The sequence below is a fragment of the Prevotella sp. AM42-24 genome (assembly GCF_003461825.1).
GTDB lineage: Bacteria > Bacteroidota > Bacteroidia > Bacteroidales > Bacteroidaceae > Prevotella > Prevotella hominis.
In genome coordinates this window covers 1-57,671 of the sequence record NZ_QTXV01000016.1, presented here as the reverse complement: position 1 = coordinate 57,671, position 57,671 = coordinate 1, and the positions used below count along the sequence as shown (strand labels likewise).

42 protein-coding genes and 2 pseudogenes (1 of these 44 running past the window's edge) are annotated in these 57,671 nt (G+C 41.5%); 32 read left to right on the top strand and 12 right to left on the bottom strand.

The window, feature by feature from the left end:
• The 15 genes from thrS to DW917_RS07055 all read left to right on the top strand — a co-directional run.
• Window positions 1–1,298: the 3' portion of a threonine--tRNA ligase gene (gene thrS / locus DW917_RS07130; protein WP_118117322.1), read on the top strand. It extends 655 nt beyond the left edge of the window; the window shows 1,298 of its 1,953 coding nt (coding positions 656–1,953); its start codon lies off the left edge, out of view; it ends in the stop codon at window positions 1,296–1,298.
• Window positions 1,299–1,470: 172 nt separating this feature from the next.
• Window positions 1,471–1,848 carry a GxxExxY protein gene (locus tag DW917_RS07125; protein WP_118117321.1) on the top strand — a complete coding sequence of 126 codons (378 nt, stop codon included), beginning with the start codon at window positions 1,471–1,473 and terminating at the stop codon, window positions 1,846–1,848.
• Between the two features lie 369 nt (window positions 1,849–2,217).
• Window positions 2,218–2,898 carry a translation initiation factor IF-3 gene (gene infC / locus DW917_RS07120; RefSeq protein WP_118117320.1) on the top strand — a complete coding sequence of 227 codons (681 nt, stop codon included), beginning with the start codon at window positions 2,218–2,220 and terminating at the stop codon, window positions 2,896–2,898.
• 88 nt (window positions 2,899–2,986) lie between these two features.
• Complete coding sequence (gene rpmI / locus DW917_RS07115) at window positions 2,987–3,184, top strand: 50S ribosomal protein L35 (RefSeq protein WP_022111351.1); 198 nt, start codon at window positions 2,987–2,989, stop codon at window positions 3,182–3,184.
• A gap of 39 nt (window positions 3,185–3,223) precedes the next feature.
• Window positions 3,224–3,568, top strand: a complete 345-nt coding sequence (gene rplT, locus DW917_RS07110) for a 50S ribosomal protein L20 (RefSeq protein ID WP_022111350.1) — start codon at window positions 3,224–3,226, stop codon at window positions 3,566–3,568.
• A 273-nt stretch (window positions 3,569–3,841) separates the two neighbouring features.
• Complete coding sequence (locus tag DW917_RS07100; protein WP_022111349.1) at window positions 3,842–4,960, top strand: phosphatidylinositol-4-phosphate 5-kinase; 1,119 nt, start codon at window positions 3,842–3,844, stop codon at window positions 4,958–4,960.
• Between the two features lie 74 nt (window positions 4,961–5,034).
• A complete protein-coding gene (locus DW917_RS07095) occupies window positions 5,035–5,478 on the top strand; it encodes a YhcH/YjgK/YiaL family protein (protein WP_118117318.1) in 444 nt (147 codons plus the stop codon).
• 81 nt (window positions 5,479–5,559) lie between these two features.
• Window positions 5,560–7,635: an alpha amylase C-terminal domain-containing protein gene (locus DW917_RS07090; RefSeq protein ID WP_118117317.1), complete on the top strand. Its 2,076-nt coding sequence runs from the start codon at window positions 5,560–5,562 to the stop codon at window positions 7,633–7,635.
• A gap of 10 nt (window positions 7,636–7,645) precedes the next feature.
• Window positions 7,646–8,743, top strand: coding sequence for a DUF6057 family protein (locus DW917_RS07085; RefSeq protein WP_118117316.1), 1,098 nt, complete (start codon window positions 7,646–7,648; stop codon window positions 8,741–8,743).
• 78 nt (window positions 8,744–8,821) lie between these two features.
• The gene (locus tag DW917_RS07080) at window positions 8,822–10,039 is read left to right on the top strand and encodes a lipopolysaccharide assembly protein LapB (RefSeq protein WP_118117315.1); all 1,218 of its coding nucleotides are present in this window, start codon (window positions 8,822–8,824) and stop codon (window positions 10,037–10,039) included.
• Between the two features lie 2 nt (window positions 10,040–10,041).
• Window positions 10,042–11,355 (top strand): DEAD/DEAH box helicase, encoded by a 1,314-nt coding sequence (locus tag DW917_RS07075; RefSeq protein ID WP_118117314.1) that lies wholly within the window; start codon window positions 10,042–10,044, stop codon window positions 11,353–11,355.
• Window positions 11,356–11,621: 266 nt separating this feature from the next.
• Window positions 11,622–12,692 carry a 3-phosphoserine/phosphohydroxythreonine transaminase gene (serC, locus tag DW917_RS07070; protein ID WP_118117313.1) on the top strand — a complete coding sequence of 357 codons (1,071 nt, stop codon included), beginning with the start codon at window positions 11,622–11,624 and terminating at the stop codon, window positions 12,690–12,692.
• Window positions 12,693–12,720: 28 nt separating this feature from the next.
• A complete protein-coding gene (locus tag DW917_RS07065; protein ID WP_118117312.1) occupies window positions 12,721–13,638 on the top strand; it encodes an NAD(P)-dependent oxidoreductase in 918 nt (305 codons plus the stop codon).
• A 117-nt stretch (window positions 13,639–13,755) separates the two neighbouring features.
• Window positions 13,756–15,090 carry a DUF1015 domain-containing protein gene (locus tag DW917_RS07060; protein ID WP_118117311.1) on the top strand — a complete coding sequence of 445 codons (1,335 nt, stop codon included), beginning with the start codon at window positions 13,756–13,758 and terminating at the stop codon, window positions 15,088–15,090.
• Window positions 15,091–15,170: 80 nt separating this feature from the next.
• A complete protein-coding gene (locus DW917_RS07055; protein WP_118117310.1) occupies window positions 15,171–15,758 on the top strand; it encodes a YigZ family protein in 588 nt (195 codons plus the stop codon).
• Between the two features lie 156 nt (window positions 15,759–15,914).
• Here DW917_RS07055 and truA read toward each other — a convergent pair whose 3' ends face one another.
• A complete protein-coding gene (truA, locus tag DW917_RS07050; RefSeq protein ID WP_118117309.1) occupies window positions 15,915–16,718 on the bottom strand; it encodes a tRNA pseudouridine(38-40) synthase TruA in 804 nt (267 codons plus the stop codon).
• 147 nt (window positions 16,719–16,865) lie between these two features.
• Between truA and dapA the strand changes: the two genes are divergently transcribed.
• The 4 genes from dapA to DW917_RS07030 all read left to right on the top strand — a co-directional run bounded on the left by dapA (window position 16,866) and on the right by DW917_RS07030 (window position 21,861).
• Entirely contained in the window at window positions 16,866–17,753 is an 888-nt protein-coding gene (gene dapA / locus DW917_RS07045) for a 4-hydroxy-tetrahydrodipicolinate synthase (protein ID WP_118117308.1), read from the top strand.
• A gap of 76 nt (window positions 17,754–17,829) precedes the next feature.
• Complete coding sequence (locus DW917_RS07040; protein WP_118117307.1) at window positions 17,830–18,717, top strand: AraC family transcriptional regulator; 888 nt, start codon at window positions 17,830–17,832, stop codon at window positions 18,715–18,717.
• A gap of 318 nt (window positions 18,718–19,035) precedes the next feature.
• On the top strand, window positions 19,036–20,439 hold the full coding sequence (gene uxaC / locus DW917_RS07035) for a glucuronate isomerase (RefSeq protein WP_118117306.1): 1,404 nt from the start codon (window positions 19,036–19,038) through the stop codon (window positions 20,437–20,439).
• Window positions 20,440–20,541: 102 nt separating this feature from the next.
• Window positions 20,542–21,861, top strand: coding sequence for a YihY/virulence factor BrkB family protein (locus DW917_RS07030; protein WP_158570078.1), 1,320 nt, complete (start codon window positions 20,542–20,544; stop codon window positions 21,859–21,861).
• 98 nt (window positions 21,862–21,959) lie between these two features.
• Here DW917_RS07030 and rho read toward each other — a convergent pair whose 3' ends face one another.
• A complete protein-coding gene (gene rho, locus DW917_RS07025; protein WP_118117304.1) occupies window positions 21,960–24,200 on the bottom strand; it encodes a transcription termination factor Rho in 2,241 nt (746 codons plus the stop codon).
• A 155-nt stretch (window positions 24,201–24,355) separates the two neighbouring features.
• On the opposite strand from rho, the gene DW917_RS07020 reads away from it, so the two are divergent.
• From DW917_RS07020 to DW917_RS07000, 5 genes are all read left to right on the top strand, one after another.
• A complete protein-coding gene (locus tag DW917_RS07020; protein ID WP_118117303.1) occupies window positions 24,356–26,188 on the top strand; it encodes an ABC-F family ATP-binding cassette domain-containing protein in 1,833 nt (610 codons plus the stop codon).
• An 87-nt stretch (window positions 26,189–26,275) separates the two neighbouring features.
• The gene (gene yihA, locus DW917_RS07015) at window positions 26,276–26,878 is read left to right on the top strand and encodes a ribosome biogenesis GTP-binding protein YihA/YsxC (protein ID WP_118117302.1); all 603 of its coding nucleotides are present in this window, start codon (window positions 26,276–26,278) and stop codon (window positions 26,876–26,878) included.
• 35 nt (window positions 26,879–26,913) lie between these two features.
• A complete protein-coding gene (locus DW917_RS07010) occupies window positions 26,914–27,897 on the top strand; it encodes a Gfo/Idh/MocA family protein (protein WP_022111330.1) in 984 nt (327 codons plus the stop codon).
• Between the two features lie 70 nt (window positions 27,898–27,967).
• Window positions 27,968–29,197, top strand: a complete 1,230-nt coding sequence (locus tag DW917_RS07005; protein WP_370453523.1) for a DUF4421 domain-containing protein — start codon at window positions 27,968–27,970, stop codon at window positions 29,195–29,197.
• A gap of 29 nt (window positions 29,198–29,226) precedes the next feature.
• Window positions 29,227–30,276: an N-acetylmuramoyl-L-alanine amidase-like domain-containing protein gene (locus tag DW917_RS07000; RefSeq protein ID WP_233524662.1), complete on the top strand. Its 1,050-nt coding sequence runs from the start codon at window positions 29,227–29,229 to the stop codon at window positions 30,274–30,276.
• Between the two features lie 731 nt (window positions 30,277–31,007).
• On the opposite strand, the pseudogene DW917_RS06995 reads toward DW917_RS07000, so the two are convergent.
• From DW917_RS06995 to DW917_RS06975, 5 genes and pseudogenes are all read right to left on the bottom strand, one after another.
• Window positions 31,008–33,008 (bottom strand): annotated as a pseudogene (locus tag DW917_RS06995) (YgiQ family radical SAM protein); the annotation flags it as partial.
• 29 nt (window positions 33,009–33,037) lie between these two features.
• On the bottom strand, window positions 33,038–33,379 hold the full coding sequence (locus DW917_RS06990) for a hypothetical protein (RefSeq protein ID WP_118117301.1): 342 nt from the start codon (window positions 33,377–33,379) through the stop codon (window positions 33,038–33,040).
• Window positions 33,380–33,473: 94 nt separating this feature from the next.
• The gene (locus DW917_RS06985) at window positions 33,474–36,089 is read right to left on the bottom strand and encodes a xanthan lyase (RefSeq protein WP_370453522.1); all 2,616 of its coding nucleotides are present in this window, start codon (window positions 36,087–36,089) and stop codon (window positions 33,474–33,476) included.
• A 95-nt stretch (window positions 36,090–36,184) separates the two neighbouring features.
• A complete protein-coding gene (locus DW917_RS06980) occupies window positions 36,185–36,742 on the bottom strand; it encodes a 1-acyl-sn-glycerol-3-phosphate acyltransferase (protein WP_022111324.1) in 558 nt (185 codons plus the stop codon).
• A gap of 18 nt (window positions 36,743–36,760) precedes the next feature.
• Window positions 36,761–37,033: a hypothetical protein gene (locus DW917_RS06975; protein WP_022111323.1), complete on the bottom strand. Its 273-nt coding sequence runs from the start codon at window positions 37,031–37,033 to the stop codon at window positions 36,761–36,763.
• Window positions 37,034–37,236: 203 nt separating this feature from the next.
• On the opposite strand from DW917_RS06975, the gene DW917_RS06970 reads away from it, so the two are divergent.
• Both DW917_RS06970 and DW917_RS06965 read left to right on the top strand, forming a co-directional pair.
• Window positions 37,237–38,886 carry a diphosphate--fructose-6-phosphate 1-phosphotransferase gene (locus DW917_RS06970; RefSeq protein WP_118117299.1) on the top strand — a complete coding sequence of 550 codons (1,650 nt, stop codon included), beginning with the start codon at window positions 37,237–37,239 and terminating at the stop codon, window positions 38,884–38,886.
• 66 nt (window positions 38,887–38,952) lie between these two features.
• Window positions 38,953–39,855 carry a glycoside hydrolase family 25 protein gene (locus DW917_RS06965; protein WP_118117298.1) on the top strand — a complete coding sequence of 301 codons (903 nt, stop codon included), beginning with the start codon at window positions 38,953–38,955 and terminating at the stop codon, window positions 39,853–39,855.
• Window positions 39,856–39,992: 137 nt separating this feature from the next.
• On the opposite strand, the gene prmA is transcribed toward DW917_RS06965, so the two are convergent.
• Entirely contained in the window at window positions 39,993–40,859 is an 867-nt protein-coding gene (prmA, locus tag DW917_RS06960) for a 50S ribosomal protein L11 methyltransferase (protein ID WP_118117297.1), read from the bottom strand.
• A 182-nt stretch (window positions 40,860–41,041) separates the two neighbouring features.
• Between prmA and DW917_RS06955 the strand changes: the two genes are divergently transcribed.
• From DW917_RS06955 to DW917_RS06945, 3 genes are all read left to right on the top strand, one after another.
• Window positions 41,042–42,028 (top strand): hypothetical protein, encoded by a 987-nt coding sequence (locus tag DW917_RS06955; RefSeq protein WP_147344132.1) that lies wholly within the window; start codon window positions 41,042–41,044, stop codon window positions 42,026–42,028.
• Window positions 42,029–42,070: 42 nt separating this feature from the next.
• Window positions 42,071–43,642, top strand: a complete 1,572-nt coding sequence (locus tag DW917_RS06950; protein ID WP_118117328.1) for an OmpP1/FadL family transporter — start codon at window positions 42,071–42,073, stop codon at window positions 43,640–43,642.
• Window positions 43,643–44,029: 387 nt separating this feature from the next.
• A complete protein-coding gene (locus tag DW917_RS06945; protein WP_118117295.1) occupies window positions 44,030–45,049 on the top strand; it encodes an iron ABC transporter permease in 1,020 nt (339 codons plus the stop codon).
• A 66-nt stretch (window positions 45,050–45,115) separates the two neighbouring features.
• Here DW917_RS06945 and hrpB read toward each other — a convergent pair whose 3' ends face one another.
• Window positions 45,116–47,659, bottom strand: coding sequence for an ATP-dependent helicase HrpB (gene hrpB, locus DW917_RS06940; RefSeq protein WP_118117294.1), 2,544 nt, complete (start codon window positions 47,657–47,659; stop codon window positions 45,116–45,118).
• Window positions 47,660–47,726: 67 nt separating this feature from the next.
• The gene (locus DW917_RS06935) at window positions 47,727–49,364 is read right to left on the bottom strand and encodes an ABC-F family ATP-binding cassette domain-containing protein (RefSeq protein WP_118117293.1); all 1,638 of its coding nucleotides are present in this window, start codon (window positions 49,362–49,364) and stop codon (window positions 47,727–47,729) included.
• Window positions 49,365–49,690: 326 nt separating this feature from the next.
• Between DW917_RS06935 and DW917_RS06930 the strand changes: the two genes are divergently transcribed.
• The 3 genes and pseudogenes from DW917_RS06930 to DW917_RS06920 all read left to right on the top strand — a co-directional run.
• Window positions 49,691–51,031 (top strand): hypothetical protein, encoded by a 1,341-nt coding sequence (locus tag DW917_RS06930; RefSeq protein WP_118117292.1) that lies wholly within the window; start codon window positions 49,691–49,693, stop codon window positions 51,029–51,031.
• Between the two features lie 38 nt (window positions 51,032–51,069).
• Window positions 51,070–54,018: a C10 family peptidase gene (locus tag DW917_RS06925; protein WP_118117291.1), complete on the top strand. Its 2,949-nt coding sequence runs from the start codon at window positions 51,070–51,072 to the stop codon at window positions 54,016–54,018.
• An 82-nt stretch (window positions 54,019–54,100) separates the two neighbouring features.
• A pseudogene (locus tag DW917_RS06920) lies at window positions 54,101–54,400 on the top strand (ammonia channel protein); the annotation flags it as partial.
• A gap of 203 nt (window positions 54,401–54,603) precedes the next feature.
• On the opposite strand, the gene DW917_RS06915 reads toward DW917_RS06920, so the two are convergent.
• Together DW917_RS06915 and DW917_RS06910 are read right to left on the bottom strand one after the other, a co-directional pair.
• Window positions 54,604–56,592, bottom strand: a complete 1,989-nt coding sequence (locus tag DW917_RS06915; protein ID WP_118117290.1) for a KUP/HAK/KT family potassium transporter — start codon at window positions 56,590–56,592, stop codon at window positions 54,604–54,606.
• 385 nt (window positions 56,593–56,977) lie between these two features.
• Window positions 56,978–57,367, bottom strand: coding sequence for a PepSY-like domain-containing protein (locus DW917_RS06910; RefSeq protein WP_233524660.1), 390 nt, complete (start codon window positions 57,365–57,367; stop codon window positions 56,978–56,980).
• Window positions 57,368–57,671 lie beyond the last annotated feature (304 nt).

Below are 57,671 nucleotides of genomic sequence, written 5' to 3'. Positions count from 1 at the left end.
TCTACGGTATCAGCTTCCCTAAGAAGAAGATGCTCGACGAGTACCTGGTTGTTCTCGAAGAGGCTAAGAAGCGCGACCACCGTAAGATTGGTAAGGAGATGGAACTCTTCATGTTCTCAGAGCGTGTAGGTAAGGGTCTTCCTATCTGGTTGCCAAAGGGTACACAGCTCCGCCTCCGCTTGCAGGAGTTGCTCCGTTCTCTCCTGAAGCCTTATAACTATCAGGAGGTTATCTGTCCAGGTATCGGCGGCAAGAGCCTCTATGTTACATCTGGTCACTATGCTCACTATGGTAAGGATGCATTCCAGCCTATTCAGACTCCTGAGGAGGATGAGGAGTATATGCTCAAGCCAATGAACTGTCCTCACCACTGCGAAATCTACGCTCGTAAGCCACGTTCTTACAAGGATCTTCCTTTGCGTATCGCCGAGTTTGGTACAGTGTTCCGCTATGAGAAGAGCGGTGAGCTCCACGGTTTGACTCGTGTTCGTACATTTACTCAGGATGATGCTCACATCTTCGTCCGTTCAGATCAGGTGAAGTCTGAGTTCGAGAATGTAATCGATGTAATCTTGAAGGTATTCAAGATCTTCGGTTTCGAGAACTACGAGGCACAGATTTCTCTCCACGATCCTAAGGATACCGAGAAGTACATCGGTTCTGAAGAGATTTGGGCAGAGAGCGAGAACGCTATTCGCGAGGCTTGCAAGGAGAAGGGTCTTGAGACACGCGAGGAGGTTGGCGAGGCTGCCTTCTATGGTCCTAAGCTCGACTTCATGGTGAAGGATGCCATCGGCCGTCGCTGGCAGTTGGGTACCATCCAGGTGGATTACAACTTGCCAGAGCGCTTCAAGCTGGAATATACCGCTGAGGATAACTCAAAGAAGACTCCTGTGATGATTCACCGTGCACCATTCGGTTCATTGGAACGTTTCACAGCCGTTCTCATCGAGCATACAGCAGGTCACTTCCCATTGTGGTTGACTCCAGACCAGGTTGCTATTCTCCCTATCTCAGAGAAGTTCAATGATTATGCTCAGAAGGTACGTCAGTATCTTGACAAGCAGGGTGTTCGTGCTTTGGTTGATGATCGTAACGAGAAGATTGGTCGCAAGATTCGCGATAACGAGTTGAAGCGAGTTCCTTACATGGTTATTGTAGGTGAAAAGGAAAGTGCCGAGGGCCTCGTTTCTATGCGTAAGCAGGGTGGTGGCGAGCAGGCTACCATGAGCATGGAAGAGTTTGCTCAGCGCATCAATGCTGAGGTAGCAGAGCAGCTGAAGGCAGCTGAGGAGTAATTTTTCACGCTGATATATTTTATGTCACGCTGATATATTATTTAAGTCACGCAGATTTCGCAGATGACGCAGATTTTTCTTTGGGTATTCTTAGTTGGAGTACTTGGAAAACGGCGTAGTTTGGGGAATCTGCGTGAGTCTTTTAAAAGGGGGATACTTAATACTTGTTGTTATGACAGAAAACGAAATATCTTATCAGGTTATAGGAGCAATATATAAGGTATATAATAAGCTTGGTCCTGGCTTGTTAGAGTCTGTTTATGAAGCAGCCCTTTGCTATCAACTCAGAAAAGATGGTTTGAAGGTTGAGAATCAGGTGAAACTTTCTGTAATATATGATGGGCACGTCTTGCCTGTAGATTTGCGATTGGATGTTTTGGTAGAGGATAAAGTGATTGTAGAATTGAAATCTGTTACAGAAATGAAGGCGGTTTATGGTAAACAGCTTCTTACTTATCTGAAAATATCCCATCTTAAACTTGGATTGCTGGTTAATTTTGATACGTCTGATATTCGTTCATCCATTCATCGGGTCGTCAATCACCTTTAGCTTACGCTGGTATGTTTTTTTATCTCACGCTTGATTATGTTTTTTAGTCACGCAGATTTCGCAGATAACGCAGATTTTAATTGCCATGACATGCTTGGGAGAATCTCAAGAAAGATCTGCGAAATCCGACCGGACAGGTCTCATCTGCGGATAAATAATGTGGAAGAAAGAAAAATCTGCGTTATCTGCGAAATCTGCGTGACTAAAAACAATTAATGAGCCTTTAATAAACGAATTTTGTGCAAGGTTTTTACTCGTATAACAAAATATAAGCCTAAAAATGAAAATAACCAGCTGAAAATTTGGTAGTTTGCGAGAAAAATCGTAACTTTGCAGCCGTTTAATCAAAAAAACAACGTAGAATAGTTAATGAAAAATGACAAAATAAAAAATCAGTACCGCGTAAACGAACAAATACGCGTACGTGAAGTGAGAGTGGTAAGTGATGGCGGAGCAGAAGTGATGCCAACACGAAAGGCTTTGGACTTGGCTCGCCAGGAAGGTGTTGATCTCGTGGAGATTTCTCCTAATGCACAACCTCCTGTTTGTCGAATAGTTGACTATTCTAAATTCCTTTATCAGCAGAAGAAGCATGCTAAGGAAATGAAGCAGAAGCAGGTAAAGGTAGAGACCAAGGAAATCAGATTCGGACCTCAGACAGATGAGCACGATTATCAGTTTAAACTCAAGCACGCTAAGGAGTTCCTGAATGAAGGTAACAAGGTACGTGCATACGTATTCTTCCGCGGTCGCAGTATCCTCTTCAAGGAGCAGGGTGAAGTTCTTCTTCTCCGTTTTGCTAACGACCTCGAGGAGTATGGTAAGGTGGAGCAGATGCCTAAATTGGAAGGCAAGAAGATGTTCCTCTATATGAGCCCTAAGAAAGCTGGTGTGGCTAAGAAGAGTCAGCAGAAGCTCGATCGTGAAAAGCGTGAGGCTGAAGCGAAGGCTGCAGAACAGGCTGAAAGAGCTGCCAATGCAGAAAAAAACAGTTTGCTGGCTAACGCTAAGGGCGGAGATGCCTTGAAGCAACTTGCAGCAGACAAATAGGATTAATCAAGAAAAAAAGAGATGCGTAACGCCGTGGTATATGCGTTGCCATCCGTTAAATAAATAACAATTAAAATTAAAAGTAAAAATGCCAAAAGTAAAGACTAATTCCGGCGCAAAGAAGAGATTCCGTTTCACCGGTACAGGTAAGATCAAGCGTCATCACGCTTATCACAGTCACATCTTGACTAAGAAGACAAAGAAGCAGAAGAGAAATCTCCTTGGTGAGACTCTCGTAGATCGTTCTAACCTCAAGCAGGTTCGCGACTTGCTCTGCCTCCGTTAATTATTAACTTTTTAGTCGAACTTTTAAAGAAAAAAAATTATGCCAAGATCAGTAAATCACGTTGCATCAAAAGCAAAAAGAACAAAAATCTTGAAGCTCACTAAGGGTTACTATGGAGCTCGCAAGAATGTATGGACAGTAGCTAAGAACACTTGGGAGAAGGGTCTTACTTACGCTTATCGTGACCGTCGTAACAAGAAGCGCAATTTCCGCGCATTGTGGATCCAGCGTATCAATGCTGCTGCTCGTTTGGAGAACATGAGCTATAGCCAGTTGATGGGTGCGCTTCACAAGGCAGGTATCGAGATCAACCGCAAGGTGCTCGCTGACCTCGCTGTTAACAACCCTGAGGCTTTCAAGGCTATTGTTGACAAGGTTAAGTAATTCAAGACTTAGTCTGTGATTTCAAAAAATAAAGACTGTATTCCAGATGATGGGGTACAGTCTTTTGCTTTTTAAGATTCCTAATTCCGCATCCTTTATCTCTTGTTTGATATCTCCTATTATATAAGCAACTATTATGTTTTGTCCGGAATTTCCCGTTTTTATCTTTGTTTATTTTGTTCTTATTTTGTTGTTTATCCTTAAATTTACTTAATCTATTTTGTCGTTTGATAGATTTTATATAATTTTGGAGAATAAACAACACGCAAGCGTATGAAATACAAGATAAACTTAATCTCATTTTTACTGATATCATTGCCTTTGTGCTCCTTTGCCCAGAAAATTTCACTGGGTTCTTGCGTTACTCGTGACGGGGGACAATATAAAGGCGAAATGGTAGGAAATAAGCCAAATGGGAAAGGTACTACCGTCTTTAAAAATGGTGATACTTATGAAGGATCCTACGTGAAAGGTAAGAGAAACGGTTATGGTGTCTATACTTTTGCTGACGGTGAAAAATATGAAGGTCAGTGGATGGAAGATCAGCAGCATGGACGTGGAACTTACTATTTCCAGAACAATAATAAATATGTAGGTTTATGGTTCCGTGATTACCAGCATGGACATGGCATCATGTATTATTACAATAAGGATAAATACGATGGTGACTGGTATATGGACAAGCGACAGGGACGTGGTACCTATACTTACTCCAATGGAGCATACTACAAAGGTCAGTGGAAGAACGACATGAAAAATGGGCTGGGATTCTTTGACTGGGGTGATGGTACGACTTACGATGGCAACTGGGTGGATAACCAGCGCTCGGGAAAGGGTACCAACAAGTATGCCGACGGCGATGTATATATCGGAGACTGGAAAGATGATATTCAGGACGGTAAAGGTATATACAAGTTTAAGAACGGTGATGTATATGAAGGCGACTATGTGCAGGGTGAACGTACCGGTGAAGGTATCTTCAAGTCTGTGAATGGGGCGAAATATACCGGACAGTTCCGTGATGGTCTGCGAAACGGACAGGGTACTTTTATCTGGAAAAACGGGGATATCTACGTAGGTAGTTGGAAAGATGACCTGCAGGATGGTAGAGGTAAACTGACCAAGAAATCGGGTGATATCTTTGAAGGTGAATTCCGAAAAGGTCAGGTGAATGGTGAGGTGATTATTCACTATGCCAATGGCAATCGTTTCAAGGGCGTTTATAGAAATGGTAAGCGTGAGGGTGCCTGCATCGAGGAAACCAAAGAAGGTAAACGATTTGAAGGCACTTACCGTAACGACCGCCGAGAAGGCAAGTTCGTAGAGAAAGACAGAAACGGACAGGTGACAGCTCGGGGAACTTACGAGAACGGTAAGCGCTTTGAAGATTGATATGAAAATCCTTGAAAATTTTCTTAAGAGTTATCAATTATATTATATAGAATTTTTATTTTAAACTTTTAATCATGATAGTTGACACATTAGAAAATTTGGAGAAATATGTCTCTCTGAATCCTCTCTTTGCAGAGGTCGTTAAGTTCTTGAAAGAGAACGATTTGAACGAATTGGAAGACGGCAAGCATTCCATCGTGGGTAATGACTTGTTTGTAAATATAACAACAGCTCATGGAAAAACTGTGGATGAAGCTGTATTTGAAACTCACAAGAATATGCTTGATATCCAGATACCTCTTGACAACGAAGAGACTTATGGTTATCTTCCTTTGGCTAAATTGCCTGAGGCAGAATACAATGCAGAAAAAGACGTAACCAAATATCCTGGTGCTGTGGCTTCTGCTTATGTAACCTGTCTGCCTGGTGAATTTGCTATTTTCGCTCCTCAGGATGGCCATCAGCCATGCATCGGTACAGGCGATATCCACAAGGCTATCTTCAAAATCAAGGCATAAACTGAAAATCAATCAAAGTTTAAGACGGAATCTGTTACTCGCAGATTTCTTACTCTATAGCTAATCTAAAATCATGAGTATATGGCAACAAAAAAAGCAGAAAGCGGCAAGAAAACCGCTGCTAAAAAGGCAGTAAAGACTACTGCAGCTCCTAAACATATCGGTTTGGTGAAGAATGACTCCTATCTCGAACCTTATGAGGATGCAATTAAGGGCAGACATGATCATGCTCTGTGGAAATTGAGTCAGTTGACCAAGAACGGTAAGCAGACCTTGAGTGATTTCGCCAATGGCTACGAGTATTTCGGTCTGCATAAGACTGACCGTGGATGGGTGTTCCGTGAATGGGCTCCTAATGCTACTGATATCTATCTGATTGGTGATTTCAATGACTGGAAAGAGTCGCCAAAGTATCGTGCTAAACGTATTCAGGGTACAGGAAACTGGGAACTCAAGCTCTCTGAGAAAGCGTTGAAGCATGGTGATCTTTTCAAGATGAAAGTTCACTGGGAAGGTGGAGATGGTGAGCGCATTCCTGCTTGGGCAAGAAGAGTGGTACAGGATGAAAAGACCAAGATTTTCTCTGCACAGGTTTGGAATCCGGAACCATACGTATGGAAGAAGAAAACTTTCAAGCCAAAGACGACTCCGCTGTTGATTTACGAATGCCACATCGGTATGGGCCAGGATGCAGAAAAAGTTGGTACCTATACAGAGTTTAAGGAGAATGTTCTGCCACGTATCATCAAGGATGGTTACAACTGTATCCAGATTATGGCTATTCAGGAGCATCCATACTATGGTTCGTTCGGTTATCATGTAAGTAGTTTCTTTGCTGCCAGCAGCCGATTCGGTACTCCTGAAGAACTGAAGGATCTCATTGATACGGCTCATCAGAAGGGTATCGCTGTCATTATGGACATCGTTCACTCCCACGCTGTCAAGAATGAGGTGGAAGGTCTGGGTAACTTAGCTGGTGATCCAAACCAGTATTTCTATCCTGGTGACCGCCATGAGCATCCGGCTTGGGACAGCCTTTGCTTCGACTATGGCAAGGATGAAGTCATCCACTTCCTCCTGAGCAACTGCAAGTATTGGCTCAATGAGTTCCATTTCGATGGCTTCCGTTTCGACGGCGTTACATCCATGCTCTATTACAGTCATGGTCTGGGCGAGGCTTTCACCTGCTATGCTGATTACTTCAACGGACATGAGGATGACAATGCCATCTGCTATCTGACTCTTGCCAACTGCCTGATTCATGAGGTAAACAAGAATGCAATCACCATCGCAGAGGAAGTGAGTGGTATGCCAGGATTGGCAGCCAAGTTTACTGACGGCGGATATGGTTTTGACTATCGCATGGCGATGAATATTCCTGATTTCTGGATTAAGACCATCAAGGAATTGCCAGATGAGGCATGGAAGCCAAGCAGCATATTCTGGGAGGTAAAGAACCGCCGTAAGGATGAGAAAACCATCTCTTACTGTGAGAGTCATGACCAGGCACTCGTGGGTGACAAGACGATCATATTCCGACTGATAGATGCCGATATGTACTGGCATTTCAAGAAGGGAGATGAGAATGATATGGCACATCGAGGAATTGCTCTGCATAAGATGATCAGACTGGTGACTGCTTCTACTATCAATGGTGGATATCTGAACTTCATGGGTAATGAGTTCGGTCATCCAGAGTGGATTGACTTCCCAAGAGAAGGAAACGGATGGAGTTACAAGTATGCCCGTCGCCAGTGGAACCTTGTAGATAATAAGGATTTGTGTTATCATTATCTGGGTGACTTCGATCGTGAAATGATCAACGTTATCAAGAGTGAGAAGAATTTCAATAAGACTCCAGTTCAGGAAATCTGGCACAATGATGGTGACCAGGTGCTTGCTTTCATGAGAGGCGACCTGCTGTTTGTATTCAACTTCTCACCTACCAAATCATTTACCGATTATGGTTTCCTGGTACCTACTGGTTCTTACAGTATCGTACTGGACAGTGATAATGTGGCATTTGGAGGAAATGGTCTGAATGATGATACAATGACACATTTAACAAATTATGATGCGCTCTATGTAGAAGAGCATAAAGAGTGGTTAAAACTCTATCTGCCAGCTCGTTCGGCGCTCGTATTAAAGAAAAACTGAAAGTAATTATATGGAAAAGAAAAGAAATAGTACCACCAAGATGCGTCTGACGTGTGCTATCATCTTTATAGTATTTACATATCTCTATTTGAGCTGCTACCAACAGGATCTGTTGGCAGTAGCTCAACATGCTTTATCGGGTGGAATGACCCAGTACAACTATGTACTGTTTCCCATCCTGACTACCCTTGTCCTGTTTCTTCTTCAAGTGGGCGTTTTTGCCATCACGCGGGTGAAGAAACGATTTCATGCATTGACGTATTTTCCATCTTTGCTGATACTCGCTATCATTACGGATATTCCTACGGATATTGATACCTACCATTCATTGGGTAGCTGGTGCTGGCTTTTTCCGTTGCTCCTGATTCTTTATTCGGGAATCATGTGGGTAATCCGTCAACTGGAAGCATATGAACCGGATATTCAGAAAGGTCTCTGGTTGTCCAGATGTACTTGGATCAATGTGCTCTCCCTGGATGTGATGATTCTTCTGGTGATTCTTATCGGCAATGGTAATGATGTGTTCCACTATCGCATGCGGATGGAAAGTTTGATGTGTGAAGGAAAATATCAGGAAGCGCTGGAGGTGGGTGCACAGTCTGCTCATACGGATTCTTCACTCACTATGCTCAGAATAGCCTGCCTCCATAAAACGGGAGCGATGGGGGATAAACTTTTTACCTATCCGCTTGCAGGTGGCAGCAAGGCAATGATACCAGACAGCGTGACTACCAAATCGATGATGTGGACCACTCCGAAGTGGATGCGCAAGAAGGTAAGAGGAAAATTCTACTATGTGAAACCGCTGGACTATCAGTTGAATGCATTCCTGCTGGATAAGAAGATAGATCAGTTTGTGCTCCTTGTGCAAAGCAAATATAATATTGAGAATGATTCGCTGCCAAAACATTATAAGGAGGCACTGATGCTATATACCCACAGAAGATTACATCCGAAAGTAGTATATAAAAACGCAGTAATGGAAGCTGACTTCCAGGATTTCCAGACTTTGGAGCGGAAATATTCAAATGCGATGGAACGTAATGCCGCCTTGCGTGATACCTATGGTAATACGTACTGGTATTATTATCTTTATGGTAAGGAATAAACTGGCTAATATGCATTTTATCGTAATGATCATTCAGGCTAATAAGTCTTATTAAATATCTCAACATAAAAAACAAGTATGAATAAACTTAAGTTGTTTTTGCTCATGTCGATTTCTTTCTTCTGTATGGCAGGCTATGCTCAGAAGAAAGAGATTTCTGTTGCACGAGACAATGTTAAGGCTGGAAATAATTTAACTCAGGCTCAGGCATCTATGGAGAAGTTGCTTAAGGATTCTATGAATCGAGGAAACCTGAAAATATGGAATATTCTCTATGATGCCGTGAGAAAACAATATGAGCAGGGAAATGAAAAGTTGTATCTGAAACAGGCGTATGATACAGCCCAACTGTTTAATCTGACAAGACAACTCTTTGAGGTGGCACAGAATATGGATTCTGTAGAAATGGTTCCAGACAGGAAGGGAAAGGTGCGCATCGAATATCGCAAGCAACATGCTGACTATCTGGGAAAAATCAGACAAAACCTCTACAGCGGTGGACTCTGGTTTATTCGAAAAACCAAATATCCTGAGGCATACAGCTTACTGGACCAGTATCTGCATTGCGCCAACATTCCTCTCTTCGCCTCTTACAATTACAGAGAGAATGATAAGTTGATTCCGACTGTGGCATTTTGGGCCGTATATTGCGGATACAAGATGAAGAATCCACAGGCTACTCTTCATCATTCGTATATCGCTCTGAAGGATACTACTCATTATAATTATATGTTGCAATATCTGGCAGAGACATATAAACTCGAAAAGGATACGGTAAGATATGTGGATTGCCTGAAAGAAGGATTCAGGAATTCACCTTCTTTTCCTTTCTTCTTTCCACGCCTTGTAGAATATTATATGGAAAAAAATGAACTGGATTCGGCAATGAATGTGGTGAACCAAGCTTTACGGGTGGATTCTTTGAATACCACTTATCTCCTGACCAAGAGTTCCATCTTGCTGAATCAGGGAAAGAATGAGGAATGTTTTGATATCTGTAAGTCTCTGATAGCGAAAAATGATTCCTTATCCGAAGCTCATCTCAATGCCGGTCTCTCATGTTTCAACCGCGCCATTATGCTGGATAAAAATTCGCAGAAATTGAGAAAGAAACATGATGAAATAAATGCGCTCTACAAACAGGCACTTCCATATCTGGAAAAATATAGAAAGCTTGAACCGAATGAAGTAGGGAAGTGGTCCCTCCCATTATATACGATTTATCTCAATCTGAATATGGGTAAAGAGTTTGATGAGATAGACAAAGTAATGAATAATAACAGAAATAAAAAGTAAATATGTTACAAGATATATTGACTCGTTTGGGTATAGAACTGAATGGCATGCAGGAAGCTACGATGCATGCAATGCTTCATAGCAATAAGGACGTCGTGGTTCTTTCGCCTACTGGTAGCGGTAAAACGCTGGCTTATCTTCTGCCGCTGGTTCAGCTCATTGATCCGTCGGTAGATGTACCACAGGCGCTTGTGATTACTCCTGGTCGTGAACTTGCATTGCAGTCGGCCAATGTACTGGCAACTATGCATATTCCTGTAAAGGCAATGGCTTGTTATGGTGGACGACCTACGATGGATGAACATCGTTTGCTCAGAAAGGTGATGCCTCAGGTTATCTTCGGTACTCCAGGACGTCTGAATGATCATATCGATAAGGGTAATTTCGAAATAGAGAATATCAAGTACCTCATCATCGATGAGTTTGATAAGTGTCTGGAAATGGGCTTTCAGAACGAAATGAGCAAACTGATAGAGAGTCTGCCAAATCTGGAACGCCATATCCTGCTTTCTGCTACCGAGGCAGAGCTGATTCCTAATTTCGTTCACATGAATCGTGCTGAAACGATTGACTATCGCATTGAGGAGGAACAGGTTTCAGACCGTGTCTGCATCTATCAGGTGGATAGTCCACAGAAAGACAAGTTGGAGACACTCGCCCAGCTTCTGTTGAGTTTTGGTGATGAGAGTACCATTGTATTTCTCAACTACCGTGACAGTGTGGAGCGTACCAGCGATTTCTTGCGCGAAAAAGGTTTCTCACTTTCCTCATTCCATGGAGGATTGGACCAGAAAGCGCGTGAAGATGCACTCTATAAGTTCAGCAATGGTAGTGTGAATATCTTAGTAAGTACTGATTTAGCATCAAGAGGTATTGATATTCCAGATATCAACAATATTGTGCATTATCATATCCCGGAATGTGAGGATAGTTATATTCACAGAGTAGGTCGTACGGCGCGTTGGGAATCTCAGGGTAAGGCTTTCTTTATCATCGGACCTACTGAACACATTCCAGATTATGTGGATGCAGAGATACAGACTTACGAAATCCCTCAGACTCATTCTGTACCAGCCAAACCACGTATGGCTACTATATATATAGGTAAAGGAAAGAAGGATAAGGTAAGCAAGGGTGACATCGTAGGTTATCTCTGCAAAATAGGCCATCTCAATTCTTCCGAGATCGGTAAGATCGATGTGAAAGACAGATATGCCTATGTGGCTGTATCGCATACTAAATTGAAGCAGGTGCTCAAACTGACTGCCGGACAAAAAATCAAAGGTATCAGAACAGTTGTGGAAGAGGTTTTATAATCTTATTTCCTTCGCCCTGATATATTCCCATATTGATCTTATTGATTCTCTGTCATCTTAATTGCTGATAATATGTATCAGTAATTCTATTTTCTGCATAAAAATACATAGAATAGGCAGAAAAGGCTGACAATCCGTAAGAATTTTGCCCATTTTGCTAAAAATGTGCAGAAAAATTTGGTGGTTTCAAATAAAAATTGTAATTTCGCCGACGTGTTTTAAAAACACATAGGGAATAATCCAATAAAAACTTAAATAATATACAGATGAAGAAGTACAATTTTAATGCAGGTCCTTCAATGCTTCCACGCGAAGTGATTGAAAACACAGCTAAGCAGATTTTGGATTTCAACGGTTCAGGTCTTTCATTGATGGAAATCAGCCATCGCGCTAAGGATTTCCAGCCAGTAGTTGATGAGGCAGTCTCCTTGTTCAAGGAGTTGCTTGATATCCCTGAGGGTTACTCCGTTATCTTCCTTGGTGGTGGTGCGTCATTGCAGTTCATGCAGATTCCTGCCAACTTCCTCATCAAGAAGGCTGCCTATGTCAATTCTGGTACTTGGGCCAAGAAGGCGATGAAAGAGGCAAAGCATTTTGGTGAGGTCGTGGAGATCGCATCCTCGTCCGACGCCAACTATACTTTCTATCCTCAGTTTGAAGGCCTCGAGCCAGCTGATGCAGACTATCTGCACATCACTTCCAACAATACCATCTATGGTACTGAGTTGCGTCGTGATCCAGATGTTAAGGTGCCTTTGATTGCTGATATGAGTTCTGATATCATGAGCCGTCCTGTGGACGTTTCTAAATATACTGCTATCTACGCTGGTGCACAGAAGAATCTTTCTATGGCAGGTGTAACTGTAGTAGTTGTGAAGGATGAACTCTTGGGCAAGGCTCCACGTGAGTTGCCTACAATGATTGATTATCGTACTCATGTAGAGAAGGGCAGTATGTTTAATACTCCTCCAGTAGTGCCTATTTATTCTCTGATGGAGAATCTCCGTTGGTTGAAGGCTAATGGTGGTGTAGAGGCTGCTGATAAGCGTGCTCACGAGCGTGCTGAAGTCCTCTATGCAGAGATTGATCGCAATAAACTCTTCAAGGGTACTGTAGAGGAAGCTTCACGTTCTCTGATGAACATCTGTTTCGTTATGAACGATGAGTATAAGGAACTTGAAAAACCATTCCTTGACTTTGCTGTTGAGCGTGGTATGGTAGGTATTAAGGGTCACCGCTCTGTAGGTGGCTTCCGTGCAAGTTGCTACAATGCAATGACTATGGAGGGCGTGAATGCTCTCGTAAAGGCTATGCAGGATTTCGAGGCACAGCACTAATTCGAAAATATTCTAATCAAATTCAATCATGAAAGTATTAGTTGCAACAGAGAAACCTTTTGCAGCAGCTGCTGTTGAAGGTATCAAGAAAGAAATTGAAGGTGCAGGCAATGAACTTGTCCTGCTCGAGAAATATACAGAAAAGACTCAGCTATTGGATGCAGTGAAAGATGTGGATGCAATGATCATCCGATCTGACAAAGTAACTGCTGAAGTTTTGGATGCTGCCAAGAATCTGAAGATTGTAGTACGTGCTGGTGCAGGTTATGACAATATTGACCTTGCTGCAGCTACTGCTCACAATGTAGTAGCTGAGAATACTCCGGGTCAGAACTCTAATGCAGTTGCCGAATTGGTTTTCGGTTTACTGGTATTTGCTGTTCGTAATTTCTACAATGGCAAGTCAGGTTCTGAATTGAAGGGTAAGAAATTGGGAATTCTTGCTTTCGGTAATGTGGGTAGAAATGTTGCTCGCATCGCTAAGGGCTTCGGTATGGAAGTATCTGCTTATGATGCTTTCTGCCCTGCTGATGTTATTGAGGCTGCCGGTGTTCATGCTGTCAAGAGTCAGGATGAACTGTTCCAGACTTGTGATATCGTTTCTCTTCATATTCCTGCTACTCCAGAGACTATCAAGAGCATCGATTATAAGACTGTAAACCAGTTGCCTAAGGGAGGTATCTTGATTAATACAGCCCGCAAGGAAGTTATCAACGAAGAAGAGTTGGTTAAGCTGATGGCTGAGCGTGAGGACTTGAAGTTTATTACAGATATCAAGCCTGTTGCTGATTCTGAGTTTGCTAAGTTTGAAGGTCGCTATTTCTCTACTCCTAAGAAGATGGGTGCACAGACTGCAGAGGCTAATATCAATGCAGGTATTGCTGCTGCTAAGCAGATCAATGCATTCTTCAAGGATGGCTGTACCAAATTCCAGGTAAACAAGTAATAAAAGAATAATAGGTGAGCTCGCAGAGGGTACTGTATGATAGTATCCTTTGTGGGCTTTTGTGTTTTATCATAGTGCCATACTATGTTAGCGTGGCACTCTAATACCTACAACATTATGGCAAAAATTAAACCTTTTAAGGGCATTCGTCCGCCAAAGGAACTGGTGGAACTGGTGGAATCAAGACCATACGATGTGCTCGATTCTGAAGAGGCTCGTGCCGAAGCTGGTGACAACGAGAAGAGTCTTTATCATATTATCAAACCTGAAATCAATTTTGAACCTGGTACTTCTGAGTATGATCCACGAGTCTATGAAAGTGCTGCTGAGAATTTCAGAAAGTTTCAGGAGAACGGTTGGTTGAAACAGGATGATAAGGAACAATATTACATTTATGCCCAAACCATGAATGGCAAGACTCAGTATGGTCTTGTGGTGGGTGCTTATGTAAACGATTATATGACGGGTGTGATTAAAAAGCATGAGTTGACTCGCCGTGATAAGGAGGAGGATCGCATGAAGCACGTACGTGTTTGCAATGCAAATATCGAGCCTGTATTCTTTGCTTATCCTGATAATCAGGTGCTTAACGATCTTTTGGTTCGCTATGCTGCTACTACACCGGAATATGATTTCATTGCTCCTGTTGACGGATTCCGTCATCAATTCTGGATTGTAAGCGATGATCAGGATATTGCCACCATTACAGCGGAGTTTGAGAAGATGCCAAGTCTCTATATAGCTGATGGTCACCATCGTTCAGCTGCTGCTGCTTTGGTTGGTGCTGAAAAGGCTAAGAATAATCCTCATCATACTGGTCAGGAGGAATACAATTACTTTATGGCAGTTTGCTTCCAAGCAAGTCAGTTGACAATTCTTGACTATAATCGAGTAGTGAAGGACTTGAACGGTTTGACTTCAGAACAATTCCTCGATGCTTTGGCTAAAAACTTCGAAGTCATTGAGATTGATGCTATTAATATCAACGTATCAGGTGATGATGAAGGTATTCCATGCTATGAGAAGATGGAAATTCAGGAAGCTATCGATAAATTCGGTTTAGATATTCTGAAACCTGCAGCCCTTCATTCATTCCTCCTATATCTGGATGGTAAATGGTATGGATTGTTTGCTAAGCCGGGTACTTACGATGATGAAGATCCTATCGGTGTATTGGATGTTGATATTTCATCCCGTTTGATTCTCGATGAAATTCTTGGAATCAAGGATTTACGCTCTGACAAGCGTATTGATTTTGTGGGTGGTCTCCGTGGACTTGGTGAACTGAAACGCCGTGTAGATAGTGGTGAAATGAAGATGGCATTGGCACTTCATCCGGTAACTATGCAGCAGATTATGGACATTGCTGATAGTGGTAAGGTTATGCCACCTAAGGCAACTTGGTTTGAACCAAAACTGCGCAGCGGTTTGATAATTCATAAATTAGATTAAAGAGTTCGACTTATAAGTCCGACTATTCTACAGAATTTATGTAGGACAGTTTGGTTTATATAATTGACGACTTAAATGGAATGATTGACGAATACAAAACTATAAAAGATCAAGTAGGCGAGGGACTGTACACTGAGAAAAGAAGTAAGTTCCTCGCTTTTGCCCATCATGTGACATCTGTCGAAGAAGTCAAGGAAATAGTGGCAGGTTATAGGAAGAAATACTATGATGCCAGACATTGTTGCTATGCATATATGTTGGGTCCTGAAAGAAATGAATTCCGGGCGAATGATGATGGCGAACCGTCTTCTACTGCCGGAAAACCAATCTTAGGACAGATCAATAAGGCAGAATTGACAGATATTCTGATAGTGGTTATCAGATATTTCGGTGGAGTAAAACTTGGAACAAGTGGCTTGATAGTTGCTTATCGTGAAGCAGCAATAGAGGCATTGGCTCATTGTGAAAAGGAAATCAGACAGGTAGAAGAAATTGTGACTTATGATTTTACTTATCCGATGATGAATGATGTAATGAGAATTGTAAAGGAAATGAATCCTCGTATTGTGGATCAGGTTTTTGATAACACCTGCAGTATAAAGCTTTCCATTCGCAAGAGTGAGGCAGAACAATTAAGAACTCGCTTGAAGAAACTTTCGTTTGAATAAAGTTTCTCCAAGCGAGTTTTTGGTTTATATATTTTTTTCGTTAAATAAATCAGAATTGTTTCTGTTTTAAAAACAGGAAGTTTTTGTGTTTATTATCCGGATGCAATGGATTTTATTTCTGGATGCAATTGTTTTAATTTTCGGATGATCTTAAAGCTATAATTCCGGATAGCTTACATCTTCTAAGAAAAGAGCATTGCCTGGCATACTCTCGCCGGCATCACTTCTTGTTCCCTGATGCAAAATTTCAAGAAATTGATTCATGCTTATTTTCCCACGGCCTACATCAATCAATGTTCCTACCACAGCTCTCACCATGTTGCGAAGGAAACGGTTGGCTGTTATTTCAAAATACCAGGATGTAGGGGAAGTTTGCACCCATTTCGCTTCTGTAACATGACAAATGGTAGTCTTGTTATCACCACCAGCCTTGCAGAATGCTGCATAGTCTTCATGCTGAAGGAAATATTTGGCTGCTTCATTCATTTTATTAAAATCCAATGGGTAATTAATTTGGAGAGAGAAATGACGTTCAAATGGATCCTTTCGCGTATGTATATAATAATGGTAGGTACGGGAGGTGGCGGAGAAACGGGCATGCATGTCATCTGCTACAGGGAAAACATCCCATACAGATATATCTCTTGGGAGAATTCGATTCAGGCGATAAACCATCTGGTCGCAAGAAATCGGAAGAAGTTCCTTATTCGCAGACATATCTTTATTTTCATCAGAAGATAATACTGCCTGATCTTTATGTTCCCAATCAAAATGAGCTGCCATTTTTCTGGCATGAACTCCTGTGTCTGTACGTCCGGCCCCTACAACTTCAATTTCTTTTCGGAGTAAAATAGACAACGCTCGTTGCAACTCTTGCTGCACCGTATTTGCATTAGGCTGAATTTGCCATCCATGATAGTTTGTACCATCATAACTAAAGGTAATAAAGTATCTACTCATAGCTGCAAAATTACGAAAAATATGCGATATATGCGATAATAATACCAAATTTTTTCAATTTTGATACAATTTTGAAAGAAAAATGGCAATTTGTTTTGCAATTTGGCAATAAATTTGTAATTTTGCGATTAATTTTGAAAATTGATTATGGCACAGAATATTTTTAAAGGGTTAGGTATAGCTCTCATTACTCCATTTAAGACCGATGGTTCGGTAGATTACCAGGCTCTGAAGAGATTGGTAGAGTTTCAAATTGACAATGGTGCAGATTTCCTTTGCATCCTTGCTACAACTGGCGAGGCGCCTTGTCTTACTAAAGATGAGAAAGATAAAATCACTGAACTTGTCAAAGAGGTCAATCATGGTCGTGTCAAGATTTTGAAATATTGCGGGGGTAATAATACTGCTGCTGTAGTAGATGAAATCAAGAATACTGATTGGAGCGGTATTGATGGCATCCTCAGTATTTGTCCTTATTATAATAAGCCTTCTCAGGAGGGACTTTATCAGCATTTTAAGGCAATCGCTGAAATTAGTCCTCTGCCTATCGTATTATATAATGTACCAGGTAGAACAGGTGTTAACATGAAACCTGAAACAACTTGTCGCATCGCCCGTGAATTCCCTAATATTGTAGCAATCAAGGAAGCAAGTGGCAGCTTGGAACAGGTAGATGAGATTATCAAGAATAAACCTGATAATTTTGATGTTATCAGTGGTGATGATGCATTGACTTTCTCTATGGTAGCCAGTGGTGCAGCAGGTGTGATTTCAGTCATTGGTAATGCTCTTCCTAAAGCATTCAGCCGTATGATCCGCTTGGAGTTCCGTGGTGAATATGAGCCAGCACGTAAGATTCATCATGCATTTACAGAGCTTTATAGCTTGCTTTTCGTAGATGGTAACCCTGCTGGTGTAAAGGCTTTGCTCAATGATATGGGTTTCATAGAAAATGAACTTAGATTGCCTCTTGTTCCAACAAGAATTGCAACTAAGCAGAAGATGAGCGATATCATCAAGGACTTGCGTTTCTGATGACATTAGCTTTGATTTTGCTCATTTTCCGAAATATTACCACTGAATTATTCTGAATTTCACTAATAGCTACTTTATGTCAGACGATAGAAGAATCATACATGAAATTACTCCGCTGATGGGAAAAGATGTTTTATACATTGCAGACCGTCATAAAAAGGAGTTTACTTATCCTATTCACAATCACTCTGTGTTTGAACTCAATTTTGTGGAGAATGCTAAAGGTGTCCGACGCATAGTGGGTGACTCACAGGAAATTATCGGTGATTATGATTTGTGTTTGATTACTTCTCCTGACCTTGAACATGTATGGGAACAGAATGATTGTCGCAGCGAGGATATCAGAGAGATTACAATACAATTTGACTTCAGTATGGGTACTGAAACGCTCTTTGGCAGAAATCCGTATTCAAGTATTACAAGAATGATGCAGCAAGCCAAGAAAGGACTTGTGTTTCCGATGAAAGCCATTATGAAAGTATATGGATTGTTGGATACTTTGAGTTCTGTCAAAGATGGCTTTTATGCCGTTCAGCAGTTTTTGACTATATTGTATGAACTTTCACGGTGTGATGGTGCTAAGACTTTAGCTTCTACCAGTTATGCGAAGGTTACCGTGGAGGATGACAGTAGAAGAATTTTGAAGGTAAAGAATTATATCTCTAAGAATTATATGGATGAACTGAGACTGCCAGAGCTTGCAAACATGGCTGGTATGAGTCCAAGTGCATTCAGTAGATTCTTTAAGTTGCACACTGGAAGAAATATCAGTGAGTATATTATTGATTTGAGGTTGGGTTATGCAGCACGAATGCTGGTAGATACTGCAAAATCTATCAGTGAAATCGGGTTTGATTGCGGATTTAATAATCTGAGTAACTTCAATCGTATTTTCAAGAAGAAAAAAGGATGCTCACCAAGTGAATTCCGTGAAAATTATCACAAGACTCGTATTATTGTGTAGTCTGTCTAGTGAATGGACTGTATGAATAGTGTTTTCTTCTGATGAATTTATGACCTATGGCATAAATGCCTGTTATAAATATTAAGAATTGAAGAGAATTAAAGAATAAAAAACAAATAAATCTTCCATGTATGACTACTTGGGAGATTTATTTTGTTTTTTTTTACCTTTTCCGTAATCGTTTAAGTAAAAATCTGATTAAAAATTCTATTATTATTTTGTTTTACCGAAAATTTGAGTTATTTTTGCAAAGAAAATAGTTAATGGAATTCCCAAAAGGTTTTTCAAAAGCAAAATATTTAAAACTACTATACAATTATGAAGCAATTTATGGATGAAAATTTCTTGCTCGACACTAAGACTGCGCAGGATCTTTTCCACAATCATGCGGCTAAAATGCCAATTATTGACTATCACTGCCATCTTATTCCAGAGATGGTAGCTAATGATCACAAGTTTAAGAGTATTACTGAACTTTGGCTCGGGGGTGACCACTACAAGTGGCGTGCCATGAGAACTAATGGTGTAGATGAGCGTTTCTGCACTGGTACCGATACAAGCGATTGGGAGAAGTTCGAGAAGTGGGCCGAAACTGTTCCTTATACATTCCGCAACCCATTGTATCATTGGACTCATCTCGAGCTTAAGACAGCTTTCGGTATTGACAAACAGTTGAGCCCTAAGACCGCTCGTGAGATCTTTGATGAGTGCAACGAGAAATTGCAGTTGCCTGAGTTCAGTGCACGCGGTTTGATGCGCCATTATCATGTAGAGTGTGTTTGTACAACAGACGATCCAATTGATGATCTCCGTTATCACAAGCAGACCCGTGAGAGCGGTTTTGAAATCAAGATGATTCCAGCTTGGCGTCCTGACAAGGCTATGAATATCGAGAAGCCTGATTTCGCTGAGTATATGAACAAGTTAGGTGAAGTTGCTGGTGTTACTATCTCAACATTCCAGGATATGGTTGATGCTCTTCAGAAGCGCCACGATTTCTTCACAGAGAATGGCTGTAAATTGAGTGACCATGGTATTGAGGAATTCTATGACGAGGCATATACTGATTCTCAGATTGAGACTATCTTTGAAAAGGCTATGCGTGGTCAGCAGTTGTCAGTTATTGAGGTTCGTCAGTACAAGCATGCTTTCTTGAGAATTTGTGCTGAGATGGATCATGCTGCTGATTGGACTCAGCAGTATCACTATGGTGCCATCCGCGATAATAACACATTGATGTACAATAAGTTGGGTGCTGATACTGGTTTTGATTCTATTGGTGAGTTTACTACAGCTCGTGCTATGAGTAATTTCTTGAATGAATTGAACGTAGAGGGTAAGTTGACTCGTACAATCCTTTATTGCTTGAACCCATGTGCCAATGAGGTAATCGCTACTATGCTTGGTAATTTCCAGGATGGTTCTTGCCCAGGTAAGATTCAGTTTGGTTCTGGCTGGTGGTTCAATGATCAGCTCGATGGTATGACACGTCAGATGAATGCGTTGTCTGTGCTCGGTCTTTTGAGCCGTTTCGTCGGTATGTTGACTGACTCTCGTTCATTCCTGAGCTATCCACGTCATGAGTATTTCCGTCGTTTGCTTTGCAACCTCCTCGGTAATGATGTAGAGAAGGGTTTGCTTCCTAACGATATGGAGAGTCTCTCTCGCATGGTTGAAGATATCTCTTACAACAATGCCCGCAACTACTTCAAGTTCTATTAATTGTAGAGCTGAATAGCAATTATACTAAGACAAATCCCTTTACGGCATCTGATGATGTTGTGGAGGGATTTGTTGGTTTTTAACTACGTAAAACTTTTGAATATGGGGGTAATAGACAGAATACTAAGATATTACGAAGATCTTAGAGAATTTAATTCTTCTAATATCAAAGATTTCCGAGGCAGAGTAAAATCTTGGATAAAGATGGGTATGCTTGCTGGTCGTATCTTCTATGTAAAGGATATGTGGGTCAGGGATGTGGCAGCATTGACTTTTGCCTCCTTCATGGCTTTGATTCCTTTTATGGCGATGATGTTTGTCATTGCCCGAGGTTTTGGGTATTCATCCTTATTAGAATCCTGGCTTTCTACTACTTTTGAGGCACAACCGGTTGTGGCTCAAACTATTGTAAATTTTGTACAAAACTATATTGAGAATACCCAGAGCAACTATATCATCGGTACGGGTATCGTGATGTTTCTCTATACTATCATCTCTCTGATGCAGAAAATTGAGCTTACCTTTGATGATATCTGGCATACGGGAGAACGTTCATGGAAACAGATTTTTACAGAATATCCTACCATTCTGTTCGGTTTAAGTCTCATGATACTTTTTGCTTCGAGTATTAATGTATGGACTGTTAATATGGTGGATAATGTCGATAAGATCGCTGATATAGGGGAAACAATTCCTTCGTTTATCCTCCATTTGGCTGCATTTGTTCCGATGTTTCTGTTCTTTGTGTTCTGTTACTGTGTTATTCCGAATACTTATATAAGATTTCGAAGCACCCTTGTACCATCATTCCTGGCAGGTATCTGTATGACAGCCTTGCAGTATGGCTACATTTATTTGCAAGTATTCCTTTCCAGCTATAATGTCATTTATGGTTCTTTAGCAGCTATTCCGCTTTTTCTGTTATGGCTTCAGATTTCGTGGGCTATAGTGGTCTTTGGTGCTTTGCTTTGTCATACTAATCAGAACATACATTATTATGATGGAGACCTCAGATATGATGATCTGAAATTGGTGCAGCGTATCAAGGTATGCGGAATGGTTATGCATTTGGTATGTAGGCAGTTTAATAATGGAGAACAGGCATATACACCGAAAGAGATTCATGAGTTGACGAATATACCGCAACAAATTGTCAATCAGGCAGTGAGGGAACTCCTGCAGGCCAAATTGCTGGTTGAGATTAGAAGCGAGAAAAGGGGGTGTTTTGAAGAATCGGTTGTCTTGCATCCGATAGAGAAGATAGATCATCTGACTTATGGCATGATGATAGAGCGACTCTTCAATTATGGTGAGGAAATTGCTGGTTTTTCAGAAATAGAAAAAGAATTGGAATTGTGGAAAAATATCGATATTGTAAATCAGAAATTCGTAGATAACGGTAAGCAGATATTATTTATTTAGAAAAATATAAACGGTCATTTGTAACATCAGTTTGTACAAATAACCGTTTATTATTTATATTCTCCTAAATAAAAAATAGGATATCTTTATTTTCATTCTTATGAGTTCATAGAGAGTAAGAACTCATCATTATTTCTTGTATGCTGCATGCTATTGTGGATGGTATTCATAGCCTCAATAGGGTTCATGTCTGAAATATACTTGCGCAGAATCCACATACGGTCGAGGGTAATCTTATCCTGCAAGAGATCATCACGACGTGTAGATGAAGCAACCAGATTGACAGCAGGGAAGATACGTTTGTTGCTGAGAGAACGATCCAACTGCAACTCCATATTACCCGTACCCTTGAATTCCTCAAAGATAACTTCATCCATCTTGCTACCAGTATCAATCAAGGCTGTAGCAATAATCGTCAGCGATCCACCTCCCTCAATATTTCTGGCAGCACCGAAGAAACGCTTTGGTTTCTGTAGAGCATTGGCATCCACACCACCAGTAAGAACCTTACCAGAAGCTGGTGCAACAGTATTGTAAGCACGAGCTAATCGTGTAATAGAATCAAGGAAGATGACAACGTCGTGGCCGCATTCTACCATTCTCTTTGCTTTTTCCAAGACGATACCTGCAATTTTCACGTGGCGCTCTGCTGGTTCATCAAATGTAGATGCAATTACTTCTGCATTTACAGTACGAGCCATATCAGTAACCTCCTCTGGACGTTCGTCGATGAGAAGCATCATCAGATAAGCCTCCGGATGGTTGGCAGCAATCGCATTTGCAATATCCTTCATCAGAATTGTCTTACCAGTCTTAGGCTGCGCAACAATCAACGCACGCTGTCCCTTACCGATAGGTGAGAACAGATCAACGATTCTTGTGCTGAGATTTGTGGTTGCACGATTTCCACAGAGAGAGAATTTCTCATTAGGGAAGAGTGGGGTAAGATGCTCGAACGGTATTCTATCTCTTACTTCTGATGGTTCACGGCCATTGATCTTATCAATAGAAGTCAATGGGAAATATTTCTCACCTTCGTGTGGTGGGCGTACTTTGCAGAGTACAACATCTCCCGTTTTGAGACCATATCGCTTGACAAAGTTGGATGCTACATATACATCATCAGGAGACGACAGATAGTTGTAGTCGCTACTGCGAAGGAATCCGTAACCGTCAGGCATTACTTCGAGAACGCCATTGGATGAAATAATATCACTGAAATCGTATAATGGTTCACTTTCCTGTACTTGTGTATCGGTTGCTTCAGATTGAGCAACTTGATCTTGCTGGTTTGCTGCAGCAGAAGTCATCGGTCTGTCAAATATGTCGAATGTTGGCAGGGCAGACTGATCTTCAATAGGTAAATCTACTACAGGGATAAAGTCTGTACCATCACCTGGATCGTTTTCCCAAACTTGTTCAAAGTTATTATTTGATGTTTGAACAGTTACGTGTTGCTGATATGCTTCTTCTTCATTTTGAGCATTCATTTTAGCCTGCAACTGTGCAATCAATTCACTATGCTGAGCATTTGCCCCTTGAGAATGATCGAAAGCCTGCTCAGGAATAAAACTTTCAGTATTATCCAGAGAAGTACCAGTAGGATTATTCTCTGCTACAATGTTTTCTTCTGTGCTGTTTCCTTCAGAATGATTTTCTTCAATCTTATTTTCAATATCATTTTCGCTTCCAGTATTAACATCTGAAACCGTATTTTCTGCAGATATTGCATTTGTAGGTAGTTTTTCCTCTACAGGAGCAGCATCTTGATTATTCTCATTTGCAGAAGAGTACATTTCAGTGTTAGTGGCATTTTGAGTAGCCATTTTTGCTTCGTGCAGTTTTTTAAGCGCAGCAGCTTTCGCTATAGCAATAGCTTCCAATTCAGCCTTGCTTTTTCTACCACGATGCTTTGGAAAGTCAATAACAGGTTCCTCTGGGGAATTTGTTGATTGATCACTAACTTCTGTATTTTTGTTTTCTTGTGGTTCAGTATTTGAGTTTGCTGGTTCAGAAACCGGCTGTGTTCCTTCTTGAGTATTATCAGACTCATTAAATAATTTAGGTTCCTCGTGTGCAGAAGGACCTGTAGCTTGATTTTTCATCACGTCAAAGTTTTCACCGTCTTTTCCCTTGACAGTGTAAACCTTATCTTCTGTTTTGGCAATGCGAGCTCTCTTTCTTTTTACTGGTTGAGGCGCTGTTTCTGCCTGAGCGTCAAGGATGGCATAGATGATAGTCTCCTTGTTGTCGCTTGATTTAATCTTTGCGCCAATTTGTTTAGCAATGTCCTTCAATGTTGCGACATTCCTAGAAGTTAATTCGTCTTTGCTATACATTATTTATAATAGTTATATTGTATATGATTCTTGATAGTATAAAAAGGTGTTTCAAGAGGAGAAACACCTATCGTACAAATTCCGAGTGCAAAGATAATTAAAAAAATCGTTTCTGCCAAATTTTTTTTGTATCTTTGCACAAAATTTCAATAAAAATGGCAAATCAGACACCATATTTAGATGTACAGAACCTTACTAAGCGGTTTGGAGCCCAGGTTCTTTTCGATAAAATCTCTTTTTCCATCGCTGAAGGACAGAAGGTGGGACTTGTTGCACGTAATGGTACGGGCAAATCTACTCTTATGTCTGTACTGATGAATAAAGAGGGGTATGAAAACGGTGATATTATATATCGTAGAGACTTGAAAATCGGTTATTTGGAGCAATCACCAGACTTTGATCCAGCGGAGACTGTATTGGATGCTTGCTTCAATCATAATGGAGATCCGGAAAAGGTACTGAAAGCTAAACAGATACTTACGCAATTGCATATCACTAATCTTGAGCAACCTATGGGGCAGCTCAGTGGTGGCCAGCAAAAACGTGTAGCACTTGCTAATGTACTGATAGAAGAACCCGATTTTCTGATGTTGGATGAGCCTACTAACCATTTGGATCTGGAAATGATAGAATGGCTGGAGGGTTATCTGAATCGTGGAAACAAGACTATTTTCATGGTTACTCACGATCGTTTCTTCCTTGATAAGGTTTGTAATGTTATCCTTGAATTGGACGACCAGACTATTTATACCTATCGAGGTAACTATGCATATTATCTGGAGAAACGTCAGGAAAGAATGGATAATCTTCGTGCTGAGATACAACATTCTAAAAATTTGTATAGAAGAGAACTTGACTGGATGCGCAGGCAACCACAAGCTCGTGGCCATAAAGCACGCTATCGTGAAGAGGCATTCTATGAACTTGAAAAAGTTGCCAAACAGCGCATTGAGGACAGGCAGGTCAGATTGAAGGCTTCGACAGTTTATATTGGCAGCAAGATTTTTGAATGCCAGTATGTTAGCAAGGCTTTTGAAGATCACGGTCATAAAAAGGTGATACTCGACCATTTTTATTATAACTTTGCCCGTTTTGAGAAAATGGGTATTGTGGGTAATAATGGTACCGGTAAATCGACGTTTATCAAGATGCTCTTGGGTGAAGTGAATCCTGATGAGGGTAAATTTGATATCGGTGAGACTGTACGCTTTGGTTATTTTTCTCAGGAAGGTCTGAAATTCCGTGAGGACCAGAAGGTTATTGATGTAATCACAGAAATTGCCGACTATATCGATCTTGGTGGCAAACACATGACAGCTTCTCAATTTCTCCAATTCTTCCTCTTTACACCGGAGGAACAACATAATTATGTATATAAGTTGAGTGGAGGAGAAAAGAGAAAGCTTTATCTGTGTACCGTATTGATGCGTAATCCGAATTTCCTCATTCTGGATGAGCCTACTAATGACCTGGACATTCAGACGTTGCAGGTTCTGGAGGAATATCTTCAGGATTTTCCTGGATGTGTTATAGTAGTCAGTCACGATAGGTATTTCATGGATAAGGTTGTAGATCATCTGCTTGTATTCAAGGGAGAGGGTGATATTCAGGATTTCCCTGGCAACTATACCCAGTATCGTGATTGGAGCAGGTTGCAAACTAAGGAAAATGAAGAGGAATCCACTAAGGCAAAATCGGCGTCAAAGATAGCTGATGCTAAGAATAGTGATAATGCCAGTGGTACTGCTAAACGTGATGTAAACTTCGAAAACAAACGGAAGATGTCCTTTAAGGAAAAACGTGAGTACGAACAGCTTTCAAAGGAAATCGAAGCTTTAGAGAAAGAACAGAAGCTATTGGAGGAAGAACTCTGTAGCGGAAAACTGAGTGTGGAGGAACTGACAGAAAAAAGCAAGAGATTGCCACAAATCAAGGATGAACTTGACGAAAAGGAAATGAGATGGCTTGAACTTTCAGAATTGCTTTAATAACCGATATTCGGTATTCTAATAAAGAAACTGGATGGGGTAAAGTATAACATATAAAATAATAATCGTAACATAATATCAGTAACAATGGAGATTAAAAAATCAGAATTTACGATATCTGCTCCTCGAGTGAGCATGTGTCCTAAAGATAATAAATTAGAGTATGCTTTTATTGGCAGAAGTAATGTAGGTAAGTCAAGTCTTATCAATATGCTTTGCAATCACAAGGGTTTAGCAAAAACTTCAGCCACACCAGGTAAAACTCTGTTAATCAACCACTTTATCATCAATAACGAATGGTATTTGGTTGACCTTCCTGGTTATGGATTTGCCAAGCGCTCCAAGACAGTTCAGAAGCAACTGGAACAGATGATTGCAGGTTATATTCTTCAGCGCCCTCAGTTGGCAAATGTATTCGTATTGATTGATGTTCGCCATGAGCAGCAGAAGATAGATCGTGAATTTGTAGATTGGTTGGGCGAAAGCAACATACCTTTCTGTATTGTGTTTACCAAGGCTGACAAGTTAGGTCCTGTAAAGGCAAGAATGAATGCCCAGAAGTGGATGCAAGCATTGGAGGATCGCTGGGAAGAACTCCCTCCTTATTTTATAACCAGTAGTGAAAAGAAAATGGGAAGGGATGAAGTGCTTGATTATATCGATGAAATCAACAAGTCTTTGAGTGAGTAAGTTTCTGAACACTTCAAATATTAATATCAGAATCAATGAAAGAAATTAAGTGGGGATTTATCGGCTGCGGTGAGGTAACCGAGAAAAAGTCAGGACCAGCATTCAATGAAGTTCCTGGCTCACAAGTTGTTGCGGTTATGAGCAGAAGTGAAAAGAAAGCGCGCAGTTATGCTGAGCGCCATCATATCAGAAAATGGTACACTGATGCTCAAGAACTTATTGATGACCCTGATGTAAATGCGGTCTATATCGCCACGCCACCTTCTTCTCATGCCACTTTTGCTATTATGGCTATGAAGGCTGGTAAACCTGTTTATGTTGAGAAGCCTCTGGCTGCAAGCTATAACGACTGTATTCGTATCAATCGTATTAGCGAACAGACAGGTGTGCCATGTTTTGTTGCTTATTATCGCCGTTATCTCCCTTATTTCCAGAAAGTTAAGGAAATTATTCAAAGTGGAGGAATTGGAGATGTCATCAATGTGCAGGTAAGATTTTCTGTTCCGCCACGCGATTTAGACTATCATAGTGGAAAGGAAATGCCTTGGAGATTGCAACCGGATATTTCTGGTGGTGGCTACTTTTATGATTTAGCTCCACATCAGATTGATCTTTTGCAAGATTTGTTTGGTGTGATTACACGTGCTCACGGATATCCGGCAAATCGTGCTCACTTGTATGAAGCTGAAGATACGATTTCTGCATGTTTCTTCTTTGAGAGTGGCATTCCTGGCAGTGGAAGCTGGTGTTTTGTTGGTCATGAAAGTGCTAAGGAAGATTGTATCGAAATCATTGGTGACAAGGGCTCACTGTCTTTCTCGGTTTTCAATTACGAACCTATCCGATTAATTAATTCCGAAGGAAAGAAAGATATCGTTGTTCCAAATCCGCCATACGTTCAATTACCAATCATCCAGAAGGTGATAGAAGATTTACAGGGAATAGGTATTTGTGAATGTACCGCTATTTCTGCTACACCTACCAATTGGGTACTTGACCGTATTCTTTGGAAAAACTAGAGGCTCATAGGGCTGATGAATATTCATTCGGCTACTCTGGTTTCTGATTTAATCAGATTTCTGATAGAATTTGAATAAGTTTTTACTCGTATTCTGTAAAGTAATAAACATCGTGATTGAGATGAAGAGATATTATATAGGATTATTTTTGCTGTTTTCCGTTGCATCTATTCATGCAACGGAAATAGGGGAGCGTGATTCTATCGGTTTCAACGTTCTCTTCAATAGATCGATGTTTCAATCCAATTCACCTGATAGTCTCATTAGGGAAAAACATAAAAAGACTTTTTTCCATCGTGTGGGGGATGTGTTTACGAAGTTTTTCCGGGAATTTAATGTTACTGACAGTTCCTATATAGAACCGCAGCATTATAATTATACTGTAATGCTTCAGAATACGAATACTTATGAGGAATATACGCTTTCCAGCAAGGAAGGTCAGCGCATATCTTTTGCTCCTGATCCAACATTCCGCCTCGGACCTTATCTGGGTTGGCGCTGGGTGTTCCTTGGTTATACTCTCGACCTCAAACATATCAATGCAAGTTCTCAACATACCAATAAGAAAGAGTTTGACTTAAGCTTGTATAGTAGTATGTTGGGCATCGATTTGTTTTGGAGACAAACTGGTAATGATTATCATGTACAACGCATGAATCTGAGCAGCGAACTTGATACATCACCGATGCACAAAGTTCCTTTTGATGGTTTTAAATCCAGTATTAAAGGGTTTAATCTTTACTATATCTTCAACCATAGAAAGTTCTCATACCCAGCAGCTTACTCACAAAGTACCTGCCAAAGAAAAAGTGCTGGTTCTATGCTCTTAGGGATTGGTTATATGCGGCATACGCTTGATGTTGACTGGGATAAGTTGAGTTCTCTTGTAGATGAGAAATTAGGAAAAAAGGAAGATGGAAAATCAAGAATAGATAGTACTTTAACCTTCTCGAAGGTGAAATATTCAGACATCTCTGTTTCTTGCGGATATGCTTATAATTGGGTTTTTGCAAAGAACTTCCTATTTAATGCTTCGCTATCTATAGGCCTTGCTTACAACAAATCGAGATCAGATACAGAACATAGCAGATTGGATATTCATGATTTCAGTTTCAAGAATTTCAATCTTGATGGTATTGGTCGTTTTGGTATTGTATGGAATAATACGAAGTGGTATGCTGGAGCCAGTACAGTAATCCATACCTATAATTATAAGAAAGAACAGTTTTCTACTAATAGTTCTTTTGGTTCGCTGAATATCTATGTGGGCGTGAACTTTGGTCGTAAGCGCCACCATTAATGATTTACAGGAAGTAAAACATAATTGATATGATGTATTTTAAGTTTATTTTAGCCAGTCAGATTTTAAATCTGGCTTCATTGTTGGCTGTAGGACAAACGAGAAGTTGTACGTTCGAACCGCATCCTAAGTCGGTTTCTAATAGAGTTTCGGATTCTAAAGGAGTTAAGAAGGAGAATATTGATAGTCATCAGGATGCTCATCTTTCTCCATTAAGGTCTTCATCAGATAAAGTAGCAAATCTTTGTGCTGACGATAATGTACATTATCAGGTTGAGGCAACATATAGTCAAGCAGATGTTTCCCGTATCAATTCCTTACTTCGAGAGGCTTCCCAACTCAAAGAAAAACCGAAAAGTTGGATGCTTTGGTTTGGAAAGAAATTCATAGGTGTTCCGTATGTAGGAGGAACTTTGGATAGGGCGGAGGAAGAAAAATTGGTTATTAATACTTCAGAACTCGACTGTACGACTTTTGTTGAAATTGTGACAGCTTTGACTCGTTGTATGTCCGGGAATGGAAAAAGGGATTTCGCAGATTTTTGCCGACAGCTTCAGCATGTCCGTTATATCAATGGAGAAATTGCCTATGAAAAGAGACAGCATTATTTTACTGTTTGGATTAGTGATAATGTAGAGGAAGGCATCGTTACTGATATTCAGAACAATCCTCCTTTTACCAAAGTTCAGCATGTTTCTGTGAATTGGATGACTACTCACCAGCAGAGCTATAAGATGCTAAAAAATAATGCAAAGCGACTTCAAGGTATTAAGGCATTGGAAGAGCAGATTAGTGGTAAAAGTTATCGGTTTATTCCAAAAGAGCAGATCGTAGATAGTCGGTTATTCCGAAATATCATTCATAATGGCGACATCCTTGTCATGATAACCAATAAAAAGGGACTTGATACGACGCATATAGGAATAGCATCTTGGCATCAAGATGGACTCCATATGCTTAATGCAAGCAGTATTCACAAGAAGGTAATTGATGAACCAATGCTTCTGCGTACTTATATGATGAAACATCCGAGCCAGATAGGAATCAGAGTTTGCAGAGTTGTTGATGGAGCTAAATGATTTTGAGAATATATTTTAAATTATTATTGTACTAATAGTCTGTGGATAAGATTTAAAATGTTTGTTTTTTTACTTTCCTAAAAGTAAGGCTATTGGGGAATAGAAACAAGTCATTTAGCACCTCTATCTTTCGGAGATAGCACTCGTATCTCTCATTTCTATAAAAATGCTTTTTGAAGGGCACAAAAGTGCTATAGTCAGGGCACTTTTGTGCTATCCCCGAGCGCTATAAAAAAAACAAGTTGGTTCTCTCTTTTAGGTGACATACGCAAAATGAGCAGTCATTTGTTTTGAAAACGTTTCTTTCAATTCAATGACTGCTCATTTTTTATTTTAACATCACTGCTACATTTTTGCACTTTTATAGAGAACTTGCCCTACATATATGATAATGATGATTATCTTTTACCTCTTCTTCCGGAATTGCCTTTATTTCTATTATCTCCTGTGAAAGATCCCGAATTTCTACCTTTTTCATGATTTTTATTGCCGTTTCCGCGATTTTGACTCACGTCACCGCGTCTATGATTTCCTTCATCAAAATTAGGGTTGAAACTCTTTTTCTTTTTATCCTTGAAGAATCCAGAACCTTTATCGGCTTTCAACTGCTCTTTTACAGACTTGGCAAGTTCGCGAGGAGATAGTGGTCTTTGTGAACCATCATTACGGTTACGGGCATTCAGAGGTTTGCCATTATTGAGATATTTATCCTCATCATAGCATCCTACATTGCCATATCCCTTAGGTTGGTATGATTGATTTCTACCATTCCTTCCGGAATTGGAGCCATAAGAAGAATTTCCCTGTCTGTTCTTTCCTCTTGCACCACGACCAACGCCAGGATTGTCGTAAGTAGAGCCGATAGCTTTAGCATCGAATCTTGCAGAAGTGTGTCCGCCTCTCATATCACGCTTATCATATAGTTTCGCAATCAGGTCGCTTCTGCCAATTCTACGTAATTCAGATTCAATAGCCCTTCTTTCTTCTGGTTTATACCAGAAGAAGAACATTCTCTGAGCGAGTTTTTCCTTCTGAGTCTTGGCACTGAAAACTGGTTCCAAAGTGTATGGATCATATCCTGTGTACCAGGTTTCCGTAGAGATTGTCATCGGAGTAGGAGTGAAGTCCTGTACTTGTTCAAGATGGAAATCCAGTCCCTTGGTTATCACAGCCAATTCCGCCATATCCTCTTCATGACAGCCCGGATGTGAACTGATGAAATAAGGAATGATTTGTTGGTTAAGTCCCTCTTCCTTGTTGATCTTATCGAAGATGCGTTTGAATTCATAGAATAAGTCGAACGATGGCTTACGCATGAACTTGAGAACTTCCGGACTTGTATGCTCTGGTGCCACTTTCAGTCGTCCGCTCACATGCTTTGTAATCAGTTCACGCGTATATTCCCTTGCAGCCTGATTCACCTTCTCATCCTTGCTTTTATGCAATAGCAAATCATAGCGGACTCCACTACCTATAAAACTTTTCTTGATACCAGGCAGGGCATCAACTGCATGATAAATTTCGAGGAGTTTGCTATGGTCCGTATTGAGGTTAGGACAAATCTGGGGATTTACGCATGATGGACGTTTGCACACCTCACAGGCCTTCTGATTTTTGCCATGCATTCCATACATATTAGCTGATGGACCGCCTAAATCGCTCAAGTATCCTTTAAAATCAGGCATTGCGATGATTTTCTTCACCTCTTTCAGAATACTTTCCTTGCTTCTGCATACCACAAATTTGCCCTGGTGAGCAGAGATGGTACAGAAAGAACAACCGCCAAAACAGCCACGGTGCAGGTTGACAGAGAACTTGATCATCTCATACGCAGGAATTGTTTTTCCTTTATATTTTGGATGAGGCAGACGGGTATATGGCAAATCGAAAGCAGCATCCAATTCCTCTGTTGTCATCAGAGGAAAAGGAGGGTTGACCACAACATATTTTCCATCCACTTCCTGAATCATTCTCTGTGCATGCATCTTATTGGCTTCTTCCTCCAAATGGCGCACATTTTCGGCCTGACCTTTCTTGTTGTGAAGACACTCCTCATGGCTATGCAGGATGATATCGTCATCCTTGAATCCTCCAGGAATATCTTTTTCCTTGCAATAGAAAGCAACCTGTGACATTTCGTGAATCTCGTCCATTGTTTTTCCTTCAGCAAAAGCGTTGGCAAGTTCTACAATAGAACGTTCACCCATTCCATAGAGAATGAGGTCGGCACCTGAATCACAGAGAATGCACTTGCGCAATTCGTCTTTCCAATAATCATAGTGACTGATACGGCGCAACGAAGCTTCTATACCGCCAAGAGCCACAGGTACATCAGGGAAAAGTTTCTTCAATATCTGAGTATAGACGATAGAAGGATAGTCTGGACGCATGTCATGGCGTGAGTCTGGACTGAAAGCGTCTTCACTGCGCATACGGCGATTGGCGGTATAACGATTTACCATCGAGTCCATGGCTCCTGGAGAAACTCCAAAGAACAGACGTGGGCGTCCAAGCTTTTTAAAATCACGGAAATCACCATGCCAGTCAGGTTGAGGCACAATAGCCACACGGTAGCCATTGGCTTCAAGAATTCTGCCAAGTATAGCTGCTCCGAAGGATGGATGATCTACGTAGGCATCTCCAGAAAACAGGATAACGTCCAGTTCGTCCCACCCTCTGAGTTCACATTCTTTCTTAGTTGTTGGTAAAAAATCTGTTAATTTATAATCCATTTAAAATCTGTCTTAAAGAGGTTCAGGAGTTAGTCATTAACCGCATCTGGTTCAGCTTCTGATGCCTCCTCAGTTTCCTTCTTCTCTTTCCAATCTACATAAAGCAATACCAAGTTATGAAGGCCTAAGGCTTTCATATTGCTATTATAAATAACGTCAAGGCATAGATCCAAAAGATTCTTGTCCTGACAGTTGTCTGCTTCCAATAAAGAGCGGACATTCAATTTCAATTTTTCAAGTACTTCTTCATCAATGATTCCATTACTGTCCACCAGATTGCGAAGAAGCTGATACTTATCAATAGTTTCAAGATGCAGGTCGCTTACTTCAATTGAGCGAGTACCTGATTGGTTTGCTTGAATTTTATACATAATATTCTACATTTAAAGGGTTATTATTTCTTTTTTATCATATTCAGATTTGTTGAATGCATTGACTTGTCGGATATATCAGAAAAAAGTATCATTACTTGTTGCCAAGTAAATACTTGAGAATACCAGACATTAACTGTCCACGTGTCTGCTCATTCTTGATACACTCGAAAGGGAAGCCCATGGTGAATGAACCATACCCATTGCCTTTATATCCTACAGCTGCACTTGCTCCATTTATGTATTGCATTGTGCAGATAGCCCCATCAATTGGGGCAAGAATATCTGGATGTGTTGCAGCGTAGTGCTTGTCATTCAATTTGTCGTAATAATCAAAGTTCATTCCTAATCCGTTAACCATCGGTGTGGCTTTCAGACTGTCTGAAACCTGATATTGCACCTTCAGCGTATTAGCCAGGAAATTTTTCTCTTCATCCGTTTGCATATCGCTTCCGATGTAGGAGCCGCTCACCAATAAACGTCCTCCATGATGTATGTAATTTTCAATCTTATTGATCATGGTAGGAGTAAAAGATTTGTAGTATTCAGGCGTGTAGCCATCATATCTTTCGAGTCCATTGATCAAATCTACTATTGGGTACTTGCTCATTTTTACCTTCCCAGAAAGGATGGCCTCGCTGGAGCAACTGGCAATACTATACAGATTAGAAGTAGCAATTGCTCTGGCATGTTCTACTGGATAATTGAAATCATTACCTGCAATCATTTGTCCTGCCATTTCGTCACCACAATAGCCAAGTCCATCAGCAGTCATCACGCCCATTTTAGAACGCTTGAAAACTCTCTGCTTTCCATTCCATCCGGCATTCAGTCCATAACTTACTCCTGGATCCTGATCGAAATCAAAACCTTGTTCCGCTTCATTGTCTATCACTTGAGGTGCAGCCAAACGATGGAAATTGTTGACTATCAATACGGTATGGCGAGCTTTCGGATTGTAGAGAGCAGCCAATGTCTCAGAAGGAAAACTTTCTCCACCTTTGTTTAATGCGGTCACTTTGAAGCTATACATCTTACCAGGTTCCAGTTTGATCTGGCAGGCAGCAGTTCTGATAATTTGTCCATTATCGAAGCCACTTCTTCCTTCTGCTATATACAATACATAAGAGGTAGGAGCTGCAGTCGGTTCTGTTTTATCCGTCTGCGGACTCCATGAAAGAGTGGCTATTCCCTGATTGTTCACCTCTACAGAAAAGTGATTAGGAGGCAAAGGTTGAACCGTATATTTCTTGCCATGATTGGAGGAAACATATCTGAGAATGGTCTTGTACAGCGAACGAGCAATGGTGAATTTTGCCATTGGATTCTGAGCCAGTTTCATATCAGGGAAACTCTGATGAGAGAGAGTCTCGATAATGGCAGAAGGCACTTCTGGCAATCTTGTTTCAGAATAATTTCTGTCCCAAAGATAGCGTTCACCAAAATCACCATATTTATATCTCATATCTGTAACGAGATTCTTCAGCAATGCCTGGGCAAAATCCTTGGATGTAAATCTGGAAATACCCGTATTCAACTTCTCATCATTGAAGTTGGTTGTGCAAATAGCCAAAGATCCATATACAGATTTGCCGTCTGAATTGTATCCCGCATCACTATGAATGGCAAGTGATAATTCAATAGGTACATTCTTGCCGTCTTTAGCAGGCATATAGACACTACCACCACCCAGCCAGTTGGTCATGAGCGAACGGGTATTGATATCATCAGCATAATCGTTATTGCCCTTTCTTCCTCCATAAACGGAGTAGGGAGCGCCAGCCCATTGTGCGTAGTATCTTGCCCCTTCCAGACAACGGGGAAATCCACTATTGTATCCACCACGAAGGATATTTCCCATACCGCCTCCAAATCTTACGGCATCACTTGTCACGATACCTTTGGAAGAAGCCTGATTGGTCACGACAACACGATTGAACTCATTGCAACCTTTATCGAAATCAAATGTGCCCAAATAGACCCATGTGCTGCCTCCCATTCTCTGGTTGACTGTAAATTCTGTAACCTGCCCCTTGTGAAAAACGAGATATTTAGCATCCTTTACACTTTTCGGCAAAGTCTGATAACTTACATAGACAGCATATTTACCAGCATCAGGAATATTTGGCTGATAGCTGATTTCACTGTAATTCTTCTTTTTAGTGGCTTTAGCCTTTCTGATGGAACCGTCAGTAAAAGGGTTTTCCCCATCATTGTAGAGTGCCTTTATAGCAGCAAATCCAGGTTCCTTTCCTGTTTTCCATTTTTTCCCATTTACCGTTTCTTTGTAGTAATTAGCTTTGATAGGATCATCATTATCAACTATGATTTCCTTTTTTTGCCAATCTCTTTCACGCGGAGTGAAAACAATGGCACCGGCATTCTGAAGCATCGGAATCAGATAAGGGACAACGATGGTTTGCGTGAACAAATCCTCGGTAGTTCCAAAGAGATTTGGTCGTTGCCATTTCCAGCGTTTCTGATCATTATCATAATATCTGCCATGCGATGCCCATACTGAAAGATGGCGGTTCTGCAATCCTTCAGTTATAAAGTAAGGATGTGATGCATTAAAGACCCAGGGATCATCGGTATATTCGATGTCTCCCCAGGCCCTTGTATTGCCTTCAAGATATTGCGCATTTGCAGTTGCCGGCATCAATAGCCAGCAACAGAATGCCCAATATTTAAGATATTTTTTCTTATTCAATTTTTTACCTCTAAGTTATTTATAAGCTGACTTATTTATAAGTTTACTTACCTTTATCATTACCTATTTCTAAGTTTTGATATTTACTTTTTACTTCAATCGATGTTTCCGATAGTGAATTTTTCCGGTTTTTTACCCTTGAAGTCCTTGAAATAAAGTTTGATTTCGCGCATGTCCTTATCTACATCGCCTGATGGAATCATCTTCTTTGTGCACTGAATGAGCTTCTTTTCATAATCAGCACCATAGAGCAGGATAGGAATATTAGCCTTCTGTGCAATAAAATAGAAACCTTTTTTCCATTCTGGATTAAGAGAACGGGTTCCTTCAGGTGTGATGCAAAGCACGAAAGACTTTCTCTTTTTAGCCTCTTCAGCCAAATTATCAGTCATGCTCGTATGCTTACTTCTCCAGACCGGAATGCCACCCATCTTGCGGAAAATAGGACCGAGAGGCCAGAAGAACCATTCCTTTTTCATCAAGAAGTTAGACTTCATACCTTCAGCCTTGGCAAAAGCCTGTCCAAGAAACAAATCCCAGTTGCTTGTATGCGGAGCTAAGCATATAATATACTTTTCCGGCAAATCAACCGTGATATCCTTTTTCCACCCTAATTTCTTATATAAAATCCAGCGACAAAAATTTTGTAACATATATAATAAGGTATAGGACTAAGCGAGATTAGCAATTTGATCAATAATCTCACAAACTTGCTTGTTGAAATCAGAAACGAGATTCTTATAATATACGGTCTGTTTCATACCTGGTTCCGGATGAGAGACACGTTTGATGAAATTCGTATTGGTCATAACAATGACAGAAATGATGCCGTCCACGTCTTCTTGCTCTGGTTTGCCATTATACAATGAGGCTGCTACGCACTCAGCGAAGAGTTCGCTGGTGATGTAATTGATAGTGCGTTTTAAATCTCTTTTATTAGCCATAATGTTATTCTTTTAAATTTAAAATTATGAAATGAATGCTCAAAGATAGCAAAAATCTTTGAAATCCAAGCATAAGTAACGAAAAAAAATACTGATTAACGCAATTTTAGCTTTTTTCTTTCATTATTTCGCAAAAAAAAGTTATTTTTGCAGTGTTTTTCAAAGTTTTTGTAGTTTCAACTTTTAAATATTAAAGAATAATTATGGAAAAAAGTGCATTGCAAATTGCAAGAGCTGCTTATCAGCCAAAGTTGCCAAAGGCTCTTCAGGGCCCTGTTAAGGCAGTAGAGGGTGCAGCTACACAGTCAGTAGGTAATCAGGATGAAATTAAGGCATTGTTCCCTAATACATACGGAATGCCTGTCATCACTTTCGAAGCTGGTGAGGCTAAGGAACTCCCTTCTTTCAATGTAGGTGTTATCCTCTCTGGTGGTCAGGCTCCTGGTGGTCACAACGTGATTTCTGGTCTTTTCGATGGTGTAAAGGCGCTCAACCCAGCTAACAAACTTTATGGTTTCATTCTCGGTCCTGGTGGTCTCGTAGATCACAACTACATGGAGATTACTTCTGAAATCATGGACGAGTACCGCAATACTGGTGGTTTTGATATCATCGGCTCTGGCCGTACTAAGTTGGAGAAGGAAGACCAGTTTGAGAAGGGTATCGAGATTCTTCGCGAACTTGGTATCAAGGCTCTCGTAATCATCGGTGGTGACGACTCTAATACCAATGCTTGTGTACTTGCAGAGTACTACGCTGCTAAGAAGTATGGCGTTCAGGTAATCGGATGTCCTAAGACTATCGACGGTGACTTGAAGAACGAGCAGATTGAGACTTCTTTCGGTTTCGATACAGCTTGTAAGACTTACTCTGAGCTCATCGGTAACATTGAGCGCGACTGCAATTCTGCACGTAAATACTGGCACTTCATCAAGTTGATGGGTCGTTCTGCTTCTCATATCGCTCTTGAGTGCGCACTCCAGACTCAGCCTAACATCTGCTTGATTTCTGAGGAGGTAGAGGCTAAGGAAATGTCACTTGATGATGTTGTTACATATATTGCTAAGGCTGTAGCAGACCGTGCTGCTGATGGCAATAACTTCGGTACTGTTCTCATTCCTGAGGGTTTGATCGAGTTTATCCCTGCTATCAAGAAGCTCATCGCAGAGTTGAACGAGGTTCTTACAGACCCTGCTACAGGCGAGAGCCGTGAGTTTGCAAGTGCAGAGGAGCAGATTGCATTCGTTAAGGGTGCAATCGCTAAGGACAACCTCGCTGTATTGGAGTCTTTGCCAGCTGACGTAGCTCGCCAGCTTTGCCTCGACCGCGATCCTCACGGAAACGTACAGGTTTCTCTCATCGAGACAGAGAAGTTGCTCTCTCGCATGGTAGCTGAGAAGTTGGCTGCTTGGAAGAAGGAGGGTAAGTATGTAGGTAAGTTCTCTGCTCAGCATCACTTCTTCGGTTACGAGGGACGCTGCGCTGCTCCTTCTAACTACGATGCAGACTACTGCTACTCACTCGGATTCAATGCTTCTTGCCTCATCGCTAATGGTAAGACAGGTTATATGTCAGTAATCAAGAACACAACAGCTCCTGCTGCAGAGTGGATTGCTGGTGGTGTGCCTATCACTATGATGATGAACATCGAGCGTCGTAACGGTGCTAACAAGCCTGTTATCCGTAAGGCTCTCGTAGAGCTCGACGGTGCTCCATTCAAGTTCTTCGCTTCTAAGCGTGAGCAGTGGGCTAAGGAGACTTCTTATGTATATCCAGGTCCTATCCAGTACTGGGGTCCTACAGAGGTTTGCGACCAGACCACCAAGACTCTCCAGTTGGAGCAGGCTAAGTAATATCGTATTATATTTTTATAGTATATGTCAACAAGACGAACGGCTTCTTCACAGAAAAAACATAGCATGCCGAGAAAGAAAACGACTCGACGTGGTAATACTCGTGCAAGAAGGCGTTCGTCTTCTTTTTTACCACGTTTCCTCCGTTCATATCCCCGTTGGGCATGGTGGATAGGAGGATTATTGATTGTTTTTCTTTACATCTGGGCTTTTTATTATTTCTTCGTAAGTCCTACTGGTTTCCGGTGGCGTGCTTTGTATGGTGATGTAGAATATCCTGAAGGTTATGAGATTCATGGTATAGATATTTCGCATTATCAGGGTACGATTGATTGGGAACAGCTCAAGAATGCGATGATAAAAGGCTGTCCTGTTCGCTTTATCATCATCAAGGGAACAGAAGGTTCCTCACGTCTGGATGATAATTTCAGAGAGAATTTTAATCAGGCGCGGGATTATGGTTTTATCCGTGGTGTTTATCATTTTTGGAGTAATAAGTCTTCTGCTCGCGATCAGGCATATTTCTTCCTGGAGAAGATACATCTTACAGATGGAGATCTGCCACCAGTTCTGGATATAGAGCACAAGCCTGCAGATAAGTCTGTTGAAGATTTTCAGCGTGATGTACTTACCTGGCTGCATATCGTAGAAGATAAGTATCATGCCAAGCCGATTATCTACACCTATTATAAGTTTAAGGAGAAGTATCTGAGCGCTCCTGTCTTTGATGACTATCCTTATTGGATAGCGCATTATTATGTAGATAAGGTGCAGTACAAGGGAAAGTGGAAGTTCTGGCAGCATACGGATGCTGGTAAACTACCAGGCATTAAGGGCTACGTGGATTTCAATATCTACAACGGAAGTTATTATGACCTACGAAAACTCTGTATTGGTTCAAAAGGCGAAAGTCTTTTTGGAGATGATGAATATGAAGAAGAATATGAAGAAGAATATGAAGAAGAATAAATCCTTTCTTTTAGCAAATCTGCCTAAAAGAAAGGATTTTATGATTTAGTATATAGTTGGATGCAGCCCTTTATTTACTGCATCCAAAATTTTCCTTAAAAACCTCTGAAATTGTCATTAAAAGATACAGAAGTTGATTAGTTTTTGAGAATGAGACAAGCCCAGTTGTTATCGCTTTTTCTTTCGATTTCCGACAATCCCAATTCCTTTGCTTTCTCCAGCAACACAGGAATGTCTTCCACGTAGAAACCGCTGAGAATCAAATAAGAGCCATCATTCATTACACTTCTGAAAACATTCATGTCTTCCAAGAGAATGTTTCTGTTGATATTGGCAAGAACCACGTCAAACATACCACTGATATGATTGATGACTGATGCATTGCCGAAATATACGCTCATATTATTCACGCCGTTAAGCTGGGCATTATGCTTGGAATTTTCTACGCTCCATTCATCTATATCATAACCGACCACATCGCCTGCTCCCAACTTAGAAGCCACAATCCCTAAGATTCCAGTACCGCAACCACAATCAAGAACACGCTTCTTGTACAGATTCATGTTCATGAGCGAAGAAACAATCATGCGTGTCGTTTCGTGGTTACCTGTACCGAAGGCGAGTTTAGCTTCGATTCCAATCTCAATATGGTCTGGAGATGTAGTAGGGTGGAGATCCGGATGTTTGGCGTCATAGATGAGAATCTGGTCATCAATACAAATCGGTTCAAATCCCTGATCTTCCCATTCCTGATTCCAGTCTTTATCTTCAGCTTCTTCTACCTCGTAAGAGATTTCTGTTCCTTCAATAGGAAATTCTTTAATATTCTGATCAAGTATTTCCTTATCAAACAATTCTTTCTGCACATACGCCTCCATGCCTTCTTCAGTTTCTTCAAACGATTCAAATCCGGCTTCAGCTGCACTGTCAGCCAACAGATCCTTGCAAACTTGCATCAAATCCTCGCTGGCTTTAATCTTAAATTTTGCTACTAAATATTTCATATCAATTCTTCAATTCTTATTTAAATCTAAAAAACTACTGCAAAATTATAAAAAATAGGGAAAAACCTATCATTATTTAGGGTTTTTCTTTAATTTTGCATGAGAATAAGCAATATTTTTGCATGTAATTAATTATATTTGTATAGAAAGTTGGTTAGAGAATAAATAAAAGGAGTCATATAATGAAAAAATTTGTTCTTCTTGCAGTCCTTGTAGCAGCGATGCCATTGACAACGATGGCTCAGGACGATGACCTCTATTTCAATCCGAAACAGGAGGCCAAGAAAGAAGCTGCACTCCGTGAACAGAGAGCGAAGGCTTATGCCAGAGTACGTGCCGTTCGTGATAGTCTTTATGCTATTCATTGGTCGGGCAGTCCACGTTCCGTTGACGAATACAATCGTAATGGTAGAATATTGAGTCATTATCAAGGTATCACTACAGATTCTTTGGGTAATGACATTATTTCATTCCGTCTTGAGAAAGGTGTCAAACCAGACTCTATTTACGACGATGAGGCTTTCGCTCAGAAATTCATCAATCAGGATGAGGATTTCGAATACACACGAGATTTAAGCCGTTGGGATGGTTATTATAATCCATGGTTCTATGATTATTATGGAGTAGGACCTTATTACTGGCGTAGTGGCTACTGGGGCTGGAGAAATCCTTGGCGCTATGGTTATTACGCAGGTTGGTACGACCCATGGTTTGACCCATTCTACGATCCTTGGTATTACGGATATGCTGGCTGGTATGGAGGTTGGTATTCTCCTTGGTATGGATGGGGTGGATATTACAATCCTTGGTACTGGGGTGGTCCGATGATAGGACATGTTCACTACAGCGGAAATCCAAAGGGTTATGCCGGCAACCGCAGTTGGAATGGTCCGGGTAATAATTCTGGCCGCTATAATGGCAGAAGGGATGATAACTCGTATGGCAATCGTAACTTCGGCAATCGTTCCAACCGTGATTACAACAATAGTTTCGGCAATTCCAACCGCTCTAACAATAGTAATTCCAACTTCAGTGGCTTTGGCAACAGAAGTGGTAACTTTGGAGGAGGTAGTTTCGGTGGAAGTCATTCTGGCGGCAGCTTCGGCGGCGGTAGCTTTGGAGGAGGCTCACGTTCCGGCGGAGGCGGCAGCTTTGGTGGCAGAAGATAAAAAATGTAATATAAGTAATTTATTTAAAGTTTGGAAATCATGATGAAGAATTCTAAATATTTCTTGTTAGCTGCGCTGGGACTCATGGCAGCCCCAGCCTTGGCTCAGGAAACTTACCAGGATACTAAATTTGCAGAGAACAGTCTGAATGGTACTGCACGTTATGTAGGTATGGGTGGCGCCATGGAAGCCCTCGGTGCAGATATTTCTACCATCGGATCTAACCCTGCTGGTATTGGTTTGTTCAGAAAGAATCAGGTTAGTCTTTCTGCCGGTGTTATGGCGCAGACTGACGCAGAGAACTATACAAAGTTCAATAATACGACTATTGATTTTGATGGAAGCAAATCACATGTAAGCCTTGATCAGGTAGGTATAGTCTGGTCGCCTACACGCGGCAGAAAAAGCTACATCAATTTGGCATTTAACTATCACAAGAGTGCTGATTTCAATCAGATTCTGAATGCAGCCAACAATCTGAATGGGGCTTCTCAAAGCAAGTTGACTGCTATTAAATATGCTGCTTTTCATGGTCAGACAGGCGGAGATATGGTATGGACCGGTGTTGATGCTAATTATGAAAAGATGATGGGCTTTGACCAAGATAAAAATATGAATTATTATGATGGCAATGAGTTTCTCTATGGTCAGACTCAGAAAGGATACATAGGACAGTATGATTTCAACATCAGCGGTTCCATCAACAATCGTGTTTGGCTTGGTCTTACCATTGGTTTGCATGATGTCAACTATAAGAGCAACTCCATGTACTCTGAAAACATGAAATCTGATAATCCTGGCGGAGCGATTTCCGACCATTATGAGAGTCTCAAGATTGATGGAACTGGTTTTGATGTAAAGGCCGGTGTTATCTTCCGTCCTTTGAATGATTCTCCATTCCGCATCGGTGCCTACTTGAATTCGCCAGTATATTACGACCTGACCATGAGTGGTGCTTCCAAACTGTACATGGCTGATGGAGAAAACGAGGACTCCAATAACAATACCTGCAGCTATGATTATCGTCTGAATACTGCTTGGAAAGCTGGTGTCAGCCTCGGACATACAGTGGGCAACTATCTTGCATTGGGTGCTACTTATGAATATGCTTGGTATGATCGCATGGACAATCGCATCAAAGATGGTGGATATTATGATTCCTGGTATGGCGATTATTATGAGACCAGCAGTAGTGATGATGCCATGAACGATAACACTCGTTTTTCACTGAGTGGAGTTAGTACCGTGAAATTAGGTTTGGAGTACAAGCCTATGCCATTGGTTGCCATCCGTCTCGGATATAATTATGTATCTCCGATGTTTAAGGAAGAAGGTTACCGTGATCAGAGCATCGCTTCTCCTGGAACAGCTTATGCAACTTCCAGCGACTTTACCAACTGGAAGGCTACCAATCGCATTACAGCCGGTGTAGGTTTCAACTATCAGGGTTGGGCCTTCGATGTGGCTTATCAGTATAGTGCCCAGAAGGGAGATTTCTATCCATTCATGAGTTACTATGATAATCATGACAGTGAGAACGATTGTATAGCTCCTGCAACAAAAGTTGAGAACAATCGTCATCAGTTGCTGATGACTTTGTCTTACAAGTTCTAAATGTTGCTTTCTTGAAATAAGACAGAAAAACGACAGGAATAGACAACAACTGTTAAAATTTTGTTTTTTCGTAATTTTCAAGAAAAAAAGGCGAGAATAATTTGGTGGTTACAAATAAAAGTACTACCTTTGCAAATGAAAACAGATTGTTTATACAAGAAAATATTAGTTTTTTTAGTGGTTAATTTAGTTTTAGTAAGTATGTGAATAGGATTTGTTGAGAAACAGGTCCTATTTTTTTTATTTTCTGATGAAGTATTGATTTATTTCTGATGAAGTAAAAGTTATTTCTGATAGGGTAATATATTTCTGACTAAGTAATATGTTATTTCTGAAGGAGATGATCATTTCAAACAAAAGAATAGAATTTCAAACAAGAATACGATTATGGGCAAAGTTTTCATATATACTATCGCAGGATTGATGGCTGTTCTATTGCTGTTTATGTTAAGTTTAGCATTAGGTAGCGTTTCAATTCCGATTCAAGACGTCATAGCCATCCTACTCGGAAAAGGAGAGGGGATGGCAAATCCTTCATATAGTTATATTGTTTTGGAATCCCGTCTTCCTCAGGCTTTTACGGCACTTTTAGCCGGAGCTGCATTGTCGGTTTCTGGATTATTGCTTCAAACAACCTTCCGCAATCCACTTGCCGGACCTGACGTATTCGGCATTAGCAGTGGTGCAAGTCTGGCAGTAGCTATCGTGATGTTCATACTTGGAGGAAATATTTCTTTAGGTTCTTATACAACCAATGGTTACTTGGCAATTCTTGTCAGTGCTTTTGTGGGAGCGATGATTATCATCTGCATGATCTCTCTGCTTTCTACGATGGTCAAAAGTCACGTAGTACTTCTCATTATCGGTATTATGATAGGGTATTTGGCAAGCAGCGCCATCTCTCTTCTCAATTTCTATGCTACGGCAGAGGGAGTTAAGTCTTATATGATTTGGGGATTGGGTAGTTTCGGAAATGTTACGATGGGAAACGTTCCGCTTCTGGCTGGTGTTGTTCTGATAGGAAGTTTCTTTGCCTTGATGATGAGCAAACCCCTCAATGCGCTATTATTAGGCGAACAGTATGCAGCAAGCTTGGGGTTTGAAATATCAAAAATCCGACTGACACTTTTATTAATAACAGGTGTATTGACTGCCGTTGTTACAGCTTTTTGCGGACCTATAGCTTTCATCGGACTGGTAACTCCACATCTGGCTCGGATGCTTTTATCTACAGACAATCATCGATTGCTCATTCCTTTTACAATGATTGCCGGCAGCCTGATGGCTCAAATCTGTAATCTCCTGTGTTCATTGCCTTGCTGGAATGGTACGTTGCCGCTCAATGCCGTAACCCCACTCTTTGGAGCCCCGATTGTCATTTATATATTATTAAAGGTAAAAAGGTAAAAGGGTAAAAAGGTAAAAAAGTAAAAAATGAGAGGGGAAATTCAAAAGATAGAGTGAAAAGATAAACTATCTCTTCACTCCCTTAACAGCTTCGCTTTCCAACGGATTTTCCGGCCAGAAATGCTTGGGATAGCGACGCTTCAATTCCTTTCGTACTTCAAAATATGTGTCCTTCCAGAAACTGCCTAAATCCTGAGTCAATTGTACAGGCTTGAAACCAGGCGACAGAAGTTCCATCAGTACAGGTTGTTTTCCGTCATTCACGCAAGGTGTTTCCTTCATTCCAAAGCACTCCTGCAAACGTACGCTCAATACAGGAATTTCAGTACCCTGACGGTAATCGAGTTTGATTCTGCTACCAGAAGGAACTTGGATATGAGTAGGAGCCAGCCGATCGATTTCCTGTTGAAGATCATAAGGAATGCTATTCCACAAAACTTCTTTCAGATTGATTTTCTTCAGTTCACTGTTTGTGGAAATCACATGATTTCCTTCTTCCAGATAGAACGGAAGCCAGTCTTGCGCATGTTCCATCAGATAAGGAGTACTCAGATTCGGAATCTCCAGTTCAGGGTGCCATTCTGCCACTTGAGCCACACGCCTCTGCAGCAATTGCACCTGTTCATTCCAGTCGAACATGCTAAGTCCATCTTTTCTGATAGTTTCACATATAATGTTGATAATCAGACTTTTATCAATATCATGAATCGGTTTGCTGTCAACGATGATTCTTCCAATTCTTTTTTCTCTTTGCATGACAACACATCCCTGTTTACTGTCCCAAGAAATATGATCATGCTCCGTGGCGAGTTCGTGTAAATCCTTTTCGCAGACAGGTGCTGCTAAGAAAACCTTTCCTGCATTTCCATTGGAATGCATCGAAGCCACCGCAAGCCATTGGTAACCAATTAGGGAATCTGTGCTTTCTATTCTGACTCTATTACCATTCGCCAAACGATAGTTGCCAATATGATCCATGGCGAGTGCGATGCGTTCCGGATAAGCTAAAGCCACCAGACGGCCGACAACATCAGCAGAAGGATCCAGATTCTCCACTTTAACCTTGCACATACGATGCAGTTCTGCCGAACTCTGTGCGATTTTTGCCCATCTGCCCAAACTCTGTTTTCTGCGTGCATTCCGCAAAAGGGAAATGCGAAGAGTAATGTCCTTATCCTCCTGATCAGAAAGTGGATCTTTTTCTTCCAAGAGAGCGGCCACATCACATGCCAGACTCTTTTCCTGTTGCGTTTTCGTTCCCGAAATCATTTTAGCAATACGAGGATGGCAAGGGAGTTTGACCATTACTTTGCCCAAAGGAGTCAGGCTGAAAGAAGCTTCTTCCTCCTTGCTATGAGAAACATTCTTTGGCTGGGAATTATGCAGAACAATCGCTCCAAGCATTACCAATAATTCCTTTGCACTCAATAAGTTACCAGTCGGAGGTGGAGTAAGCCAAGGCAAGGCTGCAACATTTCTTTCGCCGAATGCTGCGACTTCAAGCAACATGGATGACAAGTCTGCTTCCAGAATTTCCGGTTTACGTTGTTCCTCCATCTGATGTTCCGTCGCCATTGTCCAGAGTCGATAGCAGGTTCCTTCTGTCACTCGTCCTGCACGTCCCGCTCTCTGTACAGCCATGTCCTTGCTGATTCTTACCGTATCAAGATGACTCAATCCGGTTTTCGCATCATAGTTCAAACGACGGCAATACCCCGTATCTATCACAATTTTTACCCCATCGATAGTAATGGAAGTTTCAGCAATAGGAGTAGCGAGCACTATCTTCCTTTCTCCATCCAGGGAAGGAGCGATGGCCTGTTTTTGCGCTTCTTGAGATAAGTTGCCGTAAAGAGGATAAACCTTCGCATCAATTGAAGAATTCTCAAGCAATTCTGCGCATTTTATAATCTCTCCCTGTCCAGGCAGAAATACAAGCATGTCTCCTTTCTGCTCTTTATAGACTTTCAGGATCGTGGCAGCAGTAACCTGCACAATCTCATGAAGTTGCGGAGTTTCCTTTGCATAAACAATTTCCACAGGAAACATTTTTCCCTGACTCTCTATCATGGGAGCCTGAAGGGAATGGCAGATAGAGTCCACATCAATGGTAGCCGACATGATGGCGATTTTCAGGTCGTCTCTGATAATCTGTTGGGTTTGATGGGTGAGGGCAAAAGCAAGATCAGCCGTAAGACTTCTTTCATGAAATTCATCAAAGATAACAAGATTCACCCCGTCGAGTGTAGCATCTTCTATCAGCATTCTGGTAAGAATTCCTTCCGTCACGACTTCAATGCGTGTATCTTTAGAAACTTTGGTTTCAAAGCGAATACGATAACCCACAGTTTTTCCTATCGGTTCACCGAGCAAATATGCCATGCGCTCAGCGATTTGTCTGGCTGCAATTCTCCTGGGTTCGAGAATGATTATTTTCCCCTCGCTTCCCAATGCTTGAAGCATGGTAAGCGGGAGAACGGTTGATTTTCCAGAACCGGGTGCAGCCGTAATCACAATGGAATTGTGCTCTGACAAAGTTTGGTTTACTGCATCAGCGATTTGAAAAACTGGAAGATTACCGGAACGTTTGGCTATATTTTCAATCGACATTACTTGTTGTTTTTTAAGTAATCTACTATGGTGTTTACTCTGACTTCTCATGAAAGCCATGATGATGTTATGATTTCTTTTCCAGTTCCTGCAGATTTTCCATTTTCTTGGTTTCGAGGAACTCGTAGATGCCGCACAAATGTTCGCGGACGCGACCATGACCGAATTCATAGACCTTACTCACCAGTCCATCGAGGAAATCGCGGTCGTGACTCACTACAATGAGGGTTCCGTCGAAATCCAGAAGAGCTTGCTTGAGCACGTCCTTGGTCTTGAGGTCGAGATGATTGGTAGGCTCATCCAGAATCAACAGGTTTACCGGCTCCAAGAGAAGTTTGAGAATGGCAAGGCGAGTACGCTCACCACCGGAGAGGACTTTCACCTTCTTGGTAGAGTCTTCGCCACCAAACATGAAAGCCCCGAGCAAATCGCGTATCTTATTGCGGATTTCTCCTTTCGCCACATCGTCGATAGTCTGGAATACGGTGAGTTCACCATCAAGCAGAGAGGCTTGATTCTGAGCGAAATAACCTATCTGTACATTATGCCCCAATTCGAGTTTTCCCTCATTCTGCAACTGCCCCATGATACATTTCACGAGCGTGGATTTACCCTCGCCATTACGACCTACGAAAGCTATCTTGTCGCCACGCTCTACAGTAAGATTCACGCCGCTGAATATCTTCTTATCATCAAAAGACATTGATACATCGCTCATCTGCACAGGATAGGCACCGCTGCGAGGACTTGGCGGGAACTTGAGGCGAAGGCGACTGGTGTCTTCTTCATCCACCTCAATAAGTTCAAGTTTCTCCAGCATCTTCACGCGGCTCTGCACCTGAAATGTTTTGGAATAAGTACCTTTGAAGCGCTCAATGAAATCCTTGGTTTCGGCTATCATCTTCTGCTGCTCCTCATATTTCTTCATCTGCTGTTCGCGACGCTCCTTGCGCAGTTCCAGATACTGGCTATAGGTAGCCTTGTAGTCGTAGATGCGCCCCATAGTAACCTCTATGGTACGAGTGGTAATGTCATCTACAAACTTGCGGTCGTGGCTGATGACAACCACGGCTTTAGAACTGTTGATGATGAAATCCTCAAGCCAACCGATAGATTCGATGTCGAGATGATTGGTAGGCTCATCCAGCAGCAAGACATCAGGAGATTTCAGCAGTAGTTTTGCCAATTCGATACGCATTCGCCAACCACCAGAGAATTCGCTTGTAGGACGATCGAAATCAGAACGTTCAAAACCCAGTCCAAGAAGGGTTTTCTCAACATCTTCTTCGAAATGAGTCATGTCGATAGCATAGAATTTTTCTGAGAGTGAAGAAACCTTTTCGATGAGCTGCATGTAGTCATCGCTATCATAGTCTGTGCGGGTGGCAAGTTCATTGTTGATACGGTCGATTTCCGCCTGCATCTCGTGCAGATGAGCGAACGCCTGACAGGTTTCATCGAACACGGTTCGACCGTCCTCGGTCATCAGATGCTGCGGAAGATAGGCAATGACGCAATCTTTTGGAGCGGAAACTGTACCTCTTGTAGCCGTTCTCACACCGGCAATGATTTTAAGCAAGGTACTCTTGCCTGCGCCATTTTTACCCATCAGGGCTATACGGTCCTTCTCATTGATCTGGAAGGAAATGTCTTTAAATAAGGTGGTGCCGCCAAACTCGACGGTCAGTCCATCAACTGTAATCATATTCTTTTCTTCTGTCTATATTATAAATTATGGTGTTCATCGACTTTGCTTTCTGTTTTCTGATAAAAATGAACGTATCGATGTTTCAGAATGCAAAGGTACAAATTATATTCTGAAAAATATTCAAAAAATCAGCCATTCTTTAGGATATTACAAAAGAAATGATTAATTTTGCGCATAAATATAAGTATAATATTGAAAAATAGTGTTTGTAAGTTTATGAATCAATCAACATTTAGTAAGTACATATAATAAGAAATCAAACATCATCCATCAAATGATCTAAAGAATAATTTTTAATAATCACATATTTTAAAACAGCATTTATGACGTTAAAACATTATCTCCTATTAGCCGTGTTCCATCTGCTTTCATTCGTTGGATGCTGGGCTCAGAATTCCGTAGCTCCTATGAATATAGGCAATGTATTCATGAAATTTGGCGAAACAGAAACGTCCGTACCTATCAAACTGACCAGTTGGGGCAAAAGCGATGCGAGGAGCATCACCTATACGCTCTACTACATGGAAACAGGTGAGAACGTGGGACCAACAACTTTTACTTTCGACCAGCCGATTACCTATGGTGAAACCCGTGAAGTGATATTCCCTATCAAAACAGGCACGAAACTGGGCACTGCTGATGTCATACTGAATATAACTGAAGTAAATGGTCAGTACAACGAGGCAACTATAGGAAGTATCTATATCACCTGTTGCACGGTCAATAAAATACCTCATAAACGTGTACTGGTGGAAGACTACGCAGCCATGTGGTGCTGGCATTGTCCTATCGGTCTAGTGGCTACAGATGCCATTGCCCGTATGTATCCTGAAGATGTTGTGCCAGTATCAGTTCACAAGACCGACGCAATCAGTCAGGCGGTTTCATATTCTGTCTATGATGGATTGATTGCCCAGTATGCTAATACGCTTCCTGCTGTTTGGATAGCCCGTGACACCAAGGCTGCCGGTTATGATGTTACGGATGCTTTCAAAATAGAAAAGGAAAGGGTAACGTGTATGAATATTGACGTGGAAGCACAGTGGGATGAGACAAATGACAATATCCGCGTGACTACCCAAGTTGAACCCTGCATGGATCCAGCTGCAGACGATACTTATGCTATCGGCTATGTGCTGACAGCAAGCGGGCTGACAAACGAACAATGGGTTCAGGAGGCAAATTATTCCGAGTATGCGAGCGATACTTATAAGGATGCTCCTGAAGAAATGAAGTTTTATGCTGATATTAACAACTATGTAGAGGGGTATTCCAAGGTGAAGGGTGTGGTTTTCAATCATGTAGCCATCGAATCTCAAGGAATGCAGAGAGGTTTGGCAAATTCGCTCACCGGTTCCTTCCATTCCAATGAGGTGAAGAAACATTCCACCATATTTCATAATATCAGCAAGTACAGTGTGATTTCAGACCGAAGCAAGATAGAAATCGTGGCAGTTCTGTTTAATACCAAAACCAGAAAAATAGAGAATGCAGCACGTTGCTATGTAGGTGATGGAAAAGATGGTCCTACTGGTATTGAACAGATTACAAGACCGATTGCTGCTAAAAACTCTGGCATTTATGATTTGCAGGGACGAAGGGTAAGCGGTAAACCTCAGGCAGGTATGTATATAGTCAATGGTAAAAAAATGATGATCAAGTAAAAGTATCTACACATATTATTAAGTAAGATTCTACATTTATGAATAAATATATATTTTCCATAGCAGTATGGGTGATAGGGACCATGGTCGCCTATGGCGGCCCGGTGGACGAAAGTCAGGCTAAGGCTTTAGCCAGCAAATATCTTATTAATCCAGTGAGCATGAGCGAGAGTCAGACTGTGGCTTACAGTCGTGGAAACAAAACTGTAGATCCTACGCTCCATCTTTTCAACAATCAGGATGGCGATGGATTTGTTATCGTAGCTGCTGATGATAGAGTAGGCGGTGTGCTCGGATATAGTGATAGGGGACAGTTGGATGCTGCCAATATGCCTGCTCCACTGATAGAACTTTTAGCAAGTTATTCCCGAGCAGTTGAGAAAGTGAGGGTGGACAGTATCAGCGTTACGCCCGCTTATGCTAAGCCTCCAAAGGCCTATGTCAAACCCTTGATAAGCGCAACATGGAGTCAAGAATACCCTTACAATTATTATACTCCACGCAGCAGTACTAGCGGCAAACCTACATTCACGGGGTGCACCATCACGGCCGCTGCTCAGGTGCTCTTTGCTCATAGATGGCCAGAAAAGAGACCAGCAGGAGTGATACTTGGCGAGGGTGCGATGGCGTATGATTATTATGATTGGAACAATATGCTCGACGATTACAGTCAGGGTGGTTATAATCAAGCACAGGCACAGGCCGTGGGAGTTCTGATGCGTGATTTGGGAAAACTGGCTCAGGCTACATATGGTGTGAGTGGAACACGATGTGATGAAGGTAAAGTTTGGAATGCACTGCAGAACTACTACAACTGTACGGTGCGTCAGCTGGAAAAAGATTTACTGCCTGGTGGTGAATTCCTGCAAGCCATCTACAACGAACTTTCGGCTGGTTGTCCGGTATTTATGACGGGTGGTGACCATGCTTTTGTATATGATGGATATGATGAGAACGGACTGGTTCATGTCAACTGGGGATGGGGTGGACTCGACGATGGCTATTTTGACATCAATACTGCTGCCGTGGCAGCTGGTGGCTATGGTAGTGATGGCTGTTACTATGAGAAGCAGTTGGCTCTGTTCATACATCCGAATAATGGGATCATCGAACCGCTTAGTCCTAAACCAGTAGTTTTGTCCATCAATAATAATCAGGCACTGCAGTTTCAGGTAAGTGAAGGAATGACAATTTCCTCCAGAATTCCAGCCCAGCTCAAGGGTGTAGGTGCCAGAAATTTGGCTCAGGACGACAATGGTGCTTATACAGGACAGGTGGGTATTGGTCTGTTTTCTGAGGATGGTAATTGTCTGCATGTTTTCGGAAAAACAGATGTACTGACTTGGGCAACCTATTATAATAGCTATAATTTTGAATATGACTGGTGGGGAGCCGACTTGAGCGAGATAGATGGTCCTGCCGATGGTACGTATTATTTGCGTCCTTTAGGTCGTCGTCTGCTGAATAACGATGAGAACGAATGGGGTAACTGGACCTGTATGGTGAATGGAAATACTGTGCAGATGATGGTGAGTGGAGGTAAGGTGACGCTGATTCAATCGGACGACAAGCCACATCTGTCATTGGTAGGAAAACCTGATGTTTTGGAACCAGCCTATGCTTATAGCAGTCAACTCGCTGGTATTCAGTTGAACATTTCCAATCTAAGCCGTTATCAGGCTCGTGGCGAATTGCAGGTTGAACTGATTGGTACTGGCCATCTGGAGGGAGAAACCTATGAGGTACCGAATGCCTATATGATGCACATGGTGGCTCAGCGAATGACGACGACACCTTGGATTGTCAAGTTTATGACTTCCTATACAGGGACTACAGGTAATCATGAACTCAAGGCTGGCAAATATCGCATGAAGCTACGTTTCAATCACAATATTGAGACTAAGACCCCTGCGGTTTATGAGATTCCTGTTCCTGACGATTTCCTCTTGGAGGTTCATCCCAACAACTATTATGGCCGAGTAACTGTGACTTCCGTGAAGTTACTCGACGAGAAGGGGAATTATGCGCCTTCACATCATTTCAATCTGTCAGAGTCTCCAAAGGTTACGCTGGGCATTTCGGGCTATTCCAAGTATATTACCCAGAATTATTATTCCACCCAGATGCGATATCGCCTTGTAAACATGAAGTCGGGAGAAACGGCTTATACCAGCAAGGGCTACATGGTGAGTATTCCGCGGAACAACGAGACCAATCTTACCAGTTCTACAAGTCATACGATAGATTTGACCGAACTGGCTCCAGGTGATTATGAGATTCATGTAGATATAGAGCGAGAGGGTGAATGGCTCGACCGATGGAACGCCAACACGCTGCGCCGCAAAATAACACTTTATAATGCAGTACTACCTGTCAATGTGGAAGTAACAACCTTTGCTGCAGAAAATTTACATGATGTGGCAAGTATAGCTTCATTCGGAGCACCCTTTGACGCAATTGTTCCTAATGGTGTAAAAGCATGGTACGTAGAGCAGATTCAGGGAGATAAAGTAATGCTGAAAGCCCTTCCTGAAGGTCATGCGATTCAAGCTGGGAGCGGCGTTATTCTTACTTCGCCTTCAATGACGGGAGTATTTCATATGGAGAAGGCTCCATTGTCAATGCCTATAGCTTCGCTGACTGGCAATATGCTTCGTGCTTGTAAGGATGGTAATCATGTGGTTACTTCTCAGGATCATGCTTATCTGATAGGTTCTCAAAACCAAAAGACAAGCTTCTGCAAAGTTGATGTAGGTTCGATTTTGGATCCTTATACGGCTTATCTTCAGCATTCGTCTGATGCAGCAGTGTTACAATTCTGTTTTGTAGGTGATACAACAGGCATTGATAGGGTAGAACAAGATCATAAGACCAAGAAACCTGATGGTATTTATGGCTTGGACGGACACCAGTATTCTTCTGCGTCTAAACCTGGACTTTACATAATAAAAGGTGAAAAACGAATGGTAAACAAACAAAGAAAATAACAAACAAATTTTATTTTGGGAACAAGGAAAGCGTGAGGATTTTCATTATGAAGAACCTCACGCTTTTTTTGCAACGAATGTTGTTTTAGGAGCATTCTGCATCGGTATCATTTCTACCGTAGTCTGCTTCTTCATGGTAGCAGTAGTAAAGGAGAAGTTCAAGTATGATGATGCGCTTGATGCTTTTGGTGCCCTTTATGGTGATTGGCACCAGCTTTGGATTCTGGTAGTAGCCACCGTGGTAAGTATCATTTATAGTATCATAGTTACTTACATTATTTTCAAGGTGGTTGATAAGTCTGTAGGTGTGCGTGTTGACAAGCGAGTAGAGGAGGAAGGTCTCGACATCTACGAGCATGGTGAGAGTGCGTATAGTAACTAATTAAGATTTCCACAGGTCAGCCTATAATGATCGACTAAATGCTTGAAATCGCAATACTGAAGGTTGACAGAATAGGTTCTGACCCTGATACATGTGAGTATTAAAATAAATAAACCGGCTGATTTTATGTTTGTTACATAAAGTCAGCCGGTTTATTTATTTCTGCTAATCAGAGGATATCTATTCTCCTCTGCTAATATTATTTAATTGGAATGTTCCTCCTTTTCTTCCACTATTGGCTTAATGCGCCTGATACTCTTGTTGCGTTGGTTGATGATGAGCGGTACACGTTCCACTGTCACCATAGAAGTGTCAAGTCCCAATGCTTTTGGCTCATCAATGCCTATCTTGCAGATAAGAGCGTAGATACTCATCAGTAAATTCTGTTGACGATTGTCGGAACTTTCCGGGTAATATACGCGGTGGATAATGATGAAGCGGAAGTCGCCAAAAATACCATTTTTGCGAAGTGAGGTGTATGAACTGGTCAGATCCACCTTTTTGTCATCCACAAGGTCTTCCACCACTTGTCTCAGATAGAGGCTTACCCGAGGCTCTATGCGGAAACCTATGTGCATCGTTATGCTGTAAAGAGTATCGGGTACCAGGGTTTCGCAGCGGTATTCCAGTGTGTCTGGTGTATCAACAAAATCCATATTGATAAGCCAATAATGATCGGCTCGTTTAGGTTGCTTGTTGATGATGGAATAGAGCAGTTTGTCATCTACAGCACCTTCCTTGCCGGCATGATTTACATATACAAGGTTGGACGCGTACTTGGGAATGCTTTCGTCGGCCTTGATATCGGAGATAATCTGATAATAGTCATCCAGTGGTTTGGTACTGATATAATGGCAGCGTATCTTCATGGCTCTCACCCATACATACATCATCAGGAACAGGATTCCGCCAATGAGCATCGTACACCATCCTCCTGCAAGGAATTTTGACAGATTGGCTGCCAGGAAGATGGCTTCGATGGTGCAGTATGCGCCCATAAACAGCAGGGTGAAGACCCGTGCCACGCCCTTGCTGTGCAGGTAGAAACCGAGCAGCAGGGTGGTCATCAGCATGGTGATGGTAATGGCAAGTCCGTAGGCTGCTTCCATGTGTGAGGAGTCGCGGAAGAGCAGGATGATGAGCACCACGCCGATGTACATGGCGAGGTTGATCATCGGGATATAGAGTTGCCCCTTAACATGGGTTGGGTGCTTAATTCGCATGCGTGGCCAGAAGTGAAGGTTCATGGCTTCGCTCAAAATGGAGAAGGTTCCGCTGATGAGTGCCTGACTCGCAACGATTGCAGCACCTGTGGCCATGATGATGGCGAAGAACAGCAGGCTCTGCGGCATGATGGAAAAGAAAGGATTCACGGAGGAGGCAGTCTGGATATGGTTCAGCACCCATGCTCCCTGACCCAGATAGTTGAGAATGAGCATGGTCTTTACGAATCCCCAACTGATGGCGATGTTCTTTCTGCCACAATGCCCCAGGTCGGAGTAGAGAGCCTCTGCACCGGTGGTACAGAGAAATACGGCACCCAGAATCAAGAACCATTCAGGAGATCTTGCCAGCAGTATGGCTGCGTAATAGGGGTTGAAAGCCTTCAGTATCAATGGGTAAGACGTGATGCTGAATGCTCCCACCACACCCAGCAGTAGGAACCATAGCAGCATGAAGACTCCAAACGATTTGCCTATGCTCTCTGTACCAAAACGCTGCACGAAGAAGATGATGGTGATGATGGCAAGGGTAATGGGAATAACTGGCAGGTTGGGACTGATGCTCTCGAGTCCTTCGATGGCCGTGGTCACCGTGATGGCAGGGGTGATGATTCCGTCTGCCAGCAGGGTGCTTGCGCCAATGATGGCAAGAATGTAAATCCACTTGCTCTTGAGTCGGCGCAGCAGGGCATAGAGAGCAAGGATGCCTCCCTCGCCATTGTTGTCGGCACGCAGCGCTACACATACGTATTTGATGGTAGTCTGAAGGGTGAGTGTCCAGATGATACAGGACAATGCGCCCAGAATAGTACTTTCGTTGATGGTTTCGCCTGTATGGAGGATGGCCTTCATTACATAGAGGGGTGATGTTCCGATGTCTCCGAACACAATGCCTAATGTGACGAGCAGCCCTAAGAAGCCTACTTTGTGATGGTTGCAGGCTACTGAACTTTCTGTTTTTTCTCTCATATTTTTCTCTTGTTAATTAATGTATGATCCTTTCAATTAAGGAATGAACCTTTTTAATTGAATGAATGATCCTTTGTATTATCCTTATTAGAACATAAAATTTCCCTTTTGATTATAAATTTGGGTGCAAAGGTATGAACATAAGTAGTAAAAGATGATTTGTTTAACAAGATTTATCTGTTTTAACTTCCGTTTTAATTGGCAGTAAATGACTGTTTGGAAAAGGTAAAAAAGTGACATTCTTTCTCGGACTCAAAAAAAATCCCCACTAACCATCCGTGTCCTTCTCGGAATCGGAAAGTTAGTGGGGGCACATTAGATGAAGGTCATCACATTTTTTCGGGTGAACCTTTTGAAAATAATCCCTCAATATCGAGTTGTCTTATCAATCGATGTCGATTACCTGAAAATGCTTGTTGAAGGTTAAATCCAACCCATTTGCCAATTCCACTTCGTATTCATTCTTGTTCATTTCAATCTTCTTTACCGCTTGCGCTGGATAATTCTCCTTCAGGTAGTTTCTGATGGCCTGCGGAATCAGCTTGGCTGGCACTTTTCCCTGCTTGCAGTCAATCTCAGTGAGATTTCCTTTTTTATCAAATTCCAGCTTGGTTCCGTTCTGCAAAACCACATCATAGCTCTTGTTGATAACTCCCGTCTCAATGGTAGCAAGTATCACCTTCTGATTGTTGAAATGGTTGCTGAGTAAGGTCTGAGCCTTTATCGGGAGAGCATTAACGGCGATAGGCTTGTCATTGCCTGCATTTGCTGCCATATTGCATGTTAGTATGCAGCAAATGGCAATCATCAAAATTCTTATCATTCTTTTCATTAGCCACAATATTAAAAGTTTATAATTTCTATTTGCGATGAATGTTTAAACATCCTATACTATATGTCCTATACATTATGAATTAGACGCATACTATCCACAAAGGTTTAAGTAAAAATATTCTTTTTTTCGCTTTTTTCTTTCTATTTCTCTTCACCTGCTACATTTTATCAAACGGTTAAATATCATTAATGCAATAAACCTTTATGTGCTTGGCAAACTTCTCGATGGTCATCACATCAGAATA

Excerpts from the sequence above, each read along its gene's own strand:
- DW917_RS07125 (WP_118117321.1), top strand. The coding sequence starts at position 1,471 with ATGACAGAAAACGAAATATCTTATCAGGTTATAGGAGCAATATATAAG.
- infC (WP_118117320.1), top strand. The coding sequence starts at position 2,218 with ATGAAAAATGACAAAATAAAAAATCAGTACCGCGTAAACGAACAAATA.
- rpmI (WP_022111351.1), top strand. The coding sequence starts at position 2,987 with ATGCCAAAAGTAAAGACTAATTCCGGCGCAAAGAAGAGATTCCGTTTC.
- rplT (WP_022111350.1), top strand. The coding sequence starts at position 3,224 with ATGCCAAGATCAGTAAATCACGTTGCATCAAAAGCAAAAAGAACAAAA.
- DW917_RS07100 (WP_022111349.1), top strand. The coding sequence starts at position 3,842 with ATGAAATACAAGATAAACTTAATCTCATTTTTACTGATATCATTGCCT.
- DW917_RS07095 (WP_118117318.1), top strand. The coding sequence starts at position 5,035 with ATGATAGTTGACACATTAGAAAATTTGGAGAAATATGTCTCTCTGAAT.
- DW917_RS07090 (WP_118117317.1), top strand. The coding sequence starts at position 5,560 with ATGGCAACAAAAAAAGCAGAAAGCGGCAAGAAAACCGCTGCTAAAAAG.
- DW917_RS07085 (WP_118117316.1), top strand. The coding sequence starts at position 7,646 with ATGGAAAAGAAAAGAAATAGTACCACCAAGATGCGTCTGACGTGTGCT.
- DW917_RS07080 (WP_118117315.1), top strand. The coding sequence starts at position 8,822 with ATGAATAAACTTAAGTTGTTTTTGCTCATGTCGATTTCTTTCTTCTGT.
- DW917_RS07075 (WP_118117314.1), top strand. The coding sequence starts at position 10,042 with ATGTTACAAGATATATTGACTCGTTTGGGTATAGAACTGAATGGCATG.
- serC (WP_118117313.1), top strand. The coding sequence starts at position 11,622 with ATGAAGAAGTACAATTTTAATGCAGGTCCTTCAATGCTTCCACGCGAA.
- DW917_RS07065 (WP_118117312.1), top strand. The coding sequence starts at position 12,721 with ATGAAAGTATTAGTTGCAACAGAGAAACCTTTTGCAGCAGCTGCTGTT.
- DW917_RS07060 (WP_118117311.1), top strand. The coding sequence starts at position 13,756 with ATGGCAAAAATTAAACCTTTTAAGGGCATTCGTCCGCCAAAGGAACTG.
- DW917_RS07055 (WP_118117310.1), top strand. The coding sequence starts at position 15,171 with ATGATTGACGAATACAAAACTATAAAAGATCAAGTAGGCGAGGGACTG.
- truA (WP_118117309.1), bottom strand. The coding sequence starts at position 16,718 with ATGAGTAGATACTTTATTACCTTTAGTTATGATGGTACAAACTATCAT.
- dapA (WP_118117308.1), top strand. The coding sequence starts at position 16,866 with ATGGCACAGAATATTTTTAAAGGGTTAGGTATAGCTCTCATTACTCCA.
- DW917_RS07040 (WP_118117307.1), top strand. The coding sequence starts at position 17,830 with ATGTCAGACGATAGAAGAATCATACATGAAATTACTCCGCTGATGGGA.
- uxaC (WP_118117306.1), top strand. The coding sequence starts at position 19,036 with ATGAAGCAATTTATGGATGAAAATTTCTTGCTCGACACTAAGACTGCG.
- DW917_RS07030 (WP_158570078.1), top strand. The coding sequence starts at position 20,542 with ATGGGGGTAATAGACAGAATACTAAGATATTACGAAGATCTTAGAGAA.
- rho (WP_118117304.1), bottom strand. The coding sequence starts at position 24,200 with ATGTATAGCAAAGACGAATTAACTTCTAGGAATGTCGCAACATTGAAG.
- DW917_RS07020 (WP_118117303.1), top strand. The coding sequence starts at position 24,356 with ATGGCAAATCAGACACCATATTTAGATGTACAGAACCTTACTAAGCGG.
- yihA (WP_118117302.1), top strand. The coding sequence starts at position 26,276 with ATGGAGATTAAAAAATCAGAATTTACGATATCTGCTCCTCGAGTGAGC.
- DW917_RS07010 (WP_022111330.1), top strand. The coding sequence starts at position 26,914 with ATGAAAGAAATTAAGTGGGGATTTATCGGCTGCGGTGAGGTAACCGAG.
- DW917_RS07000 (WP_233524662.1), top strand. The coding sequence starts at position 29,227 with ATGATGTATTTTAAGTTTATTTTAGCCAGTCAGATTTTAAATCTGGCT.
- DW917_RS06990 (WP_118117301.1), bottom strand. The coding sequence starts at position 33,379 with ATGTATAAAATTCAAGCAAACCAATCAGGTACTCGCTCAATTGAAGTA.
- DW917_RS06980 (WP_022111324.1), bottom strand. The coding sequence starts at position 36,742 with ATGTTACAAAATTTTTGTCGCTGGATTTTATATAAGAAATTAGGGTGG.
- DW917_RS06975 (WP_022111323.1), bottom strand. The coding sequence starts at position 37,033 with ATGGCTAATAAAAGAGATTTAAAACGCACTATCAATTACATCACCAGC.
- DW917_RS06970 (WP_118117299.1), top strand. The coding sequence starts at position 37,237 with ATGGAAAAAAGTGCATTGCAAATTGCAAGAGCTGCTTATCAGCCAAAG.
- DW917_RS06965 (WP_118117298.1), top strand. The coding sequence starts at position 38,953 with ATGCCGAGAAAGAAAACGACTCGACGTGGTAATACTCGTGCAAGAAGG.
- prmA (WP_118117297.1), bottom strand. The coding sequence starts at position 40,859 with ATGAAATATTTAGTAGCAAAATTTAAGATTAAAGCCAGCGAGGATTTG.
- DW917_RS06955 (WP_147344132.1), top strand. The coding sequence starts at position 41,042 with ATGAAAAAATTTGTTCTTCTTGCAGTCCTTGTAGCAGCGATGCCATTG.
- DW917_RS06950 (WP_118117328.1), top strand. The coding sequence starts at position 42,071 with ATGAAGAATTCTAAATATTTCTTGTTAGCTGCGCTGGGACTCATGGCA.
- DW917_RS06945 (WP_118117295.1), top strand. The coding sequence starts at position 44,030 with ATGGGCAAAGTTTTCATATATACTATCGCAGGATTGATGGCTGTTCTA.
- hrpB (WP_118117294.1), bottom strand. The coding sequence starts at position 47,659 with ATGTCGATTGAAAATATAGCCAAACGTTCCGGTAATCTTCCAGTTTTT.
- DW917_RS06935 (WP_118117293.1), bottom strand. The coding sequence starts at position 49,364 with ATGATTACAGTTGATGGACTGACCGTCGAGTTTGGCGGCACCACCTTA.
- DW917_RS06930 (WP_118117292.1), top strand. The coding sequence starts at position 49,691 with ATGACGTTAAAACATTATCTCCTATTAGCCGTGTTCCATCTGCTTTCA.
- DW917_RS06925 (WP_118117291.1), top strand. The coding sequence starts at position 51,070 with ATGAATAAATATATATTTTCCATAGCAGTATGGGTGATAGGGACCATG.
- DW917_RS06915 (WP_118117290.1), bottom strand. The coding sequence starts at position 56,592 with ATGAGAGAAAAAACAGAAAGTTCAGTAGCCTGCAACCATCACAAAGTA.
- DW917_RS06910 (WP_233524660.1), bottom strand. The coding sequence starts at position 57,367 with ATGGCAGCAAATGCAGGCAATGACAAGCCTATCGCCGTTAATGCTCTC.